Raw genomic sequence first — 57,671 nt, 5'->3', positions numbered from 1 at the left:
CAGATTTTTCATAGATTTTAGTAACAACTTTATACAAATAGGGATTTTCAGTATTCCATAATTGCGGTTTTATAACATCAAGATTATGCACTTTGGTTTCAAATGTTTTAGCCCCAATTTTCTCTATCGAAATTTTATTAGCCACTTCCTTATTCTTAGCATCTAAAATAGAAGTCACCAATGTAAATTCTCTAGCGGTGTCATTATCATTATCAATTGTAACTTCTAAATGCACTTTTGATTTGTTTGTTGAAACTTCAGGCGTACTTACAAAAGTTCCCCACTTCCCAACATGCAATTTTTCGCTAGCCACCAATCTCACATTTCTATAAATACCAGAGCCAGTGTACCATCTTGAATTGGGTTGCGCATCATTATCAACTTTCACAGCGATAATATTGGCTTGTCCATAATTTAAATAAAGAGACAAATCATATCCAAAAGAGATATATCCATTTGGACGCATTCCTAATGATTTACCGTTTATAAACACTTCGCTATTCTTAAAAACTCCATCAAATTCAATCGAAATTGTTTTGCTTTTCCAACTTGCAGGAATAGTAAAAATCTTGCGATACCAGCCTTTTCCAGCAGGTAAAAACCCTTGCGCTTGTTTGGTTTTAGCCTCTTTATCGAAAGCTCCTTCAATACTCCAATCATGTGGCAATTGAAGCGCTCTCCAATCTGAAGCATTGTAGTTTTTGTTTATCGCTTCTGGATGATCTCCTAATTTGAAATTCCAGTTTTTATTAAAGTCTTCTACAATTCTGGCTTCTTTTTGTGCCAGTATTGATGCTGAAAACAAGATTGCAAATGCAAGTGTAATTTTTTTAAACATATTTTTATTTTTTCTCTCGCAAAGTTTTTTTTAAAACCATATAAGTGATATAAGTTTATTTTAGCAAAACTTAAAATTTCTTATATCACTTATATGGTTAATTTCTTAGCGACTTTGCGACTTTGCGCGATTATTTTTTTATTCTAATTTAAATCTATACTTCTTTATTTGTCAGGCTGAGCGGAGTCGAAGCCCACGCAAAGTAATTCCGTAACCTTAATCGCCAATCTTTGTCGAGCTACTTGTGGAGATCCTTCGTTCCTCAGGATGACAAACAGTGTCGAGCTTCTTGCGTGGGCTTCGACTCCGCTCAGCCTGACAATCGTAACCAACAAAAACATTGACCTTTGTGCCTTCGCGTCTTCGTGGCAAATACCTTTTATTGAAACTCAAAATTATCCAACATCAACCCCTTCAAATCATCTCCTTCAAGAGTAATTTTATACGTTCCTGCGTTGATATAACCTCCTGATGTTGTGTTTAATATTTTCCATTTTTCTGGTGAAGGGAAAAACTCAATCGTATCATTTCGCATTAAAATTCCGTATGCATCTTCCATTATGAATTTTACTTTTAATGGCGTTTCATTTCGATTCATAAAACGGAAACGCATTAAATAAATTCCAGCGACACCAGGTTTTACTTCAAACTCAATGCTGTTATTCGTCTTTTTTGTAAATTCAATATAATCCGCTTTTTTGAAATTCCCTTTTTCGATTCCAGTTCCAGTTGTTTTCGTTTTTTCGGCTTCGATGATTACAACAGGTCTCGAATCGTCTTTTTCGCCCATATCGTAAGTTGGCACTACAACAATCGTTGAAATCGTTTCAGAATTATTAAAAGAAACTTTCTCGCCTTTTTTTACTTTTTTAGTAAAAACATCAAAAGAAATTCCATTGCTATTTTTTCCCTTTTCTTCTATTTTTTTATAATCTGAAAGCCAGTTTAAAGTCTTTATCTTATTATCAGCCAAAACATAAACCGTCGATTCTTCTTTTGCTGTAAATGAACCCGAAACTTTTGAATTATTCGAAAACTGAATGAAATCAGCCCCAAAAACTTCTGAAGGCAATTCTGTAAATACAACTTCTGAGTTTAGATATTGTTTTGAATTGATATCTAACCAAGAAGCGATTTTAAAATCTTTAGCATCTAAACTTACATTCTGAATATTTCTAGCCGATTCCTCAACAGGTCTTGCGTGATAATCTTTGGTTGCGATTGCAATTGCCGAAATAATCGCCTGCCCCACTTTGACATTTGGAAACGAAATTTTAATTTTTCCGCCAGTGCTTTTTACTTTAAAAGTTTTCTTTAATGCATTGTCATGTCCAGCTTCTGCCCAAATATCGAAGTCTTTTAAAACAACATTATCGTTTATTGCTACATCAAACAAACGCCAACCTTTGCAATCCATGCCACCGCCAGTTCCGTACCAAGGTTCTGTGAAATACAATTCGATTACATATTCTCCGTCTGGCGCAGGAAATTCATAACTTAACTTTTCAACTCCGTATCTGAATGTTTGAAATAAAGTCTGATCTTTTGTTCCGTCAATCGGGTCAAAAGTACTTCTTTGGCTTGCATAAAAATCAGGAAGTTTTTCGAAATTATCTGTCCAGGATAAGGAACCCCAGGCGTTTTTTCCACTTTTGTGTGTGTCAGTCAACCAAGTGTTTCCGTTAGAATCTGTGAATTCAGAACCACCGCAATTAACTCTATAGATATAATTTAAACCGCTTTTAGCTTTTAAAATATCCGTTTTATTTGGCGTTAATGCTTCTAAATTTGACGCTTTCGGAAGATTGCTCAAAACGATATAATCTTTAGCAACAGCCTTTCCGTTTACGTATCCAACGGCATATAAAACATTGTATTGAATATTGACATTATTAAACTGAAAATGTTTCCCAATTCCTGGATTTTTTAGTTTTCCTAATGACATTTTATTGACGTCATTAAACAATTCTACTTCGTCACAATTCGAATAAATATCGATTCCGTTTTTGATTCCAGCACTTTCCCAACGGCTTGGCCAAGTGTGCGAAACGATGTACACCATCGGATTGGTTTTGTTCGAAACATAATTGGCGCGGTACATATAATACGCATCCAAAGGTTCGCCCCAAATCGTAAAAAGTCCTTTATAATTTACGGGGCCTACTTTGTCTATATCTCTGAATCCTTCGCCATTCTGCACGCGTCCCGGATTTTCATGCGAAGCAAAAAGCCAGTTGAATTGTCCTGCAATTTTATCACGAACCGACTCGGCTTCACGGACTTTGATTTCCATTAATTGCGAAAAACGGTTTTCGCTTAAAGTTCCTTTTTGATCGAATTCGCCTTCGGTATGCAAATCTGCCGAACGCCAAGCGCCATATTCCCCGTTTAATAACTGCGTTGTCATTTCGAGATGATACTTTAACGGATCACCGCCATACGTTCCAGACCAGTTTTGAACGACATTCCAATCTGTTCCTTCTCCGCCGTTGCAAGTCGTTACAATTCTTTGTTTCTCAGATAACGGATCCATTTCGCGAATAATCTGCGTGCATTCTTCTGCGAATTCCTTAGGGATTGTACTTTCGTTCTGTAAACCCCACATGACAACAGAAGGGCTATTTCTACGTTCTTTAATCCATTCGCGTAAAAGCGTTTTGAAATTTTCTTTAAATTCTGGCGTATCGTACCAAATATGCGCCGAAAACTGACTCCAAAATAAGATTCCGTTTTCGTCTAATGCTGCCTGATATTTTAAATTATGTGGCTGATGCGCTTCGCGGAAAGCATTAAATCCAGCAGCTTTTATTTGTTCAATTCTAGCATGAATTTGTTCGTCTGAAAAGGCATGACTATTTCCTATCTGATGTTCGTATTCACAAACTCCATTGATAAAAACAGGTTCGTCATTAATGAAAAAACGATTGTCTTTTCCGTCACGGCTAACCGGCCAACTCACCCAACGGATTCCGTAAGGCGTTGTTAACTGATCGATCGTTTTTCCATTTTCAGAAATTGTCGTAACGAGTTTATATAAATACGGATTCGATGGCGACCATAATTTCGGATTTTGAATTTCCGGCAACGTCAGCACCACTTCTTTCTTCTCTTCCGAATTGTGTTTGATTTGATTTTTAATGCTTGAAACTTTCTTTCCAGAAGCATCAAAAAGAGTAATTTCTACGGTTAAATTTCGGTTGGAAGTGCCGTAATTTTTGATTTCTGTAGTGGTATGTAAAATCGCTTTTTGTTTGGAAACCGATTTGTCATTCCAAATATGAACACCAAAAGGTTCGATTCTAACATCGTTTGTAATGACCAAAGAAACAGGTCTGAAAATCCCCATTGGCTGAGAACCTTCTGAAAATCCCCATTCGCCCGAACAGCCTCCGCAGACCCAAGGAAGATCGGCAATAAACGATGGATGTGATGCTTTTACGAGAATCTGATTTTCTTTGTTTGCAGTAATTAATTTGGAAATATCCAATGTAAAAGTGGTTCTTCCACCTTTGTGTTCACCGGCTTTTTTCCCATTTACCCAAACTGTTGCATAAGAACTTACTCCTTCAAAAAACAAAAAGAACTTCTGTCCAGATGTAATTTTATCCAGTTTTAAAGTTCTTTTGTACCAGGCAGTTCCGTGTAAATTTCCATGTTTTGTTCTCCTGAAACCATAATACTGATCCCAATTGTGAGGCACACTTACCTTTTGCCAATTGGAATCAGTTTTTGGATTTTCTACAAAATCTTCTTCTTTCAGCGGAAGATTATCCAGCATTACGGTCTCCCAAGATGAATTCAGCGAAATTTCTTTACGCATTGAACTTTTGCCCTGACTCCAAACAGTGCAAAAACTTGAGAAAAAACAAAAAATAAAAAAAACTATTCTGTTCATATTTTTAAACCATATAAGTTATATAAGGTTGTTTTTTAATTGTTGTTGACCTAAAGGTCGTTGTTTTGTCATTTCGACCGAAGGGAGAAATCGCACTAGAAACTCCGCACAGTATTTCAAATCTTTGTCGAATCCCGCGTGTGATTTCTCTCTCCGTTCGAAATGACAAACTTTTGTCGAGTTTCTTGCGGAGATCCCTCGTTCCTCGGGATGACAAGATTGTGTGTATTACTTCGTATTAAACCTGACGGGTTTTAAAACCCCGTCAGGTTTAAGGTAACGCTTGGTTCGCGTGAGGGATTGAGGCGGTATCCTTTTATGCAGCGGAGCGAAATAAAAGATATAGCCGAAAGCCCGACCCGGAGGGACACGCCCAAATTATTATCCTTATTAATAAAACAACCAGTCGATTGCTGCTTTTTCTCCTGCATCGATATACCCGACATCACGCGGTGTAATGGTCTGATCTGCGTCGATGAAACCTAAAATCAATACTTTTCCTTTGCCTAAATCGAGTTTGTTTTCGCCCGGCTGGAAAGTATAGGTATGAATATTTACACGTGGTAACTCTTTCAAATTCATGGCGCTTGCCAAAATTACTTCGGCCTGACCATGCGCATTTCCTGCTGCATCGGTTTCTAAACTTGGCGGTAACAAAAATCTTTTCTGATCGGAGTTGAAATAACCGACTACTAATTTAACCGCTTTTGTGTTTCTAAACTTCAAATGCGTTCCTTTTTCATTCTGATCGTTTTCTACGAATGAAAATCCTTTTAGGTTTTGAAGCTCTGGAGCAATTTTGGTTAATTCAGAAATATCTGTTCCGTATACTTTTGTTCCTTTTTTAACTAAATAGGTTCCTGGTTTTTCATCGATAAAAGTTACTTCAGCAGGTTTCCAAGGTTTTCCTTCTTTGGTTTCGATTTTACCGTCTTTAGACGATTTTAGCTTTTCTAAATTTCTTTTAAAATTTGCTAATTCGCGCTCATAATGTGGTAATAATTCTGCCCAAGTTTTGTTGTTTCCGTCGTCACCTCCAATCGGAATTCGACGTTGCGCAGTCTGCATACTGTTGGCGTACCAATAATGATCTTTCGTAAGATTTACCAAAAGTTCGTAATATTCGATGCTTTTCTCTAGATGCGGCAATGCTTTGTCTAAATCAGCAATGTCATTTGAATAGCTGTAACGCAAAACCAAAATCGCAGCTTTTACTTTTTCTGAGAAGAAATCGGCGAAAGCTTTATAGCAATGTACATCGTTTTTAAGACGTAAAAATTCTTCTTTGTCTTTGGTTACGCTGGCTTCGGCTTTATCGATCGCTTCAACTGCCAATCTCCCGTGTTCTGTAATTTCGGCAATAATCTGCGTTGGAAGTTCGCCAGAATGCGGTTCTTTATTCCATTCTTTTTTTGCGTATTCCAATAATAATTCGCCTGGAGGCCCGCAAGATTCGTGGAATCCTGGATACACTCTCCATTTTGACGGGTTTACTAACTGGCTTTCGAACATTCCTAACAATAAAGTTTGACGGTTTCCTTCTGTGATTCCGAAACGTCTTAAGGTTTTTGGAGCAATTTCTCCTGTTTCTTCGTATGCTTTTAGAATGTTGTTAGCAGCTTCCTGACTCGTTCCGTATTTCGCAGCTAAGTCATTATCCCAATATTTGATTTCTTCGTTTCGGTCTCTTTTGCTATCCCAAGCGTATCTTGCCCAAGCTTTGTACCAGATCCAATCGCGATCCATTTCTAATAAACGTTCGCCTGTTTTGGTTTTATCGGCAGAATACGGCCAATCCCAATATGAAGCTTGCGGATACAAGTGTAAAGCATTAGCTCCGTGAATGTTATGCATCGCCTTTACCGTTTTCTGGATAAAATCTGGTGAACCGTATCTGAAAGGCTCTAAATTAGCCAAAATATGCACGTTTTCGATATGAATCGATTTTAGAGAACTCAACTGTTTGTGCGTTTCGCCCCAAGGGCCGCCCGGCGTGTAAGTCGTTAGAGATTCTCCTGTATATTTACTTTCTGTATATAAGTTTTTGTATAATGGAAGCGATTTTTCCATTACCAAAGGTCCGTCTGTATCGTGAGAACGCAAAATAATCGGCGGTTCTTCTGTTTTTCCTAAAGCCTGTAAACCATCGCGAACACCCGGAATAATCGTTTTGGTAAACCATTCTACGTCGTCATCAACGGTATTGATTGCTTCTCCCAAACAAACCATTAAACCAACGTTTGGATATTTCTCGATAAATGCTGCAATAGATTTTCTGGTATAATCGGACAACAAAGGCGTAATCGGTCTTGAACGATCCTGAGTTTTAATATTGTAATGTTCTGCAAAAGGCTTAGAAACAATGATATTGTAGAACATCTGAATTACCCAGATTCCTCTTTTGTTGGCTTCAACCGTTAGGAATTTATAGATTTCTTCGTTCTTTTTGAAATCTTCGTCGCTTACTTCTACTGCAAACGGATATTCTTTTAGTTTAACTAAAGAAGCAAATGGGTGTCCGTTCCATAAATATAAGGAATTCATGCGGTTATCAACCATCATATCCAAGTACTTAATCCATAATTTTTGATCGTAAAACCATGGAAAAGTTTCTGGTGTATACGGATATTCGTAAACGTCACGTCCAGGAAGATATACGGGTTTCTGCATTCCGATACAAGCGCCTCGCAGAACCATTTCTGGACTGTCGTCGATATTTAATTCTGAAGGTAATTTACCAGAATCTTTAATTCGATCTACCAATTCTAAAGCACCATACAATGCTCCAGTCGCATCTGTTCCTTCGATGTAAGTGATATTATTTTGAGTACGAATCAGAAAACCTTCTTTTTTAGTCAGTTTATTGTCGTCTATTTTAGCGCTTTTGGCGTTTTTTTTCCAGAATTCAGTTTCTTTTTCGCCAATAACAATTACTTTATCTTTTGATTTTTTGAATTTGTCTGAAGCTGTAACCTGAAATCCTTTTGAAGTTAAAGTCTCAGCTAATTTCTCTGCACCGTATTTTGCTCTCGGCGCATTGGCATCACTCACAATGGTGATGTTTTGCGCTTTCGCGAAAGCGACGTAAAAAAATAAAAGAAGTAATTGTAAATGTTTCATTGTGTTCTGGTTTTATTCTTGGCAATCAATTTTTTTTTCAGGAGCTAATCCCGCTATCCGTTACAATCTTTTTTATTTTTAAAGAAAAAATAAAAAAGGATTTCCACTTCTATCGGGGCTAGGGAATTCATTTTCATAAGATTGTTTTCGTCTTTTTGTCATTCCACCGGAGGAGAAATCTCCGCAAACTAAATCGACAATCTTTGTAGAGCATCTTGCGGAGATCCCTCGTTCCTCGGGATGACAAAAATGAGAGTAAAATCTGCGCAAAGACTTCACGCAGATTTTAAGTGAAAAATTGTGTTGTTTAACGATTACATATTTTCACCAATTTATTTTTATTTCTGAAAAACTTTCTTCAAATAAGCCACATTCGCTCCGTAATTGGCTTTTACGTTATGAACTTGATTTACATCTCGTGAACGTTCTACAATCAGCCAACCACTCCATTTCATTTCATCTAGCGTTTGTTTGATTTTTGGCATATCGATCGCAGGATCGTTTTCTAACCAAAATTTATCGGTGTTTGAAGCATGAATCTGTGCTAAATGTTTCTTTCCTAAAATCTTTAATTCAGATGCTATATCTCTTCCATTATCAACTGCATTCGCAAAATTGAAAGAACTTTTAATGTATTTTGAATCTACTTCTTCTAAAAGCTTTTTCTCGTCTGTGGCGCTTAATGAAGTTTCAATAGCAATTACTCCGCCAATTTTACCGACTTGCTTTCCTGCCCATTTTAGTCTTTCAATAACAATCGGACGCAGTTCTGGATTTTTAGTTAAGTCGCTTTCAGTTCCTAATGGTAAAAAAGCCACTTTTACTTTCATGTTTTTCATTGCAGCCACACAGTCGTTGATCATTGGTTCGATGGTTTCTCTTTTGGCAAAAGACTGTGCGTAAAACCCTGACATGGCAATTGAGCTGATTCCGACATTTAACTCTTTCGATTTATCTAAGAACTTTTTTCTTTCTACAGGTTCACCCAGTTTACTGTCGAAAGTCGGACGCTTTCCTAAACCGCCCATATCCATTTCGATTCCGTCTGCTTTTATTTCAGCTGCTAATCCGAAAGCACCTAATTTTTGTCTTTTTAAAATCATCCAGTCGCAAACCGCTACTTTGTATTGCTGTTTGTTTTTTGATGCCTGAGCCGTTGCACAGCTGTTGAATGTTGTTGATAGAACAACTAGCAATGCAATTAATAAATGTTTTTTATATATCATGGGTATATTTTTTTTCTGCCACGAATTACACTAATTGCACTAATTTTTTAAATAATAATTCGTGAAAATTGGTGGAATTCGTGGCGAACTTTTTTCTTTACTCTTCTTCTGCTTTTACGGCTGTCACTACTTTTCCTTCTTCGCCTGGCCAGATTCCATTTTTAATTGGAAGTGCAACCAATTTACTTGGATCAACTTTTACGTATTTCAACTTTTCTCTTCTCCAAGTGTACACAATATGCACCATTCCGTCTGAACCTTGAATCATCGATGGATAAGAGTATTGACTGATTTTTGAATCTTCTAAAACCAAAGCCGCGTTCCAATGAATTCCGTCTTTAGAAACCGAAACATTCAAAGGTGTTCTTGGTCCTTTTGCTTCTTTTCCTGGAGGCAGAACGTGATTGTAAACTAACAAATGTCTTCCGTCTTTAAGTGTTACAGCGTCTGTTCCTGAGTTGTTATTTGGAAGTCCGATTAACTCCACATCCGACCATGTTTTTCCGTTGTCTTTTGAGAAAGTACTGAAAATAGCGCGATTTCTAGTTCTTCCGATAGCCTGAATGCTTCCATCTTTGTGGAATAAAATACTTGGCTGAATCGCATTGATTTTTTGTTTTCCTCTTGGAAGCGTGTCGCCCATTACCCAAGTTTTTCCGAAATCAGGAGTCGATTCCATACGAAGTCTCCAACCGTCACCTTCTATACTTGACGGACAAAGTAAAGTTCCGTTGCTTAATAAAACAGGTTTATTTTTGATTGGACCTAAGAAACCGTCTGGCATTTTTTGAGCTTCAGACCAAGTTTTTCCGCCGTCAGATGAAGTTCTGATTACGCCCCACCATTCTGATGGTTTTGGTCCTATTTTGTAGAAAAGCATTAAATCGCCACCTGGAATTTGATATAAAACGGGATTCCAAGTTGGTAATCTTGGCCCTTCTTTCATTACGCCGTCTGCTACTTTTACGCCTTCGTTCCAAGTATCGCTTCCTTTTGGTTTGATTGCCACATAAATACAGACATCAGGATTTCTCTCGTGAGTTCCGCCAAACCAAGAAGCTACTAAATCACCATTTGTTGCTTCGACAATTGTAATGGCGTGGCAAGACGGATAAGGCGCTTTATCGTAAACAAACTGATCTACTAAAATTCCTTCTTTCCAAGTTTTCTTTTCTAAAGCCGACTTACAACTTCCTAAAAGGAAAAGTCCAAACAAAACAAATGCTAATTTTGTAATCTTCATTCTTAATTAAATTATGAATTATTTTTTCTGACTATAAATATAGACCTAACATTTTTTTAGGTAAAAATATTTATTAAGTGTAAAAATAACACTAAAAAATTAACAATGTATCCTGTACTGTCCCGAAATACTAAAAATGCAAGTTATTTAACGTTTATCGCAAAATTTCCTGACGAAAGTGTATTGAGAACAAAAATTATTTATAGAATTTTTATTTATTCGGGTAAATCTTTTTGTTTTGGAGGTAAAAAATTCTCTCCAGTCACCACATTTTTGCCTGTTTGTTGTTCGAGTTCAATTCTTGCGTTTTTAGCAACTGAACCACCTTTTTTACTGGCTACAGCGTTTTCCTCCAGTCCTTTTGCTTCATCATTTTCTGCTATTTGTCGTGTAGAAAGTTCGGCTAATGCTGTAAAAATCAATTCAGCTTCGCTCATGTGATCACGCAGATTTTGTGATTGCAATCCTTTTATTTCTTTGTGTTTCTTTAATGATAATCCAGTCCATTCTTTATGGATAATATTGGTTAGAAAAGCAAATTCACTTTTCTCTTCGATGCCAGCTTCTTTCCAATAATCAGTGAGTTTGCGGGTCTCCTGCCCGTCATTCGCTGCTGAATCCACTTTTCGCTTCGTCCGTGCTGTTTCCAATTTTCTCTTGCACGGTCTATACTTTCTGACGGATCCTGAATTTCTTGTATGCGTTCATATCCTACTTTTGCAAGCCAAAGTTTAAAGGGTTCCGCCTTTGGAGATGGTATGGATTGAATTATTCTAAAAATATCTTCAACATTGCCTACATCTGTAAGTCTCATTTTTCCATCTTCGGCAACTAATTTCAACCGGTTACAATTTGTAACCGGTTCATTTCCTTCCTTCAATAATCTACTTTTCAGCACTTTCCAATAATTTCTTGCTCCCTGATGATGAGGCTGATTAGTGAGAATTTCAACAATATCGACAATTGAAAAATACCATATTTCATTATCAGCATCGAAATGACTTCGTACTTTTTTATCTTCAAAAACTTTAACAGCATCCATAATTACAGCTTTAAACTTACCGATAAAATAATACAAAAATTCTTCTTAAATTAATATTTTACATTAAAAACGTATGAACCTGATTCTAAAGTCAAAACAATATTATTGTTTTCTATTTTAGAATTAAAAGTCTTATCCAGCTTCTGTTTATTGATCGAAACAGCCGAAATATCATTCGCTGGAAGATACACAACAGCAGAAGTATTTGCCGGAATTGTAATATCCCAAACCAAAGATTTTTTATCTTTTTTCCAGCCGCTTTTAATCGTTCCATAAATAGATTCATAAGATGCATTTACATACGTCAATCCGGCATTAAAATCAGGCTTCATGATAATTTGCTTGAAGCCTGGCGTTTCAGGATTACTTTTGATTCCCGCCATATTTTCGTAATACCAAATCAATAAATCGCCCAAAAGCATGACGTGGTTTTGCGAATTCATTGCTGGATCTGCTGTGTTTCCGTTCCAAAGTTCCCAGATTGTAGTGGCTCCATTTTCGACCATATAACCCCAGCTTGGATACGTTTTATTCGATGCTAATTTGAAAGCCAAATCTCCGCGTCCAAAATTGGTTAAGGTTCGCATTAAAAACTGCGTTCCGATAACGCCTGTACTTATATGACCATTTTTAACCACTTCTACTTGGTGTACTAAATTTTCGAATATTTTAGTTTGTAGTCCGTCTGCAACCATTCCGAAAGTCAAAGGCAGTAAATTGGCCGTTACGGTATTATTTGCATAACTATTTTCATCTGCGTTTAAATATTTAGCGTTGAATTCTTTTTTGATTCTTGAACTTAATTCATCATAATGTTTAATATCATTTTCCGCGTGAGCAATCACCGCAAATTTCTTCATGATATTCAACAACTGATAATAAAATGCGCTTGAAATCAATTCCCCATCTGTTAAACGCATTGGATCTTTCGAACGAATTAATTCCAATGATTCTGGCGGAACGCACCAATCACCATATTTATCTTTGGTCATAATATCGTCGACGAGATAGTTTTCTTCCATATAATCCATCCATTTTTTCATGTTTGGATATTGTTTTTCGACCACTTTTGAGTCTCCAAATTGCTGATACAACATATCAGCAACCGTGATATACGTTCCCGGCCAGGTTACATTGTCTCCGTAATAACGCCAGAAAGCAGGCGCCACATCTGGGAGTCCGCCATCTATAGTTTGGGAATACTTAATATCGTCTAACCATTTTGCATACAAAGTTTGATTATCAAATAAGAAACTTTCGCCATAAGCACCTGTTGTTCTGTCTCCCAACCAAGGCTGACGCTCGTTTCTTTGCGGACAGTCAATTGGCATCCCTTTGTAATTTCCGCTGATTCCCCACCACGCATTCTTAAAAATCTGATTCATTATTGGATTCGAAGAATCGAAAGTTCCCGTTGTTTGAATGTCATCATAAATGACTTTTCCAACAAAATTGTCTAAAGTCGGTTTAGCTGTAAAACCGGAAATTTCAACAAATCTAAATCCGTGGAAAATGAAACGAGGTTCCCAAACTTCTTCGCCTTCACCTTTTAGAGTATAAATATCAGTCGTTTTTGCATCACGCAGATTCGCAATGTATAACGAACCGTCAGGCTGAAGCGATTCTGCAAACTTCATCGTGATTTTCTCTCCGCTTTTTCCTTTCACTTTCAATTGTAGCCAGCCGACCATATTTTGCCCCATATCTAAGATATAAGTTGCTTTTGGTGTCTGTTTGATTGAAATCGGTTTTACTTCACGTTTCACTTTCATATTCGCCGACATCTGACCTTCGTAGAATCCGCCTGGTTCCTGCACATATTCTGCTGAAAGCCATTTTTTATCATCAAAATTAATGGTATTCCAGCCTTTCATTTCTTTACGGGCGTCGTATTCTTCCCCGTCGTATTCGTTGTTAGATAAAATTGGTCCATCGGTTGTGATTTTCCAAGTATCATCTGTACGAATCACGTCTTTACTTCCATCGGTATATTCTACAAATAACTGCAAAGCCATTTTCGGGTAACCAAACGTTTTGATTTTATACGGTTTATAATCCTGGCGCATGGTAAAAAAACGTCCGTTTCCTAAAATCGTTCCTAACATGTTTTTGCCTTCCTGTAATTGCGAAGTCACATCAAAAACATTGTATTTTACATTCTTCGTATAATCCGTCGGAACTGGCGCTAAAACCTGATCACCAATTTTATTTCCATTAATGTACAGCTCGTACAAGCCCATTCCCATGATATAGACTTTGGCATTTTTGACTTTCTTTTTCAGATTGATTTCTTTTCGCAAATAACGAGCTGATAATCTCGAATACTGTGAAATGCTATCTCCAGGCGAAGCTTTTTCATACCCAATCCATCTCGTTGATTTCCAGTCGGCATAAGTCAGAATTCCGATACTGAAATGTGCATTTTCTTTCGACTGAATTTCTCCTTTATTGGTAAAAACCGTTACTTTCCAGTAAACATCTTGTCTGTTTTCAAGTTTTTTTCCATTATAAATTACGTTTACAGAAGCATCGCTTCGCACTTTCCCACTGTTCCATAAATCGCCATTTTCTGCATTTAGTTTTTCTAAACTAGAAGAAGCAATAATTTGATATGCAAATTGTTTTACATCATTTACGTCTGCTTTTATCTTCCAGCTTAATCTTGGCTGTAAAACGTCAATTCCTTCTGGATTGGTCAGCATTTCGCATTTCAAATCACTCACCACAATCTTGTTTTGGGCTTTCGCAGAAATAGTAAAAATTGAAATGATTATTGTAAGATGTAAAAAAAACTTTTTCATGGTATTGTTTATTGTTTCCCGCAGATTTTGCAGATTTTTCAGATTGAGCAGATAAAAATCATTTTAATCTGTGTAATCCGTGGCAAAAAAATCTCCAATATCTACCAAATCTGCGAGAGTAAATTTTATTCTCATTTTTTGTCATCCTGAGCGAAGTCGAAGGACACACACTGTAATTCTACAATCAAAATCGATAATCTTTGTAGAGCTTCTTGTGGAGATCCCTCGTTCCTCGGGATGACAAACTATACGTAATATTTTAAAAAATCATGGATTAACAAACCTTCTCAATTTATCCATTGTACTCAAACTTTCAAATGCAATTTTATTTCGTTCTAACAATTTACTGGTTTCCCAACGCATTTTCCACTCAGGGTCCTTGAGTTTTTGCCTCAACTTAGAAACTATAGATGGATTATTTTTCAAAACGGATTCATCAATCCAATATTCTAAAAATTCTAAAGCATTTAAGCGAATGACAACATCTTTATGATCCAATCCTTTCAATAATTTTTCTCTAACTCTTTCTGCAGGATACGTATCTAGAGTTTCGACTAAAATTTCATTGATAACAGAAGAAAGTTCTTTAACACGATTCTGGTCCAATCCTATTTGATAAACCCTGCTGAATTCATCCGAAAGAAAATCTCCCCATTTATCCAAATCTTCATCCTCACTCAAAGCATAATAGACAAACCTAACTTTATCTGGCTGTGCATAAAGATTGTTTTCACAAAAGTGCTTTACAGACTCCAAATCTTTTACCGCTAATTTCTGAACGTCTTTAATCGCTTCTTCTGATTCCTCATATCCAAGATCATAATATTCATCAAGAGTTATTAACTGATCTAAGTTATGTATAGGCCTAAAAACCGCTTTCTTCTCAATCATAATATTTCAAATAAGGTTTAGAATATTTTTTAAGAGTTAGAATTTAAAAATCAAAAAAAATCTGCAGAATCTGCGTGAAACCAAATCTCAGCAAAAAATTACTGCGAAATCACTCTCTCCAATTTCTCAGAAAACGCGATTTCTTTTCCGTTTTTATAAATTCTAAAACCTTTTCCTTTTTTATATTTTTCTCCCGTTTTGTCCCAAAGAATCGTAATAATATTTCCATGATACAAAACATTATCCAAACAAAACCAATCCCATTTTTCTTGTGGAATCAACGGATTCACTTCAATCTTTTCATCTGCTCTCGGGCGTAAACCAACCATTCCTGTAATCATCAAATCGTTAAAAGTCGAATGATTGTAATAACGGCTTCTTTCTCTGTCGCCCATTAGCCAATAACCAGTCGTTTCGTCCAAATACTCGCCAAGATAAGGTTTTCCTCTGTAATACTGCGACTGAACATACAATTCCATTTGTTTGAAATAATCTGGTTTTCCAACAAAATTCTGATCGTAACCATTTAAAACATTTGCCATTGCAGTCAAAGTCTGCGAACTTGCAAATGGCCAAATAGCGCCGTCCCATTCGCAGGTTCCTGTTCCATGAGTTCTAAAACGCGGACTTCTTCTTTCTGCTGTCGTCAAGCCAAACGGTGCCGAAAACCCTTTTTCATCTTTAATCTGTTCCCAAGCTTTTTCAAATCCTTTTCCTTTTTCAGGAAGATTAAAATACCACGGAATAAATCCGATTGCTTCTCTAACCTGTGCCAAAGTATCTTTTTGTGTCAAAGTCTCAAAGAATCCACTCTTTGGATTCCACAATTTCGTTTCCACTAATTGCTGTAACTCATCAGCTTTTGTTTTAAATTTTCCTTCTGTTTCCTTATCACCTTTCATTTCAGCCATTTTAGAAATCGCTACAGCGTTTCCATACATATAACTGTTAATCGTTGGTCTTGCATTTTGCACTTTTCGTCCGCCGCTTAAAGATTCTTCCATTCCATCTTTTACATCATGTTGCCAAAACAAACCATCCTTACGCTGACGGTCTTTTTCCCAAACCGCATAATCAGTAACCATGTCTGGATACAAATCCAATAAGAATTTTTCATCCTTATTCACCAAATAACGATTATACAAAGCATCGGCTGTCCAACTACTAAATTTATACAATTTATTCATCGGTTTTCCATCATTACCTCTATACCAAATTTTCACATCCTGCTCAATATATTTCGGATCATGAACCCAACGGAATTCATTAATATGATGCCCCAAAGCACAACTAATCATATTGTATTTATCGGCATACGAACGGTCTACCAAAAACTCTGTAATCGCAAATCCTTGTGGTGTTTGTTTAATATGTTTACGAACACTCCACCAGCGGAAATAATAAATTTCCTCAAAATTCTGCTGCGGACATTCAAACAACGGAATATTCTTATCCATCCAAGCCCACGCACTGTCATTCGGAACTGCAAATTTTAAATTTTCGTCTTCCATCGTGTTGAAATAATCCACATAATGTTTATAATCAGTCGAATTTAAAACAACCGATTTTCCTTTATGAGAATGATTGGCACCCGATTTACAGCTTGTATTTAGAGCTATTAAAACCGAAAGTGCTATTATTTTGTATTTAAGATTTGTCAACATTTAAAATTCAATCTTTAAAAGAGTTAAACCATATAAGTTATATAAGAAAATATAAAGTAAAACTTAACTAAACTTATATGCCTTATATGGTTTTAAAATATATTTAATTCCCCGTAAAAGTATACGTCTGTCCCGCTTTCATATTCACATCGTAAACATTGTAATTCGGCAGTTTTACTTTTTCTAGTTTTGCTTCATTCGAAATAATCGGTTTCTTCACTTCCACATCATAAAACAAAGCATTCGTATTCTTGCCTTTTGCCTTTTTAATTGAAGAACCTTTCAAAGCGTTTTCAACTTTCAAACGGCAGTTTCCGCCAATTTTTGAATAAATTTTTAAAGTCGAAACTTTATTATTTTTCCAAGTCATATCGATTACAAAACCGCCTCTTGCCACTAAACCTTTTATACTTCCGTCCTTCCAAACGGTTGGTAGCGCAGGTAATAACTGAATCGCATCTTCCTGACTCTGCATCAGCATTTCTGCGATTCCGGCCGTACAGCCAAAATTCCCATCAATTTGAAATGGCTGATGCGCATCTAACATATTCGGATACGTTCCGCCACCTTTTCTTTGGTCGGCCGTTACCAAATGCAATTGATCCTGAATCAGTTTATAAGCGTGATTTCCGTCCAATAATCTCGCCCATAAATTCACTTTCCATCCCATAGACCAGCCTGTAGATTCATCTGTTCTGTAAATCAAAGATTGTTTTGCAGCTTCAAATAACTCAGGTGTTTTGTTTGGCGAAATCTGATTACTCGGATATAATCCGTACAAATGCGAAACGTGTCTATGATTATCTTTTGGATTATCCCAATCGTCCTGCCATTCTTGCAACTGACTGTGTTTTCCAACTTTCATTGGAGGCATTTTGGCTAAAGCATCGCTTACTTTTTTCGAGTAAGTAGCATCTTGAGCAACCAGTTTTGAAGCTTCGATTACATGTGTAAACAAATCAAATATCAACTGATTATCCATTGTCGTTCCCGATGCAATGGTCGATTTTCCAGTTCCGCCAGCATGCGTATTTTCAGGCGAACTTGAAGGCACAACAACCAAATATCCTGTGTTAGGATCCACAATCATGAAATCTAGAAAGAAATCGGCAGCACCTTTCATGATCGGATAAATTTCTGCTAAATACTTTTTATCGCCTGTATATAGATATCTTTCCCATAAATCCTGACAAACCCAAGCGCCGCCAGTCGGCCACATTCCCGAAGCAGCAGAATCTACAGGAGCAGTTACGCGCCAGATATCGGTGTTGTGGTGTAAAACCCATCCGCCAGCATTGTACATCATTCTGGCAGTTTCTGCACCAGTAACGCTTAATTCTTTTGCCATCTGTAAAAATGGTTCGTGCATTTCCTGCAAGTTGGTTACCTGTGCCGGCCAATAATTCATTTCAGCGTTGATGTTTGTTGTGTATTTACTGTCCCAAGGCGGTGTTACCATATCATTCCAGATTCCTTGTAAATTCGCTGGCTGTCCTCCTGGCTGTGAACTCGAAATCAATAAATAACGTCCGAATTGGAAATATAACGAAGCTAATTGCGGATCAAATTGTTTGGAAAAATCTCTAATTCTCTCGTTTGTTGGTTTCTTCGCGTTTTCATTCGAACCTAAATCTAAACTAACTCTATTGAAGAATTTTTGATAATATTCTGTGTGAGCTTTTTGTATAGTTTCAAAATCTTTTATTTCAGCTTTAGCCAAATAATCTTTGCTTTTCGCAATTTCATCGCCCGAAATATCTTTGTAGTTTTTAAAATTAGTGGCAATCGAAATGTACAAAGTCACTTCATCAGCTTTATTAATGCTTAAAACTCCGTTGCTAGCATCGATTTCACCACCTTTATTTTTAGCCGTTAATCTTCCCTGAAATTTTACTTTTCCTTTTACTCCTTCAAAATTAGTTCCAACTCCCGAAAGTATAATCTGGTTTCCTTCTGTCGACGGAACAGTTTTATCAATCGGACTGTTCATGAAAACATTACAAGTAATCTGTCCCGGTTTGCTTGCAGAAAGCTTCACTGCAATAACTTGATCTGAAAATGCTGTTATGATTTCGCGTGTAAATTCAACTCCATTAACGGTGTATTTCACTTTCGCGGAAGCGTTACTAATATCTAGATCTCGGTAGTAATTGGAATATTTTTGATGCCCTGGAAACGAAATATAAACGCTTCCAAAAGTCTGATACGGCATTCCGTCATTGGTCTGCGACATGATATCTCTGGTAGCTAAATCCTGCGCTTCGTCAAATTTTAAGTCAAATATTAATTTGCGGACAATCGGTAGAGCTTCAATAGATTTTGAATGTGCATTACTATTTGGAGAACCAGCCCAAATGGTTTCTTCATTCAATTGTAAACGCTCCACAGCTGGATCGCCAAAAACCATTGCGCCTAAACGTCCGTTACCTAATGGTAAGGCTTCATTCCAGATTGCAGCTGGTTTATCGTACCAAAGTTTCAAATCATTTTGCGCCGTTGCAGTGATGGAAAAAATTCCTAAACAAATTGCCGTTAATTTAATTTTTAGATTCATACTTATATTTTTTTTTCGCCACGAATATTTTTTTCTGCCACGAATACACTAATTTCTTTTCTAATTTTTATTCAATTTCTCTAATTTTCTGCCACAGATTAAAATGATTAGAAGGATTTTTTATCTCCTCAATCTGCTAAATCTGCGAGAAAAAAAATTACTCTCGCAGATTTAGCAGATCGAGCAGATTTTTTAATCAGTGGAAATCCTTTAATCTGTGGCATAAAAATTAGTGCAATTAGTGTAATTCGTGGCTATTTCTTAACCTCATAAACCTTCAGATTTTTTTCTCCGAACATTTCATATAATTTGTTGATGTCTTTCAGTGCATTTTTAGGCAATTTTTCACCTTTATCTCCAAAAACAAACAACTTTTCTTTTGGCTCAATTACACAAGTCGATTCGTCGATTTCGCCTTTATCGTTCTTCACTTTATTCAAATCTAAATTTAAATATTTCGCCATAAACGGATACAAAGCCATACGCTTCGAAATTCCGAAATCATGTCCTTCTTTTGCAAAATGAGCATTTTCTACTAAATCTTTTTTTCCGTACAACTCATAAGTTCTCTGAATAAACGGAAACTCCAATTCTGGAACTGCCAAAGTCCAGTCTTTTCCATCCGAAACAATCAATTGCGGTTTTGGAGCCATCATAGCAGAGATTTCAGCGTTGTTTGTTCCGTTTCCACATAAGTGAATGCCGCGCCCGCTTTCACACGGACATCCGCCTGAAAAATGAGAGGAAACCATTACCACTGGAGCCGAAACTTTTACACGATCATCAATCGCTGCTAAAAACATCGTATGCGATCCTCCGCCTGAACCTCCTGTAACACCAACTCTTGTCATATCCGCATTTTTAACCGTTGCTAAATAATCCAGCAGACGAATTCCTGTCAGCAGCTGAACTGTCGACGCGATACTATTTCTGTGTGTTTCTTCTGGAAACTGCAATAAAGATTCTCCCCAAGCAAATAAATCGTAACCCACGACAATAGCTCCCATTTTAGCCATTATTGCGCATCTGTACTGCTCGTCTTTTCTATATCTTCCGTCGCCGAAATGCCCGTCTGGAGTTATAATAACAGCTGCTTTTTTGTTTAACGGATACGGTTTGTAAATCGATCCCGTTGCATAAACACCTGGCAAAATCTCCAGTGCGATATTCTCGACGCTGTAGTCTTTATAGATTCTCTTTGGAGTTAAAAGTGGCTTAGACTTAGGTGTAGGGGGCGCCTTATCCAAACCAAATGATGAAATCATACAAGCTTTTAACTCCATTTTGCGTTTTTCCCATTGTTCTTTAGTCGAATAAAGGCTTTCTAAATAAAACAAACGTTCTTTTCCTTTATCAACAGAAACTTTATGGTTTTCATATTTACGAATAATGTAGGTTCCATCCGGCTGTTTAAAATACATTAATTCGAATGGTGCCAAAATATTAGTCAGCGACAACGGCAGGTTTCCTGGTTCAATTCTCCAGTCGGCATAGTCGAGTTCTTTTCCTTTCAATAAACCTCTGTCATCGTTGATCGTAACATTAAATAAAGTTTCAATTTTCTTTAGAGTTTCTGATACTGGTTTTCGAAAATTGGTATCAGAAGTCTGTGCTTTGGCAATTGTCAAAGCAAAAATGGAAACTAAGAAGATGTATTTTATTTTTTTCATTGTTGTGAGTTTGTACGCAGATGACACGGATTCGCTATCGCGAAGACGCTGATTTTAGCGAATTTTTTCATCTTTTTAAATAAAAATCCGTTTTTATCCGCGTCTTTACGAAGTAAATCTACGTTATCCGCGTTCTATATTGTGCATTCAATTATATATTTCCCAGAACCTAATTCCAAAACTGGTTTTATTCCATCATTACCAGCTCGAACCTTTTTATCATCAATTTTTATCTCTGAATTTTTAGACACTGGCAGTTTTATCGTCGCCGTAGTATTTACCGGAATTTCCACATTCAAAATAAACTTTCCGTCTTTCTTTTCCCAAGACGAAACAATTTTTCCATAAACCGATTGATAGTCCGCTTTCGCGAAAGTCATATCGCCTACTACCTCGGGCTGGATGAAGAAATGTTTGAAGCCTGGTTTTTCAGGATCCGATTTAATTCCGGCTAAACTTTGGTAAAACCATTCCTCAATCTGTCCCATCATAAAATGGTTATACGAATTTCCTTTTCTCGGATCCCATTGTTCCGTCAAAGTCGTTACGCCATATTTAACCTGAAAACCATAACCCGGCGCATCATAATGATTGTTCATTTTAAACATCGTTTCGTTTTCGCCATTTTGTGCTAAAGCTTGAAATAAATAACGATTTCCAACATCTCCCGTTGTTAAACGATCTCCTTTTGCAGCAATGTCTGCCAATAAGTTCTGCATTACCGCTTCTCTATATTGTGGTTCTACAATATTCATAAAAATTGGAACAGCATTACTAAACTGACTTCCAGTTCCGTATTGTTTGGTTTCTGAGTTGAAAAACTCGTTGTTAAAAGCAGTTTTTATCTCAGAAGTTAAAGTTTCATATTTCTCAATATCTTCGGTTTTACCTAATAATTTAGCTGCTTTTGCCACCAAACTCGCTCCATAATAAAAATGCGAAGTTGCCGAAAGTGCAATCGGACTGTTTTTAGAATATCCTGCCGGATGTGTTCCGTAATCGTACCAGTCTCCCAATCCGTGTGAAACAATGTGATTTTTAGATTTTGATTCTAAATAATCGACATAGTTTTTCATTACCGAATAATATTTTTCGATTAAAGAAGCGTCGCCGTAATATTCGTAATACATCCAAGGTAGAATCACACCTGTTACACCCCATTCTGGAGAATCGGTAAAATCGCCTCCAAAAATGATATATTCAGGAACAATCGACGGAATAAGTCCGTTTTCTCTTTGCGAATCTGCAATGTTCTGCATCGTAGCAGGAGCGAAAGTCTGCAGATTATAATTGAAAAGTAAACCTGGCCCGTTTAAGTGAATTTCTTCCAACCAACCTAATTTTTCGCGTTGTGGACAATCCGTAAAAACACTCTGGAAATTACTTTTTATAGCATAATTTATAATCTCATGTGTTTTATTAAAAAGCTCATTCGAACATGCAAAACTTCCTGCTTCTCCAGCCGAATTGTAAATGAAATTCGATTTTAATTCTACCAAAGTCGGCAGACTTTTATCTTTTGTTTCTTTGTAATTAATATTTTCAATCTGAACAAACTGAAATCCGTAAAAGCTAAATTTCGGCGTCCATTCTTCAACGTCTTTCCCTTTTAAAGTGTAGTCGTAATAATACGGTTTTCCCGATTTTCCTTGTCCAACCGTTCCGTCTTCGTTTAAACTTTCTCCAACCCAAACGCGAACGGTTTGTCCTTTTTTTCCTTTTACTTTTATAGTTGGAAATCCAGAAAGATTTTGTCCCATATCAAAAACAAAGAAATTCGGTTTCAGTTCTTTTGCCGTTTTCACTTCGTATTGTTTCTGAATCGTAATTGGTGTTGTAGTCTGCGGTCTTAAAACTCCTTTTGGCGCTTCCTGAACCACTACTTTTTTCCAATCTGAATCTTTGAAATGTTTCGTATTCCATCCTTTTTGTTCTAAATTGGCATTGTAATCTTCTCCTCCAAAAATACTGTTGTACGTAATCGGACTTTTACTGTATTTCCAAGTTTCATCTGACTTTATAATTTCTTCTGAATTATCATTGTATTTGATTTTCATTTTAAAGAATAAAGTCGGCGGACCAAAACTTACGAAAAATTTGGTATATCGTTCAGCCAAAGTATTGTACATTCCGTTTCCTAACAAAACGCCAATTACATTTTCGCCTTTTTGAAGTTGTTTAGCGCTTAATTCATAAACATTATAATTAACCGTTTTATCGTAATCCGTCCACAAAGGCGCAAACTGACTGTTTCCAACTTTTTTGCCGTTGATAGTCAATTCGTAATGTCCTAAACCTGAAATATAAACAATTGCTTCTTTGATTTCTTTTTTTACTTCGAAAGGTTTACGAAGCATGATACTTCTTCTCGAAAGCGAATCTGAAGCATTGATAATCGCGTCTTTCTTTTCTCTTTTATAAGTGGCACTATGAAAGTTTCGGCCTTCTGGCAAATGACTGTCTGCTTTGGTAATCGCTCCAATCCAAATCGGCTTTAATTCTGATTCTAAAGGTGCGGTTCTAAAAGAGGCTGTTCGACTCCATTTAGAAAGTTTTCCTTCCTGACTCCAAACTTTGACTTTCCAGAAGTATTTGGTTTCGTTTTTTAAAGCTTTTCCATTATAAACAATATGCAGGTTTTTATCTGAGTTTACTCTTCCTGTATTCCAGATATCTCCGTCGTCATTATTTAGTTTTTCTTCGGAAGAAGCTACTAAAATCAAATAGGCGATTTGTGAGGCATCAGATTCTTTTGAAATTAATTTCCAACCAAATCTCGGCTGATTCTGAACGACTGTTAAAGGATTTTCAGCCATTTCTGTTGTGAGATGTACAGGCAGAATTTGTCCTTTAGAAACTAGGGTTACTAAAAGGCAAACGGCAATTAAAATGTTTTTGAAATTCTTCATTTCTTATTGTTGAGATTTTGAACGCTGATGACGCGGATTCGCTATCGCGAAGACGCTGATTTTAGCGGATTTTTTTTCTTCTTTATAAATAAAAAAATCCGTTTTTATCCGCGTCTTTACGAAGTAAATCCGTGTTATCCGCGTTCTTTATTTTTTTCGCCACGAATTCACGAATTTTCTCTAATTTTTCTTTGTGTTTAATTTTTCGAATTTATACCAAAATATTAATTTAATTTATTCGTGAAATATTTTAATCATTTTTAAATAAATTACGCACTGATGATAAAAATAATTCGTGAATTCGTGGCTAATTTAACTTTTTAGTAATCAAAGACTCGATATTGAAAACTGCTTCTGGGATTAATTTTCCGGTTTGAGGCAGGTCGTCGTAATCGTCTGTGTCTGGCGCTGTGTCTGCATTTGGAGTAAATCTTTGTTCTCCAGTTCGGAACATGATTCTTTCAAATCCGTCGGTTGGCGCGTAGAATATCTTTGTTGATTCTTTCTCGTCATTTACTTTTATCGTGTAAGAACGGTTTTTAGCATCTAATTTAACCGTTATTTTATAGGTTTTATTGGCTTCGTATTTTCCAATTCCATTAAAACGTGCTCCCGTTTTTACTTTAATTTGACCGTCTGAATCAAAAGTTAATCTTACCGAAGGCAGACCTTGTTTGTTCTGAAATTCAACCTGTAATAAACCGTGATTGTTCTGCTCTGGCTTTACTGTGAAAACAGCTTCCATTTTTGAGGCAAACGGAATCACTCTTTCGGCTCTCGAATAATCAAAATAATCTTGGTCTCTTAACGTCAGCCATTTTTTGCCATCGGTTTTCTTTTCGATTTTTGTGGATGCCCACGAAAGATCGTAAGTGTTCCAAAACTTCAATTCTTCTCCGTCAGGAAGATTATTGAAGACATCATTTACATCACTTGTAACAACCGAAGTCACTGGAACAGGAATCGAAGCCACCCAAATATCTTCCTTGTTTACGCTGTAACCCACCCAGATTTTTCCGTCCGGCGGAGTTCCGTTTTTCTCTGTGATTCCGCGAACGTATTGTGGGCCGGCTGATTTGTAATTTCCGCCATAGCGCATCGGACTTACTTCGCCGTGAACCAACAATAAATCTTTATAATTCAGTCCGTCGTCACTAGTTGAAATCGCCAATGGCCAACGATATTCTGACGGATTGTACAACGTCGCATAGCGATTGTCAGATGTTTTTTGTCCCCAGATTTTAGCATTGCTGTTTACAAATCCAGGCGCACGCAACGGCATATAATCCCATGATTTTCCGCCATCACGGCTGATTGACGTTAAAGCATGTTTCCACAAACCAACCACATTTCCGTTTGGTAAATGATAATAGCTGAATGCTTTATATGGTTTTTGAAGGGGAATTAATTCATCATCACGATCCGCTTCTTCAACCCATTGTTGTAAAACTAAAGGTTCAGAAAGAATTTCTTCACAGGCTTTGATCAAACCTTTGTCTTTTGATTTGGTATAAAAAGGGAATTTCGATTTCGATTTGTCCCATGTTTTGTTGTATCTGATGAAATAAATTTCGCCAAAACTTCCGTCTTTTTTGATTTCACGAATCACACGCCCAATTCCCTTTCCGTCGTTCGGATCGTCTTTTTCATCCATTGCGATTCCGTAATACGCTAATGCAAAAAGTCGTTTGTCTTTTGAGGTATAAAATCCCATTCTCTGGTGCATAATCGCATCAAGATTTTTGGCAACGCCTTCTACGCCTTCCTTTTTCCATCCGTCAGGAATTCTGTAAATCGGGAAAATCACTTCTGGTTTTGTCCATGTTACGCCGTCTTTTGAAGTCATCAATAAAGTCTGGCTCGGCGGAATATGTTCGCCTGAAGGATCGCTCAAATAATGCAGATAAAAGGTGTTATTCCAATACGCCATCATCGGCTGGTGGTTGTATGTCCATCCGAATCCGTCTGCTTTTTCGGGATGTTCACGACTCGCACGCATAATCTGCGTCGCGTGAACTCCAACTGCTGGACTTAACTGTCCGTGATGGTAATCTACATTTGAAAGTGTTTTGCCAACATAACGCACGGTGTCGTTTTGTGCGTTTAAGGCTGTGCAAGTCAAAAGAATTGCAGAAGCGGTGATGATATTGGTTTTAATGTTCTGGAAAGCAATCATTTCTTTTATTTTTGGTTTCACGCAGATTGTGCAGATTTTGGCAGATAAAGCAGATTTTTTTTCCTCTTTATTGATTTCTGCAGATTAATAAAAAATCTGTTTTATCTGCTTTAATCATTTTAAATCTGCGTGAAACTTAATTCTATTTCTTTTCAATTAATCCTTTTAAAACTTCGCTTGAAATTGTCGTAATCGTTCCGTGTTTGTGTCCTTCCGGAAGACTTATTTTGGATGAAACATCTTCAAAATGAACAAAATCTGAAGTGCTTAACGCTTTATAATTTTTTGATCCGTAATTGTCATAATACAACAGCCAGTTTTTACCCACTTTTACTACCGTTGGACCTTCCGATAAATATTCTGTTAAAGGTTTTGATCTTTTTTCGAATGGTCCTAGAGGAGATTTTCCAAAAGCTACTTCAATGTTTCTCATCGGTCTTGTGTTGTCCTTTAAAACCAAAACGTAATCTTTTTTTCCTTTTTTGACAATCACACAGTCGATTACGCTGAAACCTGGATCGTAATATAATTTGGTGTTCGAGAAGGTTTTGAAATCCTTTGTTGTTACATAATACATTCTGTGGTTATTTTTCTCATCTTCAACTCCTTTTTCGAATCGGAATGGAATAGTCGATGCCCAAATCACGATGTATTCTTTTTTCACATCATCATAAAAAATCTCGGGCGCCCAAACGTTTACCACTTCCGGTTCGTTTTTCATTACAGGAATATACTGTTGTTCTGACCAATGAATTAAGTCTTTTGAACTCGCATAACCAAAACCATTTCCACCTTTCCAATCGGTTGTCCAAACCATGTGATAGGTTCCGTCTCCACCTTTTGTGATTGACGGATCGCGCATAATTTTACTGGCTCCGATTTCTGGTTTTAAAAATGATCCTTCTAAACCTTTCCAATTGTAACCGTCTTCGCTGTACGCCAAATACAAACCTTCTGTTGCTGGTTCTCTAAACGACGTAAAAAGATAGAGTTCTTTCTTTTTCTGCGCATAACTGATCGCGAAAAACGAAAGGGTTAATATGATGAATAATTTTTTCATTTCTAATTTTTCTTCTCCTGCAAGGTTTCCAAAACCTTATAGGTATATTTATGTTTAATCTAAAATCCTATTAATTACAAAAAAGCCAAATCATTCTCTTTAGCCCCGATTGCAGTGGAAATCCTTTTTTGTACCGGGGTTCGGTACAAAAAAGATTGTAACGAAAAGCGGGACGATGTTTCCAAAAATGCCAATTGTTTCTGCTTCTCAAAATTTACTAAAAAACTGTCTTAACACCTACAAGGTTTCGAAAACCTTGCAGGAGCGCGAACGTGTTATTCTATAATCGCTTTTTTATCTAAATCTTTTCCTTTTTTAACCGCTGTTTTCACATTATTCAAAACATTGTTTTTCAGGAAAACATTTTTGGTTTCTTTTCCATCGGCTTCGATAAAAATATCGGTTTCATTGAATGGAAAATTGTTGTTGATCAATGTATTTGAAACGTTGTCTAGTTTAATAACTGGAACTCCTTTTATAGCTGTTGACGAACCAACGTTGTCTAAAATAACATTTTTTGAATTGGATATTTTGAAAGATGAACCGACTGTTGCATTTACTTTTACATCATGAAATTCTACATCTGTTGCCGTGCTTACCGTAAAACCTTCTTTCCCATCCATGTTGATGTTAGAGAAAGTAATGTTTTGAATCGGCATTTCGGTAATTCCTAAAATCTGTCCGGCTTTGTTTACGTTTGAGGCCGTGATGTTGCTCATGTGAATGTTTCTGAAAATTGGCGTTTTCTCGGTTACTGGCTCAACTGTAGTGCCTTTGTCGTAGAATAGACTCAATACGATGGCTTCTTCTTTGATGTTTTTCATGACGATATTGTCGACGCGAATATCTTCTACCACTCCGCCTCTTCCGCGAGCTGATTTGATACGGATGCCGCGATCTGTTCCGTCAAAAACGCAATTTGAAATCGTGATTTTTTTGATACCGCCTGACATTTCGCTTCCGATTACTACTCCGCCGTGACCGCTTAACATAGTGCAGTTTGTAATGGTAACATTTTCTGTCGCTTTTCCGTATTTACGTCCGTCGCCGTCTCTTCCCGATTTGATTGTAATACAGTCGTCTCCAACGCTGATATGACAGTTTGAAATATGCACATTGGTACAAGAAGAAGGATTAATCCCGTCAGTATTTGGAGAATGCGGATTAAAAATCGAGATTCCAGTTACGGTTACATTATCGCAAAATTCTGGATTGATTGTCCAGAATGGTGAATTTTGGAACGTCACGCCTTCGATCAAAATATTTTTACAGTTGTAAGCCTGAAAGAATGATGGTCTGAAGAATTTCTTGTCAACGGTTCTTTTGTAATATGGTTCGGTGTATAGGCCTTTGTTTTGCTCTTCCCACATGGTTTGGTATTTGGTTGGAGGAAGCGGTTCTTTTGCAGATTCAATTCTGTAGACTTCGTTCCACCATGCTTTTCCTTGTCCGTCGATTATGCCTCTTCCTTTGATCGTGATGTTTTGCTGATCTTTTGCATAAAATAAAGGCTGGAAAGATTTCATTACAATTCCTTCGTAACGCATTTCAACGTACGGAAGATAGTCATCAAAATTTTCTGAAAACTTTAAAACTGCTCCAGAATCTAAGTGAATTGTGATGTTGCTTTTTAAGGTTAAAGCTCCTGTTAGGTATTCCCCAGCAGGGAAGAAGATGGTTCCTCCGCCGTTTTTAGATGCTTTTTCGATTGCGTTTTGGATGGCTTGAGTGCATTTTTGACCTTTGTTGTTTCCGCCTTCTTTTAGGATGTTTATCCAGCCATCTTGTGCGAAGGTTGTTAGGCTGGTTATGAAGCAGAGTATGATTAGTATGTTTTTCATTGTTGTATTGTTTTTTGATTTCACGCAGATTTAAAAAGATTAAAGCAAATCGAGCAGATTTTTAAAATTTAATCTGTGCAGATCAGCTAAAATCTGCAAAATCTGCGTGAAATATTTTATTCTTATTTTTTGTCATTGCGAGGAACGAAGCAACCACATTTACAAAATAAAACTTTGCATTTTTATGGTAGTGAGGTTGCTTCGTTCCTCGCAATGACCAATCTATATGGTTACTTTGAGGTTAAAATCAAAACCCAGTCATTGCCATCTTCTTTTTTTCCTGCTGGCTGGAAGTTTTGAGTTCCTTTATTGTCAAATGTTCCGATTTTTGTTTTCTTACCGTTTCTTGGATTGTACCAAGTTGCTTCGAATTTATCTCCGGAAATTTTGCCTAGTTTTACTTCTATTATTCTTCCGTTGTAAGTGTATAATAATGCATACTTTTCTCCTCTTATTGCCGGAATATAATCGTATTTTTCTCCTTGGTTAACTACTAATGAAACATCTGGAGTTCCTTCTAAAAACGGAAATTCTTCCATCAGCTTTTTAATGTAAACCATTTGTTTGGCTCCTGGCGCATTGATAGCTGATGTCCATAATTCTTTATTTCCATAAGCTGGTTTGTCGCCTTTTCTGAACATTTGCATTACGGCGTTATGTCCGTACGTGTAACCTGCTCCTCCAGATAAAACCGACCAATATCCGTAACGGCGTACGTCGCTTGCTGTCCATTTAGGTTGCAAAGTATCGTGGAGACCATGTGGAATATTTTCGTAAGATGGCTCGCCGTCTAATGTTGGTTTTGTTGGTTTTAACTCGAAATCTCTAAGAACGAATTTGTAATTGTCTTCTTTGAAATTTGTTTTACTAGAATCCTGATCATATCTTCTGTGTCCGGACTGAAACATATTGAAATCAAGCCATTTTGCATTATGAAAATTCTCTGATGAATCGGTTCTTCCGAACGGATGGAAAGTCACTAACTGTTCTGGATTGTTGGTTTTTAAAGTGTTTCCGATGGCATTCCAGATATCCTGAAATTCGTTTCCGTGTGTGTCACCGCCGTTTAACCAGATTACGTTTGTTCTGTTTTTATATCTATTAGCTAAGAATTGAGCGTATTCTGTTGCCTGCTCTTTGCTTACTTTGTTTCCTTTTGAAACGTTAGTTCCCCAAACCGGAACCATTGCAACGTAAATTCCGTTTTTCTGAGCCACGTCTAAAGTATAATCTACGTGATCCCAATAATCGTATTGTTTTGCATCTTTAAAATCATTTCCTGCCGTGATCAATGGTTTTGAAACATCTTCGTTTATTAATGCTGGATCGCCGTAAACATTTACCGCATTAATATTATGCAAAACCATGACCTGAACGACATTGAATCCTTTGTCTTTTCTGTCTTTGAAATATTTCTCTACTCCTGCTCTGTCCAGTTTTCCGAATGCGAGCCAGCCTGTATCGCCTAGCCAGAAAAATGGTTTTTCGTTTTCAGTTACAAAATAATGCTGATTTTTAGATACTTTGATTTGAGGCAGTGCTCCTTTTGTTTTGGCTTGCGAGAATCCGCTTTGTGCTGTGAGCATAAAGGGAATGCAAAGGGCGTATAAGGATTTAATTTTCAGATTCATTTTGGGTTGTTTTTGAATTGTGTTCTTATTTTTTTTGCCACGAATTACACTAATTTCTCGAATTTCTTCTTTGCTATGTCTTTAATGTTTCACGCAGATTTTGCTGATTTTAGCTGATCTGCGCAGATTAAATTTTTAAATCTGTTAGATCATCTGCTTTGATCTTTTTAAATCTGCGTGAAAAATATTTACTCTCGCAGATTTGGCAGAATGAGCAGATTATTTTTTAATAAAATTCGTGCCAATTCGTGTAATTCGTGGCTAACTTTTTTTCACTACAAAAAGCACTTTTTCTTTTATCTCGGCTTGAGGGATTGTGATTTTTTTTCCTCCGCTGATGTTGGCTTTTTTGGTTGTATCTCCTGTTGAAGCATTGATTGCGAATACTTCAAATGTTCCTTTTTCGTTTGATAAATCGATTGTAATATCCTGGTCGTTTTTCAGATAAAATAAATAGCTTTTTCCTTTGTTTTCTAATTTCCAAAGATTGTCTGAAAACGTATTTCCGTCAACCAATTTCATTTCGCTTAAAGCGGCATAAAACTGAGGCAGTTCGATTTTTGGAATGTTAGGCAATGAAGCTCCCGCCATTAAAGCCGGCCAGCCAAATCTTGACGAACCGTCTGTTGAATATAAAACTACTTTTTCAGGATATTTTTCGCGGTATTCTCTAACGGCGCGATACACCTGATTGTCGGTTTCTTTTCCCGTTTTCATTTTTCTGGCGTGCTGTCTTGGTGCTAAATTCACACCTCCTTGTGGCGCGTAAGCTGAACCGTCTTCTTTGTAATACCAATATCTGATGTCTATTACATCAACGGTTTTGTTTCTTTTAGCATCATTTAAAATAGCGTCCTGAACATCTTTCGTAGCACTCAATCCAATTAAGCCTTTTTTACCCGTTTCATCTTTCCATTTTTGAGCCTGGTCGATCCAGAATTCCATAAAGTGAAGCGGACCTGTATATTCGGCACTTGTTAACTGAATTACGTTGCTGTTTTCTTGAAAGTTTTCGAATGATTTTCTAATGAAACCTTCGTGCAATTTTCTTCTTTGCTCATTCGTAATATCGTAAAACTGTTCCGCCATAAAAATACGTTTGTCTCCTGCGTACGGCGGCGGCTCTGGAAATCCTGAATTATTAATATTGTTTGCCGAACGCCAAGGCGAACTTGCCCAATGCGCTCCAGCCTCTAAAATATTGTGCTGAAAATATTGCTGATTGATTAACAATTGTCCGTTTGGTTCTGACAATGTTGCAAACTGCGCTAAACGGTTCCAGTACCAATCGTTGAATTTCGTTAAATCGTATTTACTTAAATGATCCCAAGCCAAATCCTGTCCGCTTCTCGCGAAAGGCTGTTCGTAAAACGGAGGCCAAACATCGGCATCAAATCGACGTACGCGTTCGTGATCGTCCATACGGCGCTCGTACCATAATCCATAATTGTGTTCTAGGGCAACGATGTTATTTTTTGTCAAATAATCTACCGTTTCCTGAACTTTATCTGTCAGTCCGTTTCCTGTTCTCCCCGGTACAAAACGGGTTAAATGCGGTGTCGATTTTTTTACGAAATCATCCGTAAGATCTCCTCTCCACCATGCTACATTGGTTTCTTTTCCTGCAATTAATTTTCCTTCAAAAGTCAACAAACCGTTTTCCACAACCACTTTTGAAGTTGACGTTTTAGCTTTATTTTCTGAAGCAACTTTTAAATCGTTAGCATTTTTAAGTTTCGAATTGTTTGTGTCTATTGGGTTTTGTTTCGAAACTTCTGCAATCCATTCTGGTAAACTTTTCGCTGTTGTTGCTGAGTTTTTAGTCAGTTCCTGCGCTACTTCGATTGTTGGACTTGAAGAAGGTTCTGATCCTAAATCATAAATAAATGCTGGTGAAGGTAATTTTCCTAATCTGTTTTCTAATTGCGTGTAAAATAAACTTCTCGGACTGATATGTCCGTTTACGTCTTTCCAGTGACCGTTTCCTCCAAATTGTCCCCAAACTCCAAAAGCCCAGTTTTGTGCTGTTGGCGGACTGTAACATTCTACTTTTGAAGCCGATGATTCCCAGATAACAGAATTTGCTGCTGTCCATCCTGCGCCTCTTCCTGCCTGTTCTCTGTTGTTGTAGCTTAATGCTTTTCCGTCGATATTGGCAATGTCGAATAAAACTCCAGTTGCCCAACTTCCAATCGCTCCGCTGTTATCAAACGGAAGATGCGATTCGCACTGCACGAAAGCATTTGGACCCGTTGTACCAAATCCGCCCACGGCAAAATCATGATAGCCAAATTCGGAATAACAACGCTGGAAAAGGGTCTGCTGACCTTCTGTATAAAAAGTATGTCTTCTGAATGAAGCGATTTCAGAAACAGGCTCTGTCGCAATACAATCTTCAACCGTAATCTGCTGACTTGTTTTTAAAATCGTAACTGCTCCGCCTGCAAAATGTTTGAAATTCACTTGCTTTACCCAAGCATTTCTAGTATTTTCTATACTAATTGCCTGCCATCTGTGTTCTTCATCTTTTAAATTTGAAGCATTAAAAGTCGATTTTATCAGCATATTTTCAACGCCGATATGCTCAATTCTTCCTGCCCATGAATAAACGGTAACTTTTGAAGTTCCAAAAACATCGTCTAAAGACATCGTTATTGGAGCACTTATCGTTACTTCGTTTCCGTTGATTTTAGTAACAACGCGATTCCAAGTTGTAATCCAGTCTCCTTTTTTCCAGCCAATCCATGAAGTTTCTCCTCCGAAGTCCTGCATGTTTACTTCTTTAATGAAATTATCCGTTAAAGGTTTGCTGATTTCGATTTCGTCTCCAACTTTTAATTTTGATGTGCTTTTTAATTGGATTTTCTGAGTTCCAAGCGGAGTGTAAGCATTGTTAAATTCGAAAGTATCTTTATACACTTTATCGTTTACACCCAAAATTCTAATCAATGCTTCCCTTTCTAAACCTGTTCCTAGAAGTACGGTTCCGTTTTCGGTGTTTCCGCTTCCGCGAAGTACAACTCCCGATTTTCTGATGTATAAAGTGCCGCTTACTTTGAAAGTTCCTTTGTCTAACAAAACAGCTCCGCGAAAGCCTTTTTTATCTGGTTTTAAACCGCTTACATAATCTATCGCATTTTGAATTTTCTGTGTGGCGTCTTCTTCCTGCTTCGAAACAAAAATCTTGTTCTCCAGATTCGGAATTGCTTTTTCTGATGCCATATAGCCCGCAAAAGAAAAATCCACAATTTGATTTCCTTGATTGTCTGTCGTGAAGGTAAGTTTTCCTTCTTTGGTTTTTACAATATCTGGGAAAGCAGTTTGGGCTGTGGTACTTATTGACATAGCAAAACACATTATTACTAATGTGTTTTTGAAGCAAGGGATTATATTTTGTTTAGTGAAATTCACTTTTGAATAATTTTAGATTTCTGAATTTAGATTTTAGATTTTCTAAAGTTAAGTAATTCCGTAATTTTTGTCATTTCGATTTCTATGATGGAACCAAATCTTTTTTTTCTGGAGCTAATCCCGCTATCCGTTCCAATCTTTTGTTTTTTAAAGAAAAAAACAAAAGGATTTCCACTTCTATCGGGGCTAGGGCAATTATTTTCATAAAAATATTTCCGTTCCGTTTTGTCAGGCTGAGCGGAGTCGAAGCCCACGCAATCTAAATCGTCAATCTTTGTAGAAAAACTTTGCGGGGCTTCGACTCCGCTCAGCCTGACAAACTATACTTTACTTTATGTGATCCTTTTCTTTATTAAACCTGACAGGTTTTAAAAACCTGTTAGGTTTACGTATCTTGAAACTATTGAACCAAAGATTTTACTTTAGCCAATGTATCTGTATTATTCTCCAATTTCGTCCAATCTACTTTTTGGTTTGGATCGATGTTGTTGAAATACTTTTCAATGTTTGTATAACCATCTCCGTTTGAATCTTTATTAGCGTCTGAAGCGTCATTTGGGTTTAAACCAAATTTCTTTTCCCATGCATCTGGAATTCCGTCGTTATCCGAATCTTTATACGCTTTTCCTTTGTAAGTTGGGTATCCGCCAACTTGATCTGGATGCGTAATAATTCCTCTTTTGTATGAATCGGCAGGAAGTCTTCTTTTTACAAATTCTTTTCCAATCGCATTTTCTAAACCGTCTTTCACTTCGATTTTTCCAGTGCGAACTTGTTTCAGAACTCTTTCATCGACAGCATCTCTTTTCGGAATTGTCGCTCCCACATTCGTTAAAACAAAATCATAAGCTTCTTCTGCGCTCATGATTTTAAATGAAGGCATTGAGAATGGTTTTGGCTGTTTGATGGCTGCTAAAAATTCTTTAGTTTCTGCTTCTGGAAGGTTTTCCAATTGCACTCCGCCATTCCAATTGTCTGCCGTAACTTCTGGAGATCCTACGATAAAGTTACCTGAAACGTAAGCTCTTCCGTATTGTTTTGGCTGAATATAACCTGATTCTGGTTTTACAATTCTATGCGAAATAGGCTCATTTACTGGCGTAATTGGTCCTGGTTTAAAATAATTGTTGATGATGTTTAACATCGAACGATAATCGCCTCCGTCCAAAGTACGATTCCACCAATTAAATACTACGTTATTCACAAAATTAAAGTCGCCATACATTCCGATAGAAGCATTTCTAGAAATGTTGTCGGCCCAAAGATTACGCATAAAAGTACTATTTAATCCGCCGATTGTACTTCCAAACGCGTGATTATAAGTATCTAAACCTTCTGCCGAAATCGTGTTTTGAATCGTGATATTGCACGCTGGCAATTTCTCTAATTTTGATTTTTCATTTGCAGCAAACTGATGTCTGTACAATGAAATATTTTCGTCTAATCCCCAGCTTACAGAACAGTGATCAATAATAATATTACCCATTGGGTTTCCGCCTAAAGCATCGTCTCTTCTGGTTACCTCAGTTGCACCACGTCTGAAACGCATGTGTCTGATAATAACGTCGTGTGTGTCAATTTCTAATGTTTCTCCTGCAATACAGATTCCGTCACCTGGAGCTGTTTGTCCTGCAATCGTTACATAAGGCGCACGCATGCTGATTCTTTTTTCGAGTTTAATTATTCCTGAAACATTAAAAACGATTGTTCTCGCTCCAACAGCTTCACAGGCCTCACGAAAAGTTCCTTTTCCGCTATCCGCTAAACTAGTCACTACAAATATTTTTCCGCCACGTCCGCCTTGTGTATAAGCTCCTCCTCCTTCAGCACCAGGAAAAGCTGGAATATCGGCCTGTACAAAATCTTTTGGATAAGAAGCCCAAGGTAAATATGGTTTTCCTTGTTTTGCTTCTTCTTTAATAATGTGATAATTAGCATTCCAAATTTCGGCTAGTCTTTTTTCTTCATCAGCTAAAACAGCGTCTGCTTTTGCTTGAACATCTTTTGGAATTACGGGATATTGGGCATAAGCCGAAGAAACGAGTGAACAAAATGATAATGCGAGTAATGCTTTTTTTAGAGTACGGTTTGGAGAAATATTTTTCATTAGTCCTTAGTAGTTAGTTGGTTAGTCCTTAGTTTTTTTAGTAATTAGTCCCTAGTGGTTAGTCCTTAGTTTTTAGCTAATAAATTGACTATGGACTAAAATCTAAGGACTAAGGACTATTCTTTTTGGCCTTCTTTCTTCGCTTTCTCTCTTGCTTCAACGCGCTCGTGCCAGTCTTTACTTTCTTTATTTAGATCGTAACCTTGTTTGGATAAATAGTTGTTGATTCTTCCTTTGTATTTACCAAACCAGCCGTGTTTTTCTTTAGAAGAACCAGCGTCCATGGCGTGTTCTCTAGCTTCTACCAAAGCTTTGTAGATATAGTCTTTCTGCTCAGCAGTTAAATTCGGAAGCATGTCGTTATAACCTGCAACCGTGATTGGAAGCACGCCATAAGTCATTCCGTCTTTTACTTCTGTGATTTTGTCTTCTGATAATTCTTTACTTAATTTTTTGATGTAAGATTTATGCAGTTTTGCAATTGATTCGTCTGCTTTTGCTTTCAGCTTATCAATTTTTTCGTTTTGTTTTTCTTTCGCTAAAGAAGTATCTTCTTTTACTTTTTTGATTTCAGCATCTCTTCCGTCTTGGATTTCAGTTAAATCTCTAAATTGCTGTGCGATTATATTTGAAACAGCTTTTTCTTTAGCTTCGTTTTTCAAATCTAATTTCGCAACGATTTTAGCTGCTCTTTCGTTGGTAACTTTAACATATTCTGGATCTAAATGCTGTTGTGCATTTAAGCTTGAAAATGCGAAAAGAAGCGATAGTAAGCTGATATTTATTTTTTTTATTGACATCATCTTTATTTTTTTTAATCTCGCAAAGTCGCAAAGACGCAAAGTTTTTATATAAAACTTAAGAAAAAATACCTTTGCGTCTTTGCGACTTTGCGAGAAATTTGTTTAATAAACTTATAAACTCTTATTTTAAGTCTAACAAAGGTCTTACCAAAGTTTCTTTGTTATTCGCTAAATCTTTCCAGTTTACTTTTATCGCTGGATTTACACCGTTGATATAATCTTCGATATTAGCATATCCGTCACCATTTAAATCTCCTTGCGCATCTGATGGATCGTTCGGATTTAAACCGTATTTTTTCTCCCAAGCATCTGGAATTCCGTCTTTGTCTGTATCTACATAAGGTTTTCCTTTGTATTCTGGATATCCTCCAACTTGAGAAATATCTGTAATGATTCCTAGCTTATAAGAATCCATTGGAAGACGTCTGTGTTCGAACTGATAGAAAGTCTTTTTCTCTAAACCTTTTGCATATTCTGGAACTCCAGTTTTTACCGTTCTTACGATTCTTTCGTCAACTTTATCTCTAAGCGGTAATGTTGCTCCTGCATTTTTAAGTACATAATCATAAGTTTCCTGAGCGGTCATAATTTTGTCAAACCACGGCATTGGCATTGGCTCATTAACTCTCATTTTTGGATAATATGCTGATGCTTCTTCAAAAGTCATTAATTCCCCTTTCTTAGTTTCCATTTGCACTCCACCATCCCAGTTATCTTTAGAAACTTTTTCGTTTCCTTCAACTACGTTTCCATTTACATAAGCTCTTCCAAACTCCATGTAATCCAATTTGCTTCTTCCTGCTTCAGGTTTCAAGATTCTGTAGCTGATTGGCTCATTTTTATTGGTAGCTGGTCCTGGCTTAAAGTAGTTATTGATAATGTTGTATTTTGCTGTATAATCTCCTCCATCAATAGAACGATTTACCCAGTTAAACACAACGTTGTTTACGAAATTGAAAATTCCGTTCCATCCAATTGATGGATTTCTACCTGTATTGCTAGACCACATATTTCTTAAGAATGAGCAATTTTCTCCTCCTAAGGTACTTCCAAAAGCGTGGTTATACGTATCTAAACCTTCTGCAAACAAACTATTTTGGATCGTAACATTTACAGTTGGTAATTTTTTATCCGCAGAATTTGGTGTTCCATCGTTATACATGTGTCTGTAAAAAGACATGTTTTCATCTAATCCCCAAGTTGCAGAAACGTGGTCGATGATGATGTTTCCAACTGGATTCCCTCCGATTGCATCATCTCTTCTTCCAACAAAAGTTTCTCCTCTACGGAAACGCATATGTCTAATTACTACATCATGCGTATCTACCCAAATCGATTCTCCTGCCACACAAATTCCATCTCCAGGAGCAGTTTGTCCTGCAATTGTAACGTAAGGTGCACGGATAATTAATGGGCTTTTTAATTTGATAATTCCTGCAACATTAAAAACTATTATTCTCGCTCCGCCTTTTTCGCAAGCTTCACGCAAAGTTCCAGGTCCACGATCGTCAAGACTTGTTACAGTGTAGACATTTCCACCACGACCTCCAAAAGAATACATTCCTCCTCCTTCAGCTCCTGGAAAAGCAGGAATACTTGCCTGCGGTAAATCGGTTGGTCTTGCAGCCCATGGAATATATGGTTTTCCATGTTTTGCTTCTTCTTCAATAACAACTAAAGCTTTCGTCCAAGCTTCATCAGAAAGTCTTTGAGCTTTTTCTTTAATTGCTTTTTCCTGCGCTTGAACTTCTGGACTAATTTTAGGATATTGGGCAAAACATTTTGCACTTCCTAAAAAAAGCAGCGATGATGCGATAAATAATGCGGAATTTTTCATGTTAATTTTTAATTGTGGTAATTCTTTTTAAACAAATCACCTGTATCTTTTGACGAATACAGGTGAAAAGCTTTGTATGTTTTTTGTTTAATAGTCGAAATTTATTCTTGGTAATTGTATGTTCCAGCTGCTCCATTACCATCTTTCCATCCGATAGTTTGTGTCAACCAAGGATTAGCAACCAGAGCAGTCTGATTAAGACCCATAATGTAATAATTTGATCTCCAAGAAATAGGAGTGGCAACGTTACCTACTTGATCCATTGGTGTTGGAGGAGAACGTAACTCAAAATTATTAGTATAAAAAGTCGCCAATGCATTAATTTGAGTTTGGAAGTTTGCAGCATCTGGATCAACAGAAATAGAAGCACGTTGAGAAGCTAAAGGATCTGTGTTAGCAGCACTAGTTCCATTTTTATAATGTAAATAGTTTCCAACACGCTGAGTTCCGTTTATTACTGGAATCCCCAGTTTAGCATTTGTTTGGTCGTTAATTGAAGCATCATCACTGTAAAGCATCCATCTTTGAATATCCCAAAAACGTTTTCCTTCATAAGCTAGCTCTACTCTACGCTCGTATAGACAAGCTTCAAGAGCAGCATATTTATCTCCCAATGTACCAATTCCGTAATTATCTGTAGCAGCAATTCCAACACGTTTACGAATTCTTCCTAGATAAGTAGTAGCATTTCCAATATCTCCTTTTGCAGCATAACATTCTGCAATGTTTAATACTAACTCTGCAAAACGATATTCAAAAATATCTGTTCCAGAAATCTGGAAGTTTGAAGCATTACTTACAGTAGGGCTTGACATTTTACGAATGAAAGCAGGACTTGCTACATCGTTACCCATACTGAAACCGAAAGCAGTTGAAGTTGTACTCCAACGATATGCCCAAACAGTAGGTACCGCTGCTGTCGCCAAACTATTGTTGTAAGGCCAATAACTTCCTGAGAAACCAAATGTTCTGTAAAAACGTGGGTCACGATCTCTAAAAAATAAGAATGGATCATAACTATTTGCAGCAGTCGGTCTTTTTCCGTTAGCCATAGGAAATAAGTCAATCATGCTTTTTGGAGCGTCAACTCCTCCACTTCCTTGTCCGCCTTGGCTCGCTAAACGGATTGATCTTTCCCAAGAGTTATTTGATTGCAAAGAAGGTGTAACTGTAGTACTGCTCGCTAAAAGTTTAACTACAATAGCTTCTGAAATGAATGCGTTGTCATTAACATAAAACATTCTTTCCCAATCTCTAGCAGTTGATCCGTATAAACCGTGTCCTTGAGAAGTTAATTCTGTTTCAGCTGCTAGTCCAGCCGCTAAAGCAGCATCCCAACGTTCTGTAGATGAATCCCAGTTTTTATTGAATAATGGACTTGCGTACGTTAACAAAACACGTGCTTTTTGAGCCATCGCTGCTCCTTTTGTAAAACGCCCATAATCACTAGCTGGCCATTTGCCTGGCAATAAACTTGCAGCTAAATCAAAATCTCCTGTAATTTGATTCACTAATTCCGTTACTGTAGCTCTCGGTATTTTGATTGAAGGATCATCTTTAGATGGAGTCTGAACTGTTGTAACAATTGGAACACCACCGTAAGTACGCATTAAATCAAAATATTGAGTAGCACGTAAATAATACATTTGCCCTTTTATCTGATCACGAAATGTTTGAGGCAAATTAGCTCCGTCAACATCAATTCTTTCCAACATCACATTAATGTCTCTAATTCTATTGTAAGGATCATTAGAAGGGTTTTCAACTAATGTTTTTCCAAAATAACCTGATCCATCAGCGGCATTTTCCAAAGTTATATTTGGATTAATCATTGCAGAGATACCGCCTACTTCTTCCGTATAAGAAGTTTGAGTAGTTGTAAATGATCCAACAAGTGTAGCTGTAGGCGCTTTATAAGCATCGTAAAAATCAAAATATAAGTTATTTACGTACCAATTTACACGTTCTTCACTTTTAAAGAACTCTGCGTCATAATACTTATATTGCTTTTTGTCTTCCAAAAAGTCATCACTGCATGAAACTCCTAATATCATTAAAAGAGTCATTGCTATATATGTACAAAATTTTGCTTTCATAATTGTGTTTTAATTAAAATTAGAATGATACATTCAAATTAAGTGACCAAGTTCTAAGAGTTGGATATCTTGAAACTGAATCATCATACATATTTCTATAATGATTTGGATAAGGATTATATAAGTCCCAAAGGTTATTACCTGTAATACCTAAAGTAGCTTTTTGAATATTTAATTGTTTCATTGCTTCTTTTGGAAGTTCAAATCCGAAAGTCATATTTCTAATTACACATCTAAAAGTATCCAATTGCCAGAAATCTGATGGTACAAGAGCACTTTCTTGTGCCATATTAGGATATTTACCATTAGGATTATCAGTAGCATCATACATATCTGTCCAGAAAGATTCGTGAGACCAGTCGTTGTGAGCAGATCCTACACCTTGTTTTACTAAGTCAATAGATCTGTAACCTCCCCAAGATGTTTGAATCTGTGTTCTAAAATAAACAGATTTGTATTTGAATCCTAAATTACTTGTAAAACCGTACGTTCTGTTGTTTTTTGCCAGTTTAACATAATCTTCATTTGCCATAATTCTACCGTCTGCTCCAGCCTGAGTTTTTGATGTTGCATCATAAACACCCGCTGTATCTTCATATGCTAACATACCTTTTCTCATTTGAGTTACATTGTTGATAGTCAAGTAATTTGGAACTCCACCTACTGCTGTAGCTCTTTCTGTTAAATAATTCCAGTAATTAGCAATATCCTCGTCTGTTCTTAAAATACCATCTCCTGTTGAAGTGCCTTTCCAAGTTTTGAATCCCCATTGTGGGAAAAATGTAGAAGAACCGACTTCTGTTACATTCATGTTTGCATTTGGTCTTGGAAGCGTAGGGTATTGTTTCACCTCATTATCATTAAACGCGAAGTTTATCCCAACATTATAACTAAAGTTTTCTTTAATTTTATCATTCCAGTTTATAGCAAATTCAGTTCCCCAGCTATCTATCGCAGCATAATTAACCTCTGCAAAACCACCTCCTACTGTAATCGGAGTACCTGCTTCTGCAGCCAATCCAATTAAGGCATCTGTTGTTTTATCATAGTAGTAATCTACTGAAAGTGATAATCTATTTTTAAGGAAAGCTACATCAATACCAATATTATTTTTGATTGTTTTATCCCAATGTACATTTTGATTTGGATTTGGACGTGGTGTAATTCCTCCTCCTAAAAGACCACCATTTCCACCAAATTGTGCTCCTTTGTCAGCAATCGGCTCATAAAATTGTAGCCATCTCCAGTAATCAATATTGTCTTTTCCTGTTTTACCAATTGAGTAGCGTAATTTCAAATTATTGATCCAAGAAACATTATCAGTAAACCAATCTTCTCTAGATACTACCCATCCTAATTGAGCACCTGGGAAAAAGCCCCAATAATTTTCTGGTGCAAACTTAGTAGAAGCATCACTTCTAAAGATAAACTCCACAAGATATTTGTCTTTAAAGTTATAGTTTAAACGTCCTAAGTAAGATTGTGTTCCAGACTCTACTTTTACAGCTTCAGAGTTTGTACTAATAGGCCCAGCAGTAGTACTATTTCCTAAAAAGTCTTTTGATGTTCCTTCGTAAGCTAAACGAACACGCTTGTTCCATGCTTCTGATTGCTCATAACCGAACATTGCAGATATATTATGATTCCCAAACGTTCTTGCGTATGATGCAAAAAAGTTAGCCTGCATCAATTTATCCAAATCTGTAGTATAATAAGCTCTTGAACCACGAACATTCGTTTCTGGTTTACCACCATTGGCAAACTCTGAATTTGGATTTAAGAGGTGATTATCTTGTTTCTCATGATTGACAATTCTAAGTAAATCATAAGGCAATTGAAACTGCTCTGTATAACTGCTTGATTGGCTTCTTGCAAAACTTCCTTTTACACTCAATCCTTTCAAAAATGGCAATTTATATTCCAAAGACAAATTCACATTATATGAAAATTGCTCTTCAGTTTGTTTTCCAGCATCTAGAGCTGCAAAATAGTTCCATCCTGCGATTGTAGTGTTAGCATTTGCACTTCCTAAGTTACGATCTGTACGTGGAAACGGAGACATCCAATACGTTTGATCACCTATTGTAGTTTCCCAAGGAACATACTTTGGCATGTGCAATAAATAAGCATAATCTGCTTGTTCACCTCCAGCTGCAGAACCAAAACTGCTATCGTTTAAGTTTGCCGAAGATTTAGTATATGATTTAACAACATCTGTTGTAATAGCAGAAACGGAAGCAGAGAATTCTAAATCTTGAGAGATTTTGATATTAGTTCCTGTTCTGAAATTCCATTTTTTATAATCTTGCTCTCCTAAGTTAGGACCTTGATCAAAGTACGTGATACCTGCAAAATAAGTAGCTTTTTCAGTTCCTCCACTTGCAGAAAGAGATTGTCTTTGTTGTGTAGCTGGTTTCCAAGCTTTTTTAAGCCAGTCATAATCCAGACTTTTCATTTGCTCAAGCTCTGCAGGAGAAAAATATTTAGAAGTAACAGGATCTAAATTTGAATTTAAAAATCTGTTTTTCCAAATTCCATGCTCATAAGCGCTCATAGTTTTACCATGACTTACCGCATCATTGAAAGAGTATTGACTATAATAAGTAAACTTTGGTTTTCCAGCTTTTCCTCTTTTAGTCTTTACGATAATAGCTCCTTGTGAAGCTCTAGATCCGTAAATCGCCGCAGAACCGTCTTTTAAAACAGTCATGCTTTCAATTTCTGAAGGATCCAATTGGTTAAAAGTCTCTAAAGTAGGTTTACCGTTTTGAGGATCAACTTGAACCATATCATCAATAACTACCAATGGAATAGATGAATTACCATCTTTTGAGAATCCAAAAGTTTGACGAATTGCAAGTGTTGCTCCATCTCCAGGACGGCCAGCACCACCTTCAACATTTAAACCTGGAGTCAAACCTCTCAAAGATTCTGCTAAATTTGACACAGGTAAATCTTGAATATCGTCTGGTTTTAAAGATACAATAGCTCCAGTAACATTATTCTTTTTCTGAGAACCGTATGCAACTACTACAATATCATCCAATACATTAGAATCTTCAGATAATTTAGCATCTACAATTGCACGTCCGTTAACTGGAATTTCTAATTTTTTCATTCCGATAAATGAAAACACTAAAGTAGCTCCCGGTTTTACTTTAATTTGATACTTACCATTGAAATCTGTTGTAACCGTATTCTTTGTAGATTTCTCAGTTACATTTACACCAGGAAGAAGGCCTGATACATTATCAGTAACAGCTCCTGTTACCGTAACTTGATTACCTGAGTTTTGAGCATAACTCAATACACTCATCAGTGCAAACAAAAGAAAGCTACATCTTTTTATAAGTGCTTGTTTCATAAATGTTTTTTTTTGGTTAGGTTATTAATTGTTAGTTAGTCATGTTTAATGTGCCTATCTATTAACAAAATTTTTCTTAATGGAATCTTAAATTAATTTTATTAAATGTTTAAAACACATTTATTTTAATATTCCAAAAATATGACGATGACATATTAGAACCGTCCTGCTCTATCCTGTTTTAATCATGTTATTTCAAAAAAAAACAGTCAAAAAAAACAATATTAATAAAAAACGAATGGAAAAAATAAATGAACCCAAATATTTAAGACAATTGTTTGCTTAAAACAAAATTTAGAAACCTATTTTGACTAAAAAACAATAAGATTTATATCAAAAATAAACATATAGTATATATTCTGCAAAACTTAATACTATCTCATCTGATAAATAAGAGCTTATAAAATACCGTTTTTTACGAAAACGATAGAGATAAATACTCTGAGTATATTTTTTTGACGTTAAAAAACTTACAAAAAGACCAACAGGACACCTGCAGGACACTCCAAAAAAAACCTTAATATTTTTTTAATAAAAGATAAGATTTTTAAACGTAAATTCTGACCAACAAATTGTAAATAGCTTTTTTTGAAAATTTTTATGTCAAAAAACAAATAAAAAAAGCCCGCTAAATCCTATGATTAGCGGGCTTACTTATTTCGTTTTAAAAATATATGCTCTTGATTGTTTTACAATAGTCAGCAACTCTCGAATCGCCAACTAAATAAATCGTTGTATTGTCATTTTTTTGGATTCCATCCATTTAAAACTAAATCCCTATTATATTTTGCTATATCTTCTTTCTTAAGCTGATGTGACCATGCAACTCTTTGAGAAACGTTTTTAGCACTCTCGCCTTTACTTCCGAATTCTGCATAATACGCCGTTTTATCTTTGTCTGGAAAGCGGGTATCAATCCAAGCGTTCCAACCTTCGGGAATAATATGCGAACCCAAATCTGTATTAATAAAAACCGTTTGAGCATAAGGTCGCCACGGTCTTCCCAAAAATACTTGATCTACCGATTTGTCTTTAGCAGTAAGTTTACAATCTACAAAAACATAACCATACGCCTGACCTTGCGGAGTTGAGGCAGCTGTGATATAAGAATTTGTCAAACTTTCTATAGTACATTTATAAAAATAAGCCGTAGCTGCGCCGAATATAAAATCGGTTGTTCCGTTGATGAAACAGTTCTCAAAATAAATGCGCGTTTTTTCTTCTGATAAATACAGTGTATCCTGATTCCCAAGAAGATTACAGTTTTTTACAATAACGCGATCCCCTTTAATATGAAGCGCCACCGCCTGTCCTACTCTGCCTGCTGTATTTTCAACCGTAAGATTTTCTAGCGTACAATCGTTCGCTTTAATTTGAAACGAATACGAAGTTCCCGTTCCAAAAGCGGTTTTTCCTGACGGATCTTTCTCGCGAAGCGGCTTTCCTGAATAATCATCAAATGAAATAATGGTTTTATCTCTGTCAGTTCCTTTTAAAGTAATGAATGTTTTAGAAACTGGAATTTCTAACTTTTCTTTATAAACTCCAGGTTTTATCGTAATGACAACACGTTTCTCTGAATTGTCTTTCACATTATTCACCGCTTCCTGAATCGTTTTAAAATCACCCGAACCGTCTTGTGCAACGGTTAATGTCAATTTATTATCAAGCGTTTGAGCTGATAGAGAAAGTGTTAATAGAAATAAAGTTAGAATGTATTTCATAAATTTTCAGTTTAAGGTTTTAGATAAAGTTTATCTGTAGAGACGCACCGCAGTGCGTCTAACGCAACGTAACCACAATGTTTGACACATGGCGTAGATGGACTGCAGTGCATATCTACAAAGATTAGCGATTCACTGTGAGGAGCTACTTGTGTGTCCTTCGACTCCGCTCAGGAGGACAATCTTTGTGGTAAATCTTGCCGAGCTACTTGTGAAGATTTCTCCTTCGTCGAAATGACAAAATACATGATTAAAATCCGTTTTAATCTGCGTTTTCGCGATAGCGAATCCGTAAAATCCGCGTCCTAGCAAACTAGTGCGACATCCAAACCGTCATTTCTCCCTGCCCTTTATTTCCCCATGCAAAATAGGGAACCAATTTTACAGGAACAGAAACAGCATCTTTAGAAGAAAGAGGTTTGTATAAAGTCTTATTCCAAGAATTATTTGGATTAATTACCGCTTCAGCTTCAATGCTCACTAAATTTCTGTTGTTTAATGTAAAACTGTTCGTTGTAAATTTCGAATTCAGTTTTAAAGCCACATAGTTTACGCTTGTTTTCGCCGGCAACTGATCTGATTCTAAACAATATACCAAAGGCCCTCTTTTTACAGCTACCTGATTTTTAACTTCCTCTACTAACGGATTTGCTTCCATTAATTCAACTGGCATTGGAAGATTCAATTCAATAAGATCTCCTTTTTTCCATTTTTGATTTAATTTCAAATAAGTTCCCGAAACAATTTTATCTGAAACTTTTGAATTATTAACCAAAACTTCAGCATTTTGGCTCCAGCCCGGAATTCTTAAAAAGAAAGCCTGTAAATCTTTTGGCGCTTTTACGATTTTCAAAGTGATTTTTCCATCCCACGGATAATTCGTCACTTGTTCAATTTCTAAAGCTTCTCCGTTTAACGATTTCGTATTCAAAGTGTTGCTTCCGTATAAATTAACATACAAACCTTCTTTTGAAAGATTGTAAGCATAATTTCCAACTTCGGCAATTGTTCTTGTTACGTTTGGCGCACAACAATTCGACAACGCAATATAACCTTCACGCACATTTCCCCATCTTTGGTGAAAAGGCAGATCTAAAGAAACATTCAATGGATTATTATACAAGAATTTTTCTCCTTCTAAATCCATTCCTGAAAGTACGCTATTGTATAAAGTTAATTCTACAATATCGGCATATTTAGCATCTCCCGTAATCTGAAGCATTCTCCAGTTCCATAAAACGTTTCCAATATTGGCACAGGTTTCAGTATGAGCCGTTGCATTTGGCAATTGAAAAGGTCTTCCGTATGCCTGATGAATTTTCTGCACCACAGTTGGGTCATATGAAGTTCCGTCTGGCGAAACGCCGTCATATAATGAACCGCATCCTCCAGTAATATACATTTTACGATACGTTACATCATCCCAAATGGATTCCAGATTGTCTAACAATTTCTTTTCTCCCGTTTCAGCATATAAATCGGCCACTCCTGCGTATAAATAATTCGCTCTTACAGCGTGTCCCATCGCCGTAGTCTGCTGTCTAAATGGAACTCTGTCCTGATTATCATCAGTTCCGTCACTTGTTGTTCCTTTAATGTCTATTAGATTATTGGCTAATTCCAGATACTTAGGATTTTTGGTTGTACGATACATTTCGACAATTCCCATATAATGCGACGGACAAATGGCATTTCGCGCTAATTCAGGCGAAGCTTTTTTGTAAAAATCATACAAGAAATCAGCAACGCCTTTAGCGATAATCAGAAAATTTTCTTTTCCTGTAGCACGGTAGTGAATACAAGCTGCAGTCATTAAATGTCCCATATTGTATTTCTCAAAACCCAACTGTTTTTTTACTTCCTCTGGACCTAAAGTTCCCCAGCGTTCATCAATTAAAACGGGCGTGTGAATATAACCGTCTTTGCGCTGTACTTTCGCGAAAAGCGCAATCGCCTTATCCATTTCAGCATCGAGTTTTTTGTCTTTTGTAATGGCGTATGTTGCTGCCATTCCTTCAAAAATCTTATAAAAATCACCATCATGAAACGAAGGCCCTTTGAAAGTTCCTTTGCTTAATCCTGCCGCAATTTCGAAGTTTTTATAAGCATGCGAAGTTTCACTATGATACAAATCCCACATATACGGAAGCGTATTTTTAGTTTCCACATCAAACTGTTCTTTCCAGAATCCGTTAGTCCATTTTACGTCTTGAAGTCCAACGCTTTGTAATTTTGAGTACGGGCTTTGTGAATTTGCTACCAAACCTTTGTTCTGTGCCATTACTCCTGCACTAGCAAAAAATAAACTCAGGGAAACATTTAATAAATTTTTCATTTTATAATTGTTTTGAACCATATAAGTCATATAAGTTCATTTAAACTAAACATTATCTAATTAAGCCAGACTATATAAGCTCATTTAAGCAAAACTTAAAATTTCTTATATGACTTATATGGTTTAAATTATTTTACAAAGAAATTGATCGTTCGGCTCATTGAATCTCCATCTGTATCTTTTACTGTGATAACGAATGACGCAAAACCTTTATCTGAAGCAGTGAACTGAATTTCTTTTCCTTTCAAACTCACTTTTCCGTTCTTAACTTCAGAGAAAGCATAAACTGGTTTCTTATCATAACCTTTGAAATAATCTGCAACTGTTAAAACCTTTTTATCTTTTACATCGATAAAATAATGAGGCTGAGCCAACCAATCTAAATAATTATCCAATTGTGTAAATCCGTCTTTATCGATATCTGAATTCGTATCTGAGAAATTTCCCGCTGGTGAATTTTCATTTAAACCAAAAGCTTTTTCCCACCAGTTTGGCAGTCCATCGTGATCGGTATCCCAATCTGTCGGACGAGTTTCTGACGGAAAGTTTGGCCAACCTCCTGCATCTACCTCATTATCAATCATTCCGCCTAAACCGCTTTTGCTTCCTTTATAAGTAAAAGTTCCTTTTTTAGTTTCCTCGATAATTCGGTTATCGTGTTTGTCAAAAAACGGCTGATTGGCTCCAACATCCGAAAGAACATTTTTATAAGCTCCATTTGCCGATTGCGTTTGCACGAAAGAATCAAAAAATGGCTTATTTACAAACGTTTCGTATTCTACCATTTCTTTATTGGTAATCGTCATTTTTCTTCCTTTCTCCTGCGTTTTTTCGTCGAAATAACCCGGCATAACGTTTCCGTCAAAGAAATAGCGTTGCATTCCTTTTCCAACACCTTCATGCTGTGCATTCAAAGCAACAAAAATTCCAGTTGAAGCGCCTGGTTTGTAATAGTTATTAACGAAATTCACCTCATTCGCACCGCCATCTGTCGCACGTTTTCCCCAGTTGTAAACGACATTATTTCTAATATCCAATCTTCCTGTATAAAATCCGTCACCGCTTAAACCACCGCCGATACTCCAGTTTCTTCCCTGATTGTGCGCCAATAAATTATGGTGAAAACTTCCGATATCACCGCCAATTGTAGCCGCATATCCGTGCATTTTTCCAGCTTCGTATTTATCGTGTCCAGCCACATTTAAAGCCTCAGAAATTAAAGTACGTTGCAACGTAATATGATGCGCACCACGTGAACTAAACGATTCATCAATCGTCCAACTAATCGAACAATGATCGATAATACTGTAATCGGCACCCGTCAATCCCATTCCGTCAAAAGTTTTTCCTCCTCCGATTCTCACTTTCAAAAAGCGAATAACTCCGTCGTTTCCTGTCAATCCGATCGGTGCTCTGGTAACTGTAATTCCTTCTCCCGGAGCCGTTTGTCCTGCAATCGTAATATACGGCTGATTTACGACCAATCTTGAAGCCAGTTTAATATTTCCCGAAACATTAAAAATAATCGTTCTTGGCCCGATTTCCTGATTCACCGCTTCGCGTAAACTTCCTGGACCGTCATCATTTAAATTCGTTACTTCGATTACTTTTCCGCCACGTCCGCCAACAGCATAACGCCCGTAACCTTCCGCTCCCGGAAAAGCCAGTTGAGCAGGTTTAAACGACCATATATTTCCTAAAGTTTCCTGACCCTTATTATCCACTTCATCCACTCTCCAATAATAGGTTGAACCGCTGTACAAATCAGAAACTGAATAATTATTATCTACTAATTTTCCTTTAAATTCTTTAGAAGATTCGGTTGCATTGGCAACAGCATCTTTATCCAAACCAAAATACAATTTATGAGCTGAACCATTTTTTGAAGACTCCCATTTTAAAATCACATTTTTGGTTACTTCAACATGTTCGTCTCTGTTTTTTGGTTCTGGCGAACGAGCCTGATTCATCAAGTTTGGCGTATCCAGTTCAAAACCGTTGATTACGATTTGTTTTACAATATCAGGATTGGTTGTTGGATCAATTTCAAAACGAACAATTACATCCTTTCCTTTTTCGGCATTGAAAGTGATGTAAGCCATTGAAGCATCAACTTTTGCATTCGCTCTCTGACTGGCATTTACCGTTTCTTGAAGTTTACCGTTTACAAAGATTTTTATCGGAGAAAAAGTTTTTCCTGTAATGATATCAAACGCATTATGAAACGTCAAAAGTGTATGTTTTCCAGCTGTTAAACCGCTTATTTTTAATTCTAAATTTTCAGCCGTAATCAATCCGTCGCTTCCTAATTTATTGTAATGAGGAGCGCTCATTCCGACTTTGTACCACTTAGAAGTAAAGTTTCCTTTTAATTGAAAAGTTACTCCGTTAAAAGTCTTCTGGTCTTCTTTGTTTTCATTGATTACCCAAGCTTCATAACTTGGATCATGAACTTCTTCTAATCTTCTTTGGAAAAAGTCAAAATCGACTTTTATAACTTGTTTATCTGCGCTTTGCCCTTGCATGTTTGTTGCCAAAAGCATTGACAAAACTGTCGCACTTAATATTTTTTTAATCATTTTTGGTGGTAATAGTTAGTTTAGTTTTTTCTTCTGTCGAAAAACCCAACAGATTTATAATGTCTTTTTTTCTTTCTTCTGGAATTACTTTCAAAGCCTTGATTTCTCCGTTAATCAATTCAACTTCAATAGTTGTATTTTCTTTTGCGTGCAATTTAAAATGAACATTCCACTCTTTTGGCCATGCCGGAAAAAGATAGATTTTCCCGTCTGCTTCCTGCAATAACATTTCCTGCATGCCTATCATTCCCGAGCCTCCCCAATTATGATCTGGAACCCAGTCAAATCCCGGTCCCCAAAATGCTGGGAATCTTCTTTCTGAATTCGCCATTTTTAAAGTATTATACCTTGCAGCCTCTTCAGTCAAACCTAATCTTGCAGAAAATATATTGTCCTGTTTCCAACCTACATGACTTCTAAATTTTATCGCATCAGCATCATATTTCCAAGTATTCAAAGCCGTTTCTAAATCTGGTTTTCCAACCCCGTAAATTTCCCACGGATAAACTGGATACAATTGCGTAACCTCTGTATTATTTACTCTTTCCCAAGTTTTGGCAGGAACTAAAACTTTATGATTGTCAATTGCTCCGAAATTCAAAGGCGGAATTCTGTTTTGAAATCCTTTTAGATAATCGACTTCTTCTTTTGACAGCTCTTTTTCTGAAAGGTTTAAAAGCTGTTCTGTAATTACTTGCAAAGCCGAAATCGTACTGTTCGAGTTATTTGTCATCTTATAGGTTTCAGCCCCCGAACCCGGATAAAGAATTAATTTTCCGTTTCCGTCCAAAGCTTTTCTGCCTCTTTGTTTGGCTAAATATTGATAATGTTCATCGAAAAATCGAAGACAGCTAATGATGAATTGATTGTATTTCTGAATATCTTCTCCTGCATATTCTTTCTGCTGTAGCATCATTTGGCAGAATTCCAAAACCGTGTCCCATTCGTATTCCAGCCACGCATTGTATTCCATTCCCGGATCGTAATCTGCGGGACGTTTCCATTCGTATTCAGCTGGATTTGGAAGCCCGAAATTTTCTAATTGTTCTGTGAAAGAAGCGCCGTTGTGCTTCCAATACACTTTACTGCGTAATTCGGCATTTTTCTGAATCGTTAAATAATAATCCAATTGTGATTTCATCATATCAAAATCACCGCTTTTTACCATCGGAAAATAAACCAATCGCTGGTTTTGAGCCGTCATCGTTCCTCCGCCCCAATTTCTAAAATCGGGTGTGAAATTCAGATCCTTATTCGTGTAAACAGGATCAACCGTAAAAAGTCCGCCGTTGAATTTTGTTGGATATTTTCCGTACGCATTACACCCGAGCATGTATCGAAACAACTGATAATTCTGTCCAATCTGATAAACCGAATCTTTAGCGGCCGATTGGTTTTTCTGCGTAAAAATAAAACTGCGGTTCCAGAAATTATTCCACCATTTTATGGTGTTTTTCTCGGCTTGTTTATTTGTATTTTTAGTTGATGAAATCAAACTTTTCAAACCATTATTCCAAGTTGAAAAATCAGATTGACTGGTGTTTAAATAAATTTCTAATGAATGTTTTTTGGAAGCTTTTATGCTCGTCAAATTAAAACCTTTAAAATCGGTATCCTGATATTTTCCAAGATAGGTTCCGTTTGGTTTTAAGTTGTCACCTTTCATAAATCCACCGAAAGTCAGATTCGCAATCGGGTTCATCATTTCCTCTTTAACCGATTCCATTTTCTGCTGTTTTACGGCAACATCAAAAACGGTCTGTTCACGGTTTCTGTGATAGAATTTAAGTCCGTTATTTTCAAAAGCAATTGAATCTTTAAAAATGATTAAATCACCCTGAGGTGCCCATTTATAAGAATTGGCATTGTTTTCTTTTCCTTTCGAATGATGGTTCTGATAACGCCAGCTTTCATAAGAAGCCGTCATTTTCAAAGGATTTTTACTTTCTAAATCAACATGAATAATCGGTTTAAAAACATCCACCCAAAGTTTGATTTTGGTATCATTCTGCCCAACCAAAACGTAGCCGTCTCTGAGTTTCAATTCCTGACGAAAACCGTCTTTCCCTTCAAACGGATTTGGACTTAAAGTAATTTTTACACGACCTAATTTCAATAAAGTATTATGTTCATCAAAAGTCCCACTTCGTGAAAAATAAAAATACAAATCGCCTTTCTCTACCCAGACATTCATACCAATATCTCCACCTCCCAAAGGCATAGATTCTGATGAATTCTGACTCTGAGTAGTCCAAACCTGATTGTAAGTATCAAGCACAGGGATTTGCGCTTTGATACAAAGCGTGGCGAAAAGAGAAAATAGAAGTATTAAATTTTTCATTTTTTACGTTTCCTGCAAGGTTTTCAAAACCTTGTAGGTATTTATTTTTTTGTTTTTCTCTCGCAGATTTGGCAGATTTAGCTGATTTTATTTAATCTGCAAAATCTCCTAAATCTGCGGGAGATGTAATTCAATCTTTGTAGAGCTTCTTGCGGAGATTTGCTTCGCCTATTCGCTATCGCTCGAGTCTCCTTCGTCGAAATTGACAAACTAGGCGCAAAACTCATAACTCATAACTCATAACTTATATTTCCTTAAAACACAATCCAAACACAAAGCTTCAATTATCTTATATAACTTACATGGTTTAAAAAAGACCTACCATTCATCCGTTCTAAACGAAGAAACCGGCAGACCGCCTGCACTGAATAATTCCGCTTTCGCGAAATCTTTCCATAGATATCTAATTGCAACTGGCTTTTTAACTTTATCCGAAGTCAAAACCACTGATTTTCTTCTTACAACCGTTTTAGCTGGATAAAAAACTTTGTCTTCTCCAGCGATTTCAAAACCTAAAACTTCCTTGTCATAAGACGTAATTCCGTTAGCCACATCATCAAAAGAAACCGTTACAGCACCGTCTTTTATTTCTATTGATTTATATTTCGGACTCTCAAATTCGAAGCCTTCAATGCCATATGTTCTTGCCAAAGCCTGAAAAGCCAGTCGATTTCCTCCTTTTTCCTTATCCATTGGGTGAATATTATTTTCTTCTCCAACATCCATTAAAACCGCCATTGCCGAATTCGAAATTTCCTTCGAAGCCTTAAACTGCGCTTCTCTCAAATAAGCCGAATTGTATTTCTCTAAATAATCTTTAGGATGAAAGGAAGCATAATTAAACGGCGCAATCTGAGCAAAATAAAACGGAAAATCTCCCTGATTCCACAACGTTCTCCAACTGCTTACCATTTTCTTCATCAAAGCTGTATATTCACTAGCTCTTTCGTAGTTCGATTCACCCTGATACCAGATACAGCCTTTAATTCCGTAACCAATTACAGGCGAAAGCATTCCGTTAAACAAAGTCGTCGGAACACGGTTTGGATCTTTTGCCAATTCTTCTTTCGTGGTCGGAATCTTAGCGCTTGCAAAATCTTTCAGCATTTCCTTGTTCATCCAAGCTTCCATACTTGAACCTCCGTACGAAACATGAATCAATCCAATTGGAACATTTAAAACTTCCTGTAAAAGCGATCCGAAATACCAAGCCGTTGCACTAAAATTTGAAGTCGATTTCGGAGAAGCTTCTTCCCATTTTCCCTCAAAATCGTCTTTTGGTTCTAAAACCGTAGCACGCGGAATCGTAATTAAACGAATGTTTTTATTGGCTGATCTTACAATGATTTCGTTTCCGTTTTTAACTGGCTGTCCTTGAAATCCTTTCAAAGGCATTTCCATATTGGATTGTCCTGAACAAAGCCAGACTTCGCCGATTAAAATATTTTTGATGGTTACTTTTTCTGTTCCTTCATTTACTTCAATTGTAAAAGGTCCGCCTGCGGTTGGCGTTTGCAATTGGTTTTTCCATTTTCCAGAAGCATCGGCTTTAGTTTTATAAATTTTAGAATCCCATGATGTTTTGATTGTAACATTGGCATTGTTTTCTGCCCAGCCCCAAATCGGTGCGTTTGATTTTTGCTGCAACATCATATTGTCGGAAAATAATGCTGGCAGTTTGATTTTTGCATTGATTTGAAGGCTTAGAAAAACCGTTAAAATTGCAATGATTGATTTTTTCATTTTTATCATTTTGTTTTCTTGCCACAGATTAAAAGATTAAAAAGTATTATTTATCTGTAATGATTCTTTAATCTGCGTCTATATTATTTTTTCAATTGCCTCCAGCTTTAGCTGGAGATTAAATATTTTTTCTCTATTGGGCTTTAGCCAAACTTCGCATTTGGCTAAAGCCCAATTCTTATGTTATTCCTAGACCTCCAGCTAAAGCTGGAGGCAATTGATCTATGTTTTCATTACCACATCTTAAAATGATATAAATAATCTGTGAAAATCCTTGTAATCTGTGGCAAAAAATTCTTCTATTTTTCTTTTAAAATCATCACCGGCCCCAACAATCCCGCTTTCAACAACGGATTTCCTTCCAATCTAAATGGAGCTGTTGTCCATGTTAATCTTTCTTCCTTTGGCAATTTTTGATCGCCCATTAATCGGTTTGCCCACGTATTGGTCACTTTTATTACAATTGTGTTTTTTCCTTTTTGTAATGCGTTTGAAATATCAGTTTTAAATGGAAAAGTCCAAAGCGTTCCGCAGTCTTTTCCGTTGATGAAAACTTCAGCAATATTGGCAATTTCACCTAAATCTAACCAGATTTTATTAGTATCTTTTCCTTTCCAGATAAACTCTTTTTTATAAACTACAGTTCCTGAATAATATTTAATTTGATCATTTGCAGAAGCGCTCCAGTCAAAAAGTCTATTTGTTTTTACGACTTCTTTGGGACCTTTGAATTCCGGGTCAAACTGCAATTCCCAGTTTTCATCTAAAACCTGAATTTTTTCAAATTCAGCAGCTTTTGCTTTCGCTAAAACTTCTTTTGTTTCTTCTTTAAAAATCACAAAACCAGATTCGTTAGCTTCTAAAGTTACTAAAACAATTGTTCGTCCGTTTTCAATTTTCCAATTGGCTAAAGCCAAAGTTTTATCGGTAACGGGATTGTACCATTGTGGAACTTTCCCTGCGATTCTGAAAGAAGCATCAAAAGTTCTTTTGTGCTCTTTTTGATTCGAAAGAAAATAAACTTCTTCATTTTCTGCTTTTCTATGAGCCCAAGCAATCGTTTCTGAATCGGCTCTGTTTAAATTTGGAAAATAAACATCTTGTGTTATTCCGATTGAAGTAAAATCATTTCCTAAATATGGTAATTTTACGACCGTTCCTTTTCCAATTTTCCATGAAGAGGAATTGGCATTATTCCAGATTTCATCAATTATATTCTGCCATTTCTTTTGATTTTCTGCCGATTGAATTCCCGGCTGAATCATTGGTTTATCCTCTACAAAAATCGTTGCACCGTCTTTTAGCAACTGCAAGATTTTTTCGGCGGAAGCCAAAGACAAAATTTTGTTCGGTGCCATTTTATGACTTCCTGGAAACAATAAAGCGCCATATTCAATTCCATTTTCGAAAGTTACTTTTCCGTTTTGAACTTTCGCTCTGTTAATTAAAACATCAGCATTGAAAGAATCATATTGATAACCGTTTAGCGGATTAATCCATTGCGACAAATCAGTAATATTTTTAGAATACGTTACTTCTTTCGGCATTTTGGCTGTCGGCTGACCTTCATTCTCCAAACGGATTTTCTCGCTTTCTAATCTCGCTGCCCCAAATACATTCGGAATAATCGGCACCAATCTATCTGGTACAAAGGAACGCGACGGAAAATCTTCTCCAATAAAAACCGCCAAATCAATTACAGGTTTTCCTTTTTGTAATTGAAACTGAACTCTTTGACAATAATCAAACCAAGCTTTTCCGGGTTTCCACCAAGTTTGGTCTCTTTGAAAAAAAGTTCCGATATCGTCTAAAGTCATTCCCGGTTTTCTGTCTGTCCACGGATTATGAACAAAAACATGGAAAAACAATCGGTTGATTCCCAAAGCATAATTGCGGTCTGCCGTAGTTTTCAAGTTTCCAGGATGTTCGTCCCAATCCATTCTCAAAGCTGTAAAAGATTCAGCCTGAATAATATCTTTTCCATAAATATGTCCGCCCGAAATAGCATCGACCATATCGAAAGGTTTGTCGTGCGTTGGGCTTTTCAGCCAAAATTCACCACCCGGATAATCAACATATTTATAATGCAGCAAAGCATCGCTCATCATGGTTGGCGCCACATTTTCTGAGCTTAATTTAACCTTATATTCTTTAGCAATCTGCGATATAGTTCCATAAAAATTATCCGCCACTAAATCGGCAATAGTTTTACGAACATCGTACAAAACTTTCTCTGAGAAATCGGCACTTTCTATCGGAATTCCAGCCAATACAGGCAAATATTCTACAAGATCGTAACCGCGTCTCTTTTTAAACTCGTCTCTAAAAACCGAAGACCAGTTTTGACTTCCACATTCCCAACTGTCAAAATGAAGGATTTCCAACACTTTTGAAGCCAATTCTGGACCAGCAGAACGAACCGCTTCTCCAAACCAATGATCCAATTGAAAACGAATTAATTCGGGATTAAATTTATCTACTTCCAATCCTTTTCCTGCTCCTCCTGTGGCATTTTCGTGTCCTGTAGAAGTATGTCCCATTCGGATAATTTTCCATTTTCCTTTTGGGGCTTTCCAGTTTAGATTTCCGTCAACATCCACAAAGCCGGATATATTTATAATTTCTGATTTTTTAAATGCATCAGAATTTGGAATTTCTTTTTCAGTAGTCTGTGGAGTCAAACGCCAGATTGTTCCCGATTTTCCTTCGTAATTATTGATTACGGATTGATTTGAAAGTGTAATTTTACTCACTTTCAAATTCTGCTTCC

General features: G+C 36.7%; 29 protein-coding genes (2 of these 29 cut by a window edge). All 29 read right to left on the bottom strand.

Going from position 1 to position 57,671, the window contains the following annotated elements:
• Positions 1-838, bottom strand: partial view of a glycoside hydrolase family 2 TIM barrel-domain containing protein gene (locus tag AC3E9W_RS17360; RefSeq protein ID WP_488769331.1) — the start only. 1,568 nt of this gene lie to the left of the window's left edge; the window shows 838 of its 2,406 coding nt (coding positions 1-838); it begins with the start codon at positions 836-838; its stop codon lies off the left edge, out of view.
• 379 nt (positions 839-1,217) lie between these two features.
• Positions 1,218-4,658: a malectin domain-containing carbohydrate-binding protein gene (locus AC3E9W_RS17355; protein ID WP_488769330.1), complete on the bottom strand. Its 3,441-nt coding sequence runs from the start codon at positions 4,656-4,658 to the stop codon at positions 1,218-1,220.
• A 465-nt stretch (positions 4,659-5,123) separates the two neighbouring features.
• Complete coding sequence (locus AC3E9W_RS17350; RefSeq protein ID WP_488769329.1) at positions 5,124-7,853, bottom strand: alpha-d-galacturonidase; 2,730 nt, start codon at positions 7,851-7,853, stop codon at positions 5,124-5,126.
• Between the two features lie 338 nt (positions 7,854-8,191).
• The gene (locus AC3E9W_RS17345; protein WP_488769328.1) at positions 8,192-9,079 is read right to left on the bottom strand and encodes a sugar phosphate isomerase/epimerase family protein; all 888 of its coding nucleotides are present in this window, start codon (positions 9,077-9,079) and stop codon (positions 8,192-8,194) included.
• A 97-nt stretch (positions 9,080-9,176) separates the two neighbouring features.
• Positions 9,177-10,322, bottom strand: coding sequence for a sialidase family protein (locus AC3E9W_RS17340; RefSeq protein ID WP_320493827.1), 1,146 nt, complete (start codon positions 10,320-10,322; stop codon positions 9,177-9,179).
• 215 nt (positions 10,323-10,537) lie between these two features.
• Entirely contained in the window at positions 10,538-10,759 is a 222-nt protein-coding gene (locus AC3E9W_RS17335) for a hypothetical protein (protein WP_488769327.1), read from the bottom strand.
• A gap of 89 nt (positions 10,760-10,848) precedes the next feature.
• Positions 10,849-11,364: a BRO family protein gene (locus AC3E9W_RS17330; protein ID WP_488769326.1), complete on the bottom strand. Its 516-nt coding sequence runs from the start codon at positions 11,362-11,364 to the stop codon at positions 10,849-10,851.
• A gap of 50 nt (positions 11,365-11,414) precedes the next feature.
• Entirely contained in the window at positions 11,415-14,165 is a 2,751-nt protein-coding gene (locus tag AC3E9W_RS17325) for a glycoside hydrolase family 78 protein (RefSeq protein WP_488769325.1), read from the bottom strand.
• Between the two features lie 267 nt (positions 14,166-14,432).
• The gene (locus AC3E9W_RS17320) at positions 14,433-15,056 is read right to left on the bottom strand and encodes a HEAT repeat domain-containing protein (protein ID WP_488769324.1); all 624 of its coding nucleotides are present in this window, start codon (positions 15,054-15,056) and stop codon (positions 14,433-14,435) included.
• A 98-nt stretch (positions 15,057-15,154) separates the two neighbouring features.
• Entirely contained in the window at positions 15,155-16,720 is a 1,566-nt protein-coding gene (locus AC3E9W_RS17315) for an MGH1-like glycoside hydrolase domain-containing protein (RefSeq protein ID WP_488769323.1), read from the bottom strand.
• A gap of 103 nt (positions 16,721-16,823) precedes the next feature.
• Positions 16,824-19,274 carry a glycoside hydrolase family 95 protein gene (locus AC3E9W_RS17310; RefSeq protein ID WP_488769322.1) on the bottom strand — a complete coding sequence of 817 codons (2,451 nt, stop codon included), beginning with the start codon at positions 19,272-19,274 and terminating at the stop codon, positions 16,824-16,826.
• 254 nt (positions 19,275-19,528) lie between these two features.
• Positions 19,529-20,944: an acetylxylan esterase gene (locus tag AC3E9W_RS17305; protein ID WP_488769321.1), complete on the bottom strand. Its 1,416-nt coding sequence runs from the start codon at positions 20,942-20,944 to the stop codon at positions 19,529-19,531.
• A 134-nt stretch (positions 20,945-21,078) separates the two neighbouring features.
• Complete coding sequence (locus AC3E9W_RS17300; RefSeq protein ID WP_488769320.1) at positions 21,079-23,853, bottom strand: glycoside hydrolase family 78 protein; 2,775 nt, start codon at positions 23,851-23,853, stop codon at positions 21,079-21,081.
• A 307-nt stretch (positions 23,854-24,160) separates the two neighbouring features.
• A complete protein-coding gene (locus AC3E9W_RS17295) occupies positions 24,161-26,050 on the bottom strand; it encodes a six-hairpin glycosidase (protein WP_488769319.1) in 1,890 nt (629 codons plus the stop codon).
• A gap of 121 nt (positions 26,051-26,171) precedes the next feature.
• Positions 26,172-27,089, bottom strand: a complete 918-nt coding sequence (locus tag AC3E9W_RS17290; RefSeq protein WP_488769318.1) for a glycoside hydrolase family 43 protein — start codon at positions 27,087-27,089, stop codon at positions 26,172-26,174.
• A 275-nt stretch (positions 27,090-27,364) separates the two neighbouring features.
• A complete protein-coding gene (locus tag AC3E9W_RS17285; protein WP_488769317.1) occupies positions 27,365-28,930 on the bottom strand; it encodes a glycoside hydrolase family 28 protein in 1,566 nt (521 codons plus the stop codon).
• Between the two features lie 230 nt (positions 28,931-29,160).
• A complete protein-coding gene (locus tag AC3E9W_RS17280) occupies positions 29,161-30,561 on the bottom strand; it encodes a glycoside hydrolase family 140 protein (RefSeq protein WP_488769316.1) in 1,401 nt (466 codons plus the stop codon).
• A gap of 261 nt (positions 30,562-30,822) precedes the next feature.
• Positions 30,823-33,906 (bottom strand): DUF6298 domain-containing protein, encoded by a 3,084-nt coding sequence (locus AC3E9W_RS17275; protein ID WP_488769315.1) that lies wholly within the window; start codon positions 33,904-33,906, stop codon positions 30,823-30,825.
• 466 nt (positions 33,907-34,372) lie between these two features.
• Entirely contained in the window at positions 34,373-36,079 is a 1,707-nt protein-coding gene (locus AC3E9W_RS17270) for a polysaccharide lyase (RefSeq protein WP_488769314.1), read from the bottom strand.
• 116 nt (positions 36,080-36,195) lie between these two features.
• On the bottom strand, positions 36,196-36,882 hold the full coding sequence (locus AC3E9W_RS17265; RefSeq protein WP_488769313.1) for a DUF3826 domain-containing protein: 687 nt from the start codon (positions 36,880-36,882) through the stop codon (positions 36,196-36,198).
• A 121-nt stretch (positions 36,883-37,003) separates the two neighbouring features.
• Positions 37,004-38,719 carry a polysaccharide lyase gene (locus AC3E9W_RS17260; protein WP_488769312.1) on the bottom strand — a complete coding sequence of 572 codons (1,716 nt, stop codon included), beginning with the start codon at positions 38,717-38,719 and terminating at the stop codon, positions 37,004-37,006.
• Between the two features lie 101 nt (positions 38,720-38,820).
• Positions 38,821-40,815: a RagB/SusD family nutrient uptake outer membrane protein gene (locus tag AC3E9W_RS17255; RefSeq protein ID WP_488769311.1), complete on the bottom strand. Its 1,995-nt coding sequence runs from the start codon at positions 40,813-40,815 to the stop codon at positions 38,821-38,823.
• Positions 40,816-40,834: 19 nt separating this feature from the next.
• Positions 40,835-44,179 carry a SusC/RagA family TonB-linked outer membrane protein gene (locus AC3E9W_RS17250; protein WP_488769310.1) on the bottom strand — a complete coding sequence of 1,115 codons (3,345 nt, stop codon included), beginning with the start codon at positions 44,177-44,179 and terminating at the stop codon, positions 40,835-40,837.
• A gap of 740 nt (positions 44,180-44,919) precedes the next feature.
• Positions 44,920-45,903: a pectinesterase family protein gene (locus AC3E9W_RS17245; RefSeq protein WP_488769309.1), complete on the bottom strand. Its 984-nt coding sequence runs from the start codon at positions 45,901-45,903 to the stop codon at positions 44,920-44,922.
• 313 nt (positions 45,904-46,216) lie between these two features.
• The gene (locus AC3E9W_RS17240) at positions 46,217-48,238 is read right to left on the bottom strand and encodes an aceric acid hydrolase (RefSeq protein ID WP_488769308.1); all 2,022 of its coding nucleotides are present in this window, start codon (positions 48,236-48,238) and stop codon (positions 46,217-46,219) included.
• Between the two features lie 128 nt (positions 48,239-48,366).
• The gene (locus AC3E9W_RS17235; protein WP_488769307.1) at positions 48,367-50,817 is read right to left on the bottom strand and encodes a pectate lyase family protein; all 2,451 of its coding nucleotides are present in this window, start codon (positions 50,815-50,817) and stop codon (positions 48,367-48,369) included.
• Positions 50,810-53,158, bottom strand: coding sequence for a DUF5703 domain-containing protein (locus tag AC3E9W_RS17230; RefSeq protein ID WP_488769306.1), 2,349 nt, complete (start codon positions 53,156-53,158; stop codon positions 50,810-50,812). Before AC3E9W_RS17230 ends, AC3E9W_RS17235 begins: the two co-directional genes overlap by 8 nt.
• A 318-nt stretch (positions 53,159-53,476) precedes the next feature.
• Entirely contained in the window at positions 53,477-54,901 is a 1,425-nt protein-coding gene (locus AC3E9W_RS17225) for a sialate O-acetylesterase (protein ID WP_488769305.1), read from the bottom strand.
• 299 nt (positions 54,902-55,200) lie between these two features.
• On the bottom strand, positions 55,201-57,671 hold the 3' portion of the coding sequence (locus AC3E9W_RS17220; protein ID WP_488769304.1) for a glycosyl hydrolase. 943 nt of this gene lie beyond the right edge of the window; the window shows 2,471 of its 3,414 coding nt (coding positions 944-3,414); its start codon lies beyond the right edge, outside the window — the gene reads right to left on this strand; the stop codon is at positions 55,201-55,203.

Source organism: Flavobacterium sp. 38 (genome assembly GCF_057799715.1).
Note: the sequence above shows the minus strand (reverse complement) of the source record. Positions and strands in the feature narration are given on the sequence as shown.

Excerpts from the sequence above, each read along its gene's own strand:
- AC3E9W_RS17255 (WP_488769311.1), bottom strand. The coding sequence starts at position 40,815 with ATGAAAGCAAAATTTTGTACATATATAGCAATGACTCTTTTAATGATA.
- AC3E9W_RS17290 (WP_488769318.1), bottom strand. The coding sequence starts at position 27,089 with ATGAAAAAATTATTCATCATATTAACCCTTTCGTTTTTCGCGATCAGT.
- AC3E9W_RS17345 (WP_488769328.1), bottom strand. The coding sequence starts at position 9,079 with ATGATATATAAAAAACATTTATTAATTGCATTGCTAGTTGTTCTATCA.
- AC3E9W_RS17315 (WP_488769323.1), bottom strand. The coding sequence starts at position 16,720 with ATGTTGACAAATCTTAAATACAAAATAATAGCACTTTCGGTTTTAATA.
- AC3E9W_RS17300 (WP_488769320.1), bottom strand. The coding sequence starts at position 23,853 with ATGAAGAATTTCAAAAACATTTTAATTGCCGTTTGCCTTTTAGTAACC.
- AC3E9W_RS17280 (WP_488769316.1), bottom strand. The coding sequence starts at position 30,561 with ATGAATCTGAAAATTAAATCCTTATACGCCCTTTGCATTCCCTTTATG.
- AC3E9W_RS17245 (WP_488769309.1), bottom strand. The coding sequence starts at position 45,903 with ATGAAATACATTCTAACTTTATTTCTATTAACACTTTCTCTATCAGCT.
- AC3E9W_RS17230 (WP_488769306.1), bottom strand. The coding sequence starts at position 53,158 with ATGAAAAATTTAATACTTCTATTTTCTCTTTTCGCCACGCTTTGTATC.
- AC3E9W_RS17275 (WP_488769315.1), bottom strand. The coding sequence starts at position 33,906 with ATGTCAATAAGTACCACAGCCCAAACTGCTTTCCCAGATATTGTAAAA.
- AC3E9W_RS17355 (WP_488769330.1), bottom strand. The coding sequence starts at position 4,658 with ATGCGTAAAGAAATTTCGCTGAATTCATCTTGGGAGACCGTAATGCTG.
- AC3E9W_RS17235 (WP_488769307.1), bottom strand. The coding sequence starts at position 50,817 with ATGATTAAAAAAATATTAAGTGCGACAGTTTTGTCAATGCTTTTGGCA.
- AC3E9W_RS17250 (WP_488769310.1), bottom strand. The coding sequence starts at position 44,179 with ATGAAACAAGCACTTATAAAAAGATGTAGCTTTCTTTTGTTTGCACTG.
- AC3E9W_RS17325 (WP_488769325.1), bottom strand. The coding sequence starts at position 14,165 with ATGAAAAAGTTTTTTTTACATCTTACAATAATCATTTCAATTTTTACT.
- AC3E9W_RS17270 (WP_488769314.1), bottom strand. The coding sequence starts at position 36,079 with ATGAAAAATATTTCTCCAAACCGTACTCTAAAAAAAGCATTACTCGCA.
- AC3E9W_RS17320 (WP_488769324.1), bottom strand. The coding sequence starts at position 15,056 with ATGATTGAGAAGAAAGCGGTTTTTAGGCCTATACATAACTTAGATCAG.
- AC3E9W_RS17225 (WP_488769305.1), bottom strand. The coding sequence starts at position 54,901 with ATGAAAAAATCAATCATTGCAATTTTAACGGTTTTTCTAAGCCTTCAA.
- AC3E9W_RS17310 (WP_488769322.1), bottom strand. The coding sequence starts at position 19,274 with ATGAATCTAAAAATTAAATTAACGGCAATTTGTTTAGGAATTTTTTCC.
- AC3E9W_RS17335 (WP_488769327.1), bottom strand. The coding sequence starts at position 10,759 with ATGAGCGAAGCTGAATTGATTTTTACAGCATTAGCCGAACTTTCTACA.
- AC3E9W_RS17285 (WP_488769317.1), bottom strand. The coding sequence starts at position 28,930 with ATGAAAAACATACTAATCATACTCTGCTTCATAACCAGCCTAACAACC.
- AC3E9W_RS17305 (WP_488769321.1), bottom strand. The coding sequence starts at position 20,944 with ATGAAAAAAATAAAATACATCTTCTTAGTTTCCATTTTTGCTTTGACA.
- AC3E9W_RS17265 (WP_488769313.1), bottom strand. The coding sequence starts at position 36,882 with ATGATGTCAATAAAAAAAATAAATATCAGCTTACTATCGCTTCTTTTC.
- AC3E9W_RS17330 (WP_488769326.1), bottom strand. The coding sequence starts at position 11,364 with ATGGATGCTGTTAAAGTTTTTGAAGATAAAAAAGTACGAAGTCATTTC.
- AC3E9W_RS17260 (WP_488769312.1), bottom strand. The coding sequence starts at position 38,719 with ATGAAAAATTCCGCATTATTTATCGCATCATCGCTGCTTTTTTTAGGA.
- AC3E9W_RS17350 (WP_488769329.1), bottom strand. The coding sequence starts at position 7,853 with ATGAAACATTTACAATTACTTCTTTTATTTTTTTACGTCGCTTTCGCG.
- AC3E9W_RS17340 (WP_320493827.1), bottom strand. The coding sequence starts at position 10,322 with ATGAAGATTACAAAATTAGCATTTGTTTTGTTTGGACTTTTCCTTTTA.
- AC3E9W_RS17240 (WP_488769308.1), bottom strand. The coding sequence starts at position 48,238 with ATGAAAAATTTATTAAATGTTTCCCTGAGTTTATTTTTTGCTAGTGCA.